The organism is Bradyrhizobium sp. SSBR45G (assembly GCF_030159255.1).
Taxonomy (GTDB): Bacteria; Pseudomonadota; Alphaproteobacteria; order Rhizobiales; family Xanthobacteraceae; genus Bradyrhizobium.
This window is the reverse complement of the sequence record NZ_BSCT01000009.1, coordinates 55,415-110,788: the sequence shown is the minus strand read 5'-3', so window position 1 is coordinate 110,788 and position 55,374 is coordinate 55,415. Positions and strand designations below refer to the sequence as shown.

Sequence of the window (55,374 nt, the reverse complement as noted above, 5' to 3'; positions counted from 1 at the left end):
CCGTGATCGACAGGCAGCCGAGTGAGCTTCGGGCGATCATCACGGAGCATCGCCGCCGCCTGCACGTCTTCAGACGCGTCTTCCTGTGGTATCTCGGCTTGGCCGGCATGTTTCTGGTGGCCGCCGCGGTCGGACGCAGACTATGATCCTCAATCAACGGACTTGATCGCAGATGGTTGAAAAAAGTTCTGACCTCATTGCGCAGGAGCGCGCGGGCCGGGCCTTTCCGGTGTCGTGGGACCAGTTTCATCGCGACTGCCGGGCGCTGACCTGGCGGCTCAACGAGGCCGGCCCGTTCGCGGCGATCATCGCCATCACCCGCGGCGGCCTGGTGCCAGCCGCCATCGTGGCGCGCGAGCTCGGCGTGCGCGTCATCGATACCGTCGGCATCGCCAGCTACGACCACACCCGTCAGGGCGAGCTGAATGTGCTGAAGGCGATCTCACAGGACACGCTGAAGCTCGGCAGTGGCACTGGCAAGGGGCTCTTGATCGTCGACGACCTCGTCGACACCGGCAAGACCGCGCAGCTGGTGCGCGAGATGCTGCCGGACGCCCATTTCGCCACCGTCTATGCCAAGCCGAAGGGCCGGCCGCTGGTCGACACCTTCATCACCGAGGTGTCGCAGGACACCTGGATCTTCTTCCCCTGGGACACCGCGCTGTCATTCGCGCCTCCGCTGCGCGACGGGGCGGCATAACCCTTGCGTCAGAGATGACATCGACTGGTGTCGGCATGGGCCGGTTTCGGGCGCTGGCCGACATCCTCGTTGCGGCGGTTGCGGCCATCTCCCTAACGGTCCGCGCCGTGTCCGGCGCGCCGTTGCCGGCAGGTCCGGAGGGCTTCGGCGCCGGCACCACGGGGGGAAGCGGTGGCGCCGTGGTGCGGGTCACGACGCCCGAGCAGTTGAAACACGAATTGTGCCGCAGCGTCGACGCGCACGGCCTGTGCTCCGACCTCGAGCCGCGGATCATCGAACTGGTCGGTGTCATCGACTTCACCGGCCGTGACGGAGCGAGCGCCAGGCCGGGCTGCGACTATGGCAAAGTCTGCGAGGCGCCGTTCCAGACCGAGAGGCTGGTGAGCCCGGGATCGAACGATACCCACTGCGACGGCCGGCCGATCCGTCAAATCTCGTTCGATGCGGCAGGCGTCCGGCCGCTTGCGGTCGGGTCCAACAAGACGCTGATCGGCCTGGGTGCGAACGCGACGATCAGGGGCAAGGGTCTGACGCTGCGCAGCGTCCGCGACGTGGTCATTCGAAATTTGACCATCAGCGACATCAATGCCGGGATCGTCTTCGCCGGCGACGCGCTCACGCTCGGCAATGCCGATCACATCTGGATCGACCATGATCGCTTCCACAACATCGGACGGCAGATGATCGTCGGCGGCTACGAGCCCACGACCAACGTCACGATTTCCTGGAACGAGTTTGACGGCACCAGTGTGTTTTCGCATGACTGCAATGGGGCCCATTACTGGAACCTGCTTCTGCTCGGCAGCCCCCAGAGCATCACGCTGTCGCACAACTATTTTCATGATTTTTCCGGCCGGGCACCGAAAGTCGAGGGGCCGTCTGCCATGGTGCATCTGGTCGACAATTACTTTCGCCACGGCACCTGGCATGCGCTGGACGCCGCCGAGTCGGCAAAGGTGCTGGTCGAGGGCAACTACTTTGACGATGTGAAGGTGCCGATCACCGCGAGCACACATCCTGGCCTGATCTTCGGCTCGCGGGGCGAGATGGATGCCGCGCAACAGCTGCGCTGCCGCGCCGCGCTCGGTCGTGCATGTGCGGGCAACATCACCGCGTCCGTGCCGTCGGTCGATGGCTTCGCCCTTCAGGACGTTGTCCTGGAGGCGTTCAAGGCCGTGCCGAAAGCCGCACTGGCCGCGCCCGGCGCCGCGAAAGCCGCGCCGGCTCGGGTGATGGAGAAGGCCGGACCAGGACACCTGTGACCGCCTCGTGATAGAGATTGCGCCGGCCATGCTGTGACGAGCCAGAGCGATCGCGCCGACCATGCCCTTGCAGAACCGGGTTACGCCAACCGGCGACATCGTCGCCACGCCGCAGCGTGGGCTGTTCACCGGCAACCGCGGCATCATCCATGATCCCGCGACGAAGACGCTGCATCGCAAGCGCTGGTCCAGCCCCGCGTGGCTGGTCTGCCTGTGCGATTTCCGCGGCCGCCGCCGCCAGGTGATGGCGACGCGGAGCTGGACCGAGCTGTTCTTCCTCGACGAGGCCACGGCCTTCGCCGCCGGCCACCGGCCCTGCTTCTATTGCCGGCGCGACGATGCCAACCGGTTTCGATCGGCGTGGGCGATGGGCAATGGTCTCGGCGGCATCCGCGCGGCTGACATCGACCGGGTGCTGCACCGCGAGCGGTTGGATCACGGACACAAGCGCCTGCATCCGTTACCTTCGCCGCTGCGTGAACTGCCCGACGGCACAATGGTGCAGGCGGGCAATGAGAGCTTTCTGATCCTGCAGGGCAGGGCGCTGCCCTGGTCGTTCGCCGGCTATGGTGCCGCGCGCGATGACGTTGGTGCAGCGCAGCTGCTGACGCCGCCATCCACGGTGCGGGCGCTGCGCGCCGGCTATCGTCCGGTCCTGGCGGCCGATCTGCAGCAGACGCGCGATCACGCCGGCTGAATTCGATCGCATCGATCCGCCGATCATGCGGCGCCACGCGAGCTGCCCCCTGTGAACCGCTTCACATGGACTCCCGCTACGGTTGCGCTAGCATCGCCGGGCGCGTGATCCATCGCCCAGAGAGCGATGAGACGGCACATGCCGATAAACGGGAGGGCGTCATATGGCTTTCGTTGCGCTGGACACCAATCAGAATTCAACCCGCATGATCCCCTGCATGACGGCGCAGGGCATCACCGCGATCGGACGCTACTACACCCGCAACCGGTCCAACCCGAAGATCCTGAAGCCGGACGAGGCGCAGGCGCTCTCGGCGGCGGGAATCCGGATCTGGCCCGTGTACCAGATCCGTCATCGGCTTCGCGCCGATTTCAGCGCTGCCAAAGGCAAGGCGGAGGCGGAGGATGCGCTCGACTATGCCCGCCACGTGATCGGCCAGCCGGCGGGCTCTGCCATCTATTTCTCCGCGGATTTCGATGCCACCGACGCTGATGTCAACCTCGCCATCCGGCCGCATTTCGAGGCCATCGCCGCTGCGTTCGCGGCGGCCGGGCGTCCCTATCGGATCGGAATCTACAGCTCGGGAGCGGTGTGCAAGACGCTGCTCGATGCCGGCGTGGTGCAGCTGACGTGGCTGTCGCAGTCGACCGGCTTTCGCGGCACGGCCGCGTTCAACGCCTCGGGCCGCTGGAATATCCTTCAGCTGCTGCCGGTCCGGCAGTTCTGCAATTTCGATGACGACGTCGATCCGGACCGGCTGAATCTCGATCTGCCCGATTTCGGCGGCTTCCTCCTCGGCCAGGCGGCGCAGCCGCAACCGATCGCGGAAGCTGCGGCTCCCGCGCTCGCTGCCGGTGCCGTTGCGGCTCAGCCCGACTTTCCCGCGGCTCCGACGTTTCCGGGCCAGCCGTTGCACCGCGGCCAGTTCGGATCGGACAGCGTCAAGGCCGTGCAGAACAGGCTCAACGAGCTGCGCTTCGGCCAGTTGGTGGTCGACGGCGATTTCGGGGAAGGCACCCAGAATGCCATCTTCCACTTCCAGGCGCGCAACTCCACACCGGACGGCAAGCCGCTGCAGATCAGCGGCGAGGTGGATGCGTCCACATGGGCGGCGCTGTTCGGTCCTGGTGCGGTGTTCAACGCGACCGACTTCGATCGCAACGCGCCGATCCGTCAGCTCGTGATCGACATCGCGGCGTCGCAGATCGGCGTGGTCGAGCAGCCGCGCGGCTCGAACCGCGGACCGGAGGTCGACGTCTACATCCGCAGCGTCGGGCTCGATCCGTCCACCGACAGCTTCCCGTGGTGCGTCTGCTTTCTCTACTGGGTGTTCGGGCAGGCCGCGAAGATCAAGGGAATCGAAAACCCGCTGCCGAAGACGGCCGGCGTGATCGCGCTCTGGACTCTGTCGCGCCGGACCGATGCGCAGATCGTGCACAAATCCGAGGTCAGCGCGCAGACGGTCAAGCCCGGCATGATCTTCGCGCTCGACCTCGGTGGCGGCAAAGGCCACGCCGGGCTGGTGATCGAGGTGAGCGGCGACCACGTCATCACGATCGAGGGCAACACCAATCCCGGCGGATCGTCCGACGGGTTCGGCGTCTTTCGACGTGACGCAAGGCCGCTCAGCAACAATGTCCTGCTGGGCTATGTCGATTTTTGCGAGATCTGATCTGCCGTCGCTCGCCGGCCGCGCAACCTGCGGCGGCGGGCGGTAAAGGGCAGCGGACGTGTCGCTGTTGACGCGTCGTCCGCTGCCGATCAGGCCGGGATCACCCGGCCTGTCCTCGCTCGCCTCGCCGGCATTCGAACGCCATTCGAACCGGACGACGTCGTGGTGGCGGGAAGCCCGTCACCACGAATAGCGGACGATGCCCTTGCCGGCGTAGCTGCGGGTGACATCCGAGAACTCACCCTCGAAGCTCGCCGCGGCCGACCAGCCGTTCTTCCACTTCATTTCGGCCGCGACCGTGGTCAGCGCCGAATTCTGCGCCTGCCGCGCGCCGTTGACGACGAAGGATGCGCCGGGGAGGGTCTGGAACGTGGCCCCGACCGAGCGGCTGGGGTTGAAGTCATAGGCCCAGGCGAAGCGGCTGCGCAGCGTGAACACGCCGTCGGTCACCGCATAGGCCTTGTCGGTGCGAACACCGAGCTCCGACCGCGTGTCGGTCGCGCTCTGCGACCCGAACCGGAGCGCGAAGGTGTTGGCACCGGAGACCGCGGTCTCGGCATAGCCCGGCAGGTTGAAGGTGGTGAACTGCGCGGCGGCGTAGGGCGTGATCCCAAAACCCATCCACGGCGAGAGGAAGCGATAGCCACCCTCGAGCCGGCCGGAATAGGTGTTGGCATCGAAATTGGCCCTGAGCTGGTCGACACCGGCCACCGTCACCGTGCGGTTGGTGGTGACGTTCTGCCAGCCATAGGCCAGTGCGGCCGAAATATAGGCCGCGCCGACATTGTGCCGGACGAAGGCACCGGCCTGGAACAGGTCGGACCGTCCGCTGCCGCCATTGGCCACGCTGAAGGTGGTGCCGCCGCCGGCCAGCGAGAAGCCGGCGACCGTGAACGGCGAGAACCGATAGTCGGCGCCGACGGCCGTGCCGTAGACGTTGCTGGTGGTGTTGTTCGAGCCGAGCACATTGTTGCCGTCGGTGCTCTGCGAGCCGCCGAAGCCGGCTGCCCACACGCTCCAGCCCGGCCTCGCCACCGGCGCGGCCGGCGCCTTGGTGTAGATCGCAGCCAGGGCGTCGTTAGGATTGCGCTTGGCGGCGTAAGCGAGCGTCTCCTCCGCGTAGCCGATCGCGCCGTTGGGTCCGGGACCCTGGTCGCCGCGGCCGCCGAGGAACGGATCGGTCATGACGCCCATGAACTGGGTCATCGCATTGAACGTCGTCTGCTGCGAGCCGGTTGCGGTTTCGCCAGAGAGCTGCGTCAGCCCCGTCGGCGTCAGCCCGGTGAAGACGACGGGAATGCTGCCGTTCGAGTTGAAGTAGTTGGTGAGCGCGTTGCTGACGTTCTGCTGGTTGATGTTGCCCGCTCCCCCGCCCATCGTGAGATTGAGGAAGGCGTTGTTGGCGTCGTAGCTCAGCGTCGAGGAGAAGCCCGCCGGCAGGTTGGTGTTGGTCACGCCGCTGAAGGTGCCGCTGACGCCGCCGGTCGCGGTCAGAATGGTGTACTTCTTGGAGATGTACGTGCCGTTGGCGTAGTTCGCAGTGACCGAGGCGCCGGTCAGGTTGGCGGTGCCGGTGACCTGGGCAAGCGAGGCGGTGGCCGGGTTGACCTGCACCAGGTAGAGCGCGCCGGACTGGAATGCGAGATTGCCGGTGATGGCCATCGCCGTGCCCGGCGTGCCGTTGCCAGGCGAGAACGTGCCAGAGACCGTCACATTGGCGCCGATGACGCTGCCATCGCCGCTCAGCGTGCCGAACGTCTTGTTGAAGCCGTTGAGATCCAGCGTGCCGCCGGACAGCACGCTGAAGACCGTGCTGGCACCGAACGCGTTCGCCGTGCCCGCGCGCAGCGTACCGCCGTTGACGTTGGTCGCGCCGGTATAGGTGTTGGTGCCCGAGAGCACCAGGATGCCGCCGCCAGCCTTCACCAGGGTGCCGGCCGACGCGCCGTTCGAGACGATGCCCTGCAACGTGGTCGTGGTGGCGTTGGCAATGTCGAGCGTCGAGAGCCCGGCGATCTTGAAGTCGCGGCCGCTGGCGAACGTCGTCGTGCCGGTCACCGCCAGGGTGGCGCCGTTGGAAATGACCACGTCGTTGGCGACATTGCCGAGATTGGCCGTACCGGCGACCGAGACGGTGCCGGCGGTGATGTTGACGTTGCCGGTGAAGGTGTTGGTGGCCGACAGCACCAAGGTGCCGGTGCCGGTCTTGTTGAGTGCCGTGTTGACGCCGCCGGTCGTCAGGCCGGTGCCGCCGATGGTGTCGCCATAGGTCACGCTGCCGCTGGACACGGCGATATTGGCCATCACGCCGCTCAGGAAGATGCCGGCTCCCTGCGATGCGCCGGCCGCCGCTGAAAATCCGTTGATTGCGCTTGGCCCGATGCCGATACCGGGGGTGCCGGCGGCGCCACCGGTGACGGTGTTGCCGGAAATCGGCGAGTCGAGAATCGTCAGCGTGCCGCCGGTGGCGACATAGATGGCGCCGCCATTGGCTGCGCCGCCATTGCCGCCGGCACCGCCGTCGGAGCCGGGTCCGGGACCGCCCGAACCGCTGGCGTTGGTGGCGCCGTCGCCGCCGGTGCCGCCGTTGCCGCCATTGGCGTTGCCGGTGCCGCCCGGATTGTTGTTGGTGTAGGTGTTGCTGTTGGTGGTGCCGGAGCCGCCGCCGCCACCGCCACCGTCGCCGAGCGCGGCGCCCGCGGTGCCGGCCGTGCCTTGCGTGCCGGTATGTCCGCCGGTGCCACCCGCGCCGCCGCCGCCGCTGGCGCCGCCGTTGTTCGCGGCACCGCCGGTGCCGCCATTGCCGCCGTTCACCGGGTCAGCTGCCGCGTTCTGTGCGCTGCCGCCATTGCCGCCACTGCCGCCGGTGGCGCTGTTGCTGGTGAAGGTCACTGCGGCAATCGTCACATTGGCGCCGCTGCCGACCAGCAAGCCACCGCCGGCCCCGAGGCCGCCGCCGCCACCACCGCCGGAGCCATAGGCCAGGCCGCCGCTGTAATAGCCGTTCTGGCCATTCGTGCCGTTGCCGCCGATCGCTGCCATGTTGGCGATCGAGAGGCTGGAGATGTTCACGGTCGGCGCATTGGTGCCGTTGACGACAATGCCTTGAAACGAGGAGGCGCCGTTGATGGTCTGGCCGTTACCGGTGATATTCACCGTGACGTTGCTGTTGGCGGCCTGCAACTGCGCCAGCGAGCTGGACAACGTGAATCCGCTGGTGATGTTGATGGTGACCGTCGAGTTCGCACCGGCCGCCGCCACCGCCGCCACGGCCGTGTTCCAGTCAGCCTGGTTGGCGACATCGATCGCCATGGCCTGCGTGCTCAACATGGTGCCCGCGAGAAGAACCGAGAGGGTCAGCCAGCGCCGCGACCTTGACTTCGGCGCAGCAAACATCGTTCTCGCAAAGCAAGCCATCGTATTCCCCAACAATGAAGGCGGAGGTCAGATCCGAACCGGTTTAGGCAGCAAAAAATTCACGCCACACTTGTGGTCAAGAAATGAAATGTTAGGACACATACTGTCAAGCGCAGCAAAGACACACACCGTCAGGAATGTTGTGTGTCCGGTATTTTGCTACCAAGGGGGGATTTTTTCCAGCTGGCGACCGTGATCGATGGTCGCTGCGATCTGCCGCAAAACAACGGCGCGGTGCATATGAAAGGCTGACGTCGCCATTGCAGCGGTTGTGCAGAGCGGCAAAGGCGCGGCCGTGCTGCTACAGCGAATCGCGCGTGGTGAGGCCGTGCTCACCTCGGATGCGCTCTTACCGTCATCCCTGGATCGTGTGCGTGTCGCCTCCCGGCGCGATCGCGATTGAGGACGGCGTCAAGGCGCGCGCGAGTGCGCGCTGGCCCATGTCGATCCTCGGGGGCGTCATTGCGGCAAGCCGTCGACGCCCTTGCCCTGGGTCTGACCGGGCATCTGGGTCAGGCAAACCTCTGCCGTGCGAGCTTCGCGCCGGTGCCGAGCGCCATCAGCTTGGCCTCGGCCACCTCGCGGCGCATCGGCGCCATGCCGCAATTGGTCGTGGCGATGATGTTCTCCTTCGGCACCACCTTCATGACGTCCTCGATGGTCTTGCAGACGTCCTCGGCGGTCTCGACCGTGTCGCTGGCGACGTCGATGACGCCGGCCTGAACGATCTTGTTCTTCAACAGCCCGAGCAGCTCGATCGGCACCTTCGAATTGCGGCATTCGACGGCGACCTGCTGGATCGTGCTGGCGTCGATGACCGGGAAGGTCTCCTCATACTGCCGCCACTCGCCGCCCAGCGTCTCCTTCCAGTCGGTGTTGGCCTTGATGCCGTAGCCGTAGCAGATGTGGACGGCGGTCGGGCAGGTGAGCCCCTCGGCAGCGCGCTCCAGCGCCTTGATGCCCCAGTCGCGCACCTCGTCCATGTAGACGTTGAAGGCAGGCTCGTCGAACTGGATCATGTCGATGCCGTCGTCGTGCAGCGCCTTGGCCTCCTGGTTCAGCAGCTCGGCGAAGGCGAACGCCATCTTGACGCGGTCGCCATAGTAGTTGTCGGCGATGGTGTCGATGATGGTCATCGGACCCGGCAAAGTGAACTTCACCGCGCGCGTCGTGTGCGTGCGCGCGATCCGCGCCTCGTCGCCATGGACGCGGCCCTTGAGCGACAGCGGCGCCACCACCTGCGGCACCATCGCCTTGTAGCGGTCCTTGCGGATGCCCATCTCGACCTTGTGGGCGAAGTCGATGCCTTCGACCCGCTCGAGGAAACCGTGCACGAAATGCTGCCGCGACTGCTCGCCCTCGGTGAGGATGTCGATGCCGGAATCCTCCTGCAGCTTCAGCGCCAGGATGGTCGCATCGCGCTTGGCGCGGGAAAGCTCCTCGCCCTTCGACTTCCACGGCGCCCACAGCACGTTCGGCTCGGCCAGCCATTCCGGCTTCGGCAGCGAGCCTGCGATGGTCGATGGAAACAGCATGGTCGGACTCTCCGTCGGCGTATGGGGCGGTCAGGCTTGAGCGCCTGTCTGCCATGGCTTACCCTTCAGGTACAGAAGAACGAAGCTGCCTGTCGTGTTCCGCAGCGCGGCATAATGGGGCGGAAAACGGGGAAGGCATGATCGATCTCTATTATGCGCCGACGCCGAACGGCTGGAAGATCTCGATCATGCTCGAGGAACTCGGGCTGCCCTATACCGTCATTCCCGTCGACATCCGCGCCGGCGACCAGTTCAGGCCGGAGTTCCTGGCCGTCAGCCCCAACAACCGCATCCCCGCGATCGTCGACCACGCGCCGGCTGACGACGGCGAACCGTTTTCGGTGTTCGAGACCGGCGCCATCCTGCTCTATCTCGCCGAGAAGACCGGGCGGTTCCTGCCGCAGGAGACGCGGGCGCGCTCGCGCGTGATCCAATGGGTGATGTGGCAGATGGCCGGGCTCGGGCCGATGATGGGACAGCATGGCCATTTCGCGCTCTATGCGGCGGAGAAGATCCCGTATGCGATCCAGCGCTATCGCGACGAGGTCGCGAGGCTGTTCCACGTGCTCGATGTCCAACTCGGCAAGACCGGCGCCCATGTCGCTGGCGACGACTACACCATCGCCGACATCGCCTGCTTTCCCTGGATGATGACGCACAAGGCGCAGGGTTTTGCGCTCGACGACTTCCCCCACATCAAGCGCTGGTACGCGACGTTGCGCGCCAGGCCGAAGCTGCAGGCGGGGCTTGCGATCGGCAAATTCGTCAAGGAGCCGTTCAATGAACAGACGCGCCACGTCATGTTCGGCGGGCAGGCGAAGGAGATGACGGGGAGAAGCTGAAGACGACCCTCATGGTGAGGAGCGCCGCAGGCGCGTCTCGAACCATGAGGCCACCGTACAGGCCTCATCCTTCGAGACGCGCGCAATGCGCGCTCCTCAGGATGAGGGGCGATAACAACAGGACCTACACATGATCGAATTCTTCTTCGACTGCTCCAGCCCCTGGACCTACCTCGCCTTCCACAACATCCAGCCGCTCGCACGCGAGCTCGGCGTCGACATCGTCTGGCGGCCCATTCTCGTCGGCGGCATCTTCAACACCGTCAATCCCAGCGTCTATGCGCAGCGCGAGGCGCCGGTGCCGGCCAAGGCGGCCTACATGCTGAAGGACCTCGGCGACTGGTCGCGCTCGGCCGGACTGAAGATCAAGATGCCGCCCTCGGTGTTCCCTGTGAACAGCGTCAAGGCGATGCGCGGCTGCATCTGGCTGGGGCAGGACATGGTGCCGTTCGCGCGCGCCGTGTTCGAGATCTACTGGGGCGAGGACCAGGACATCTCGCAGGATGCGGTTCTGACCGAGGTGTGCCGGCGCGCCGGCATCGACCCGAAGGCGCTGTTCGATGGGATCGCGCAGCAGGGCATCAAGGACCAGTTGCGCATCAACACCGAGGAGGTCGTGAAGCGCGGCGGCTTCGGCTCGCCGACCATCTTCGTCAATGCGACCGACATGTATTTCGGCAACGATCGCCTGCCGCTGATCCGCGAAGCGCTGGCCCGCGCAAAGGGAATGAAAGCCTGATGCCGCGCGCGATCGTCTGCCGCGAGCTTGGACCGCCGGAGAGGCTCCGGCTCGACAGCCTGCCGCCGCGCCCGCTCGGCCACGGCGACGTGCGGGTGAAGATCCGCGCCGCCGGCATCAACTTCCCGGACATTCTGATGGCGGCGGGCGAGTATCAGCTCAAGCCGGAGCTGCCGTTCACGCCGGGCGTGGAAGCGGCTGGCGATGTCATCGAGACCGGCGCGGCGGTGACCGGTCATGCCCCAGGCGACAAGGTCATCGTCCGCATGCGCTTCGGCGCCTATGCGGATGAGGCGGTGGTCGCGGCGAGCCAGCTCACGCCGCTGCCGTCGACCTTTGATTATGCGGAAGGCGCGACCTATCTGGCCGGCCACGGCACCGCCTATCATGCGCTGGTCGATCGCGGCCAGCTCGAGCCGGGCGAGACGCTGCTGGTGCACGGCGCCGGTGGCGGTGTCGGCTTGGCCGCCGTCGAGCTCGGCAAGCTGCTCGGCGCGACCGTGATCGCGGTCGCCTCGTCGGAGGAGAAGCTCGCCATCGCCAAAGCGCGCGGCGCCGATCATCTGGTGCTGTCGACGCGCGAGCCGTTCCGCGACGCTGTGAAACGCATCACCGATGGGCGCGGCGTCGATGTCGTGTTCGATCCGGTCGGCGGCGAGGTGTTCGAGAACAGCGTTCGCTGCATCGCCTGGGGCGCGCGGCTGCTGGTGGTCGGCTTCACCGGCGGCATTGGTCTCGCACGGACCAATCTGATCCTGATGAAGGGCGCCAGCGTGCTCGGTGTCCGCGCCGGCGAAGCCGTGCGGAAGGACCCGGAGTTGGGCGAGCGACGCATGGCGGCGCTGCTGGCCTTCGCCGAGCAGGGCACGCTGCGGCCGAACGTGTCGCACCGTGTGCCGTTCGAGGATTACGCGGTGGCGATGCGGCTCCTGATCGAGCGCAAGGCGATCGGCCGGGTGGCGCTGGTGATGGAGTGAGGCACAGCGTAGCCAGAAAAGCGGTGTCGTCCCGGCCTTGAGCCGGGACCCATACCGCGTGATTTATCTTGTGGCACTCTGAACGTCGTTCTTCGTCAAACGGCGTCCTGTGGTTATGGGTCCCGGATCGGCGCGCGCGTGCCGCGCGCTTGTCCGGGACGACAGCGGAATATGTCGCGCGAGCGCGCCTAATAACTCCTACTTGTACTCCCGCTCGTCCCACCACGGGTAATAGTCGGGCATGTCGGCTGACACCGTGTTCTTGAACTGCGCCGGGCGCTTCTCCAGGAACGACACCACGCCTTCCTTGACGTCATCCGAGCGGCCGCGGGCGTAGATGCCGCGGCTGTCGACCTTGTGCGCCTCCATCGGATCGTCGGCGCCCATCATGCGCCACATCATCTGGCGGATCAGCGCAATCGACACCGGCGCGGTCTTGTCGGCGATCTCGCGGGCCAGCGCGCGTGCGGTCGGCAGCAGGTCATCCGGCGGCACGACCTTGCTGACGAGGCGGCCGGCGAGCGCTTCCTGCGCGGGAAAGACGCGGCCGGTGTAGCACCATTCCAGCGCCTGCGAGATGCCGACGATGCGCGGCAGGAACCAGCTCGACGCGGCCTCGGGCACGATGCCGCGCTGAGAGAACACGAAGCCGAACCGCGCCGCCTCGGAGGCGATGCGGATGTCCATCGCGAGCTGCATGGTGACGCCGATGCCGACCGCCGGGCCGTTGACCGCGGCAATGACCGGCTTCAGCGACTTGAAGATGCGCAACGTCACCTGGCCGCCGCCATCGCGCACCTGCGGATCGGAATAGTCCGTGCTGCCATCGGCACGGCGCTTCACCGGACCGCGCTTGGCGTCGCGGTCGAACGTGTCGGCGCCGGACGACAGGTCGGCGCCGGCGCAGAACGCGCGGCCGGCGCCAGTGACGATGATCGCCCTGACGCCATCGTCCTTGTCGGCGCGATCGAACGCGTCGATCAGCTCCTGCTGCATCACCGGCGTGAACGCATTGAGCTTCTCCGGACGGTTCAGCGTGATGGTGAGGATCTTGTCGGCGACGTCGTACAGGATTGTCGTATAGGCCATGGGGTTTCCTGATGTTGTTGTTATTATGGTGCGGGCAATTGTTGTTGTCGGCACGCGCCACAATCTCCGTCGTCATTCCGGGATGCGCCCCCTTGGGCGCAGGCCCGGAATCCATACTCACGATCGTGGTTATGGATTCCGGGCTCGTGCTGCGCACGCCCCGGAATGACGACGAAAATTGAGATCGGCGATGGCGATACAATAGTTCAGCGCAAGGCCGCGTCAAATCGTGACGGCATTCCGTAGGGCGGGCAAAAGCGCCGTGTGCGGCATGGCTTTTTCGGCAGGCGAATGCAGCAGCAACGACCCACACTCTCTCCACGTCATTGCGAGCGCAAGCGAAGCAATCCAGAGTCGTGGGCGGGACTCTGGATTGCTTCGCTTCGCTCGCGATGACGGTGGAGAAAATGCGTTCGACAGGACTTACGATGCCGGCGCCTTCGGCCACGGCCGCTGCTCGCCGCGCAAGCCTTCAAAGGTCTTCGCCAGCCCGAGCACGCCCACATCGTCGAAGCGGCGGCCGATGATCTGCAGGCCGATCGGGAAGCCGTCGTCGTCGTAGCCGGCGTTGACCGAAATCGCCGGGTTCTCCGACATGTTCCACGGAACGGTATAGGTGATGTGCTCGAACGGCGCCAAGGGATCGTTGACCGGTGAGGCGAACTCGGCGGGAAACTTCACGCCGGGGGAGGTCGGCGAGATGATGTAGTCGTAGTCGGTGAACAGTTTGGCCGCCGCCGCGCGCAAACTCATCGTGACGTTGAAGCCCCTGATCACCTCGACGCCGGACAGCGTGGCGCCGCGCTCGGCCCATTGCAGGATATAGGGCAGGGTTTTCGCGCGCACCTCGGGCGCGAGCCGGGCGAGATCGTCCCACAGCCGCGCGCGCCAGAAATTGTCGAGACCATCGAGCATCTCGCGGGTGAGAATGCCCTTGACCTCGCTGATGACGGCACCGGCGTCCTCGAACGCTTTCGCTGCCGCCAAGGTCGTTGCTCGCACCGGCGCTTCGAGCGGCTGGCCGACGCCGCCGAGATCGAGCATCAGGCCGATGCGCAGCTTGCGCACCGGCTTCTCTGCGACCTTCCAGTGCAGGTCCGATGGCGGCAGGCTGGTGCCGTCGCGGCGGTCGGGCTTCGACAGCACGCTCATCATGACAGCGGCGTCGTCGACGATACGCGTCATCGGACCGGCGACGCGGCCGACATACGGCGGATCGATCGGCACTCGGCCGAAGCTCGGCTTGAGGCCGACAAGGCCGCACCAGGAGGCCGGCAGCCGGATCGAGCCGCCGATATCGGTGCCGACATGCAGCGGACCGTAGCCGGCCGCGGCCGCCGCACCCGCACCGGCGCTGGAGCCGCCGGGGTTCATGCGCAGATCCCACGGATTGCGCGTCAGCGGGTGGAAGCTCGACAGGCCCGATGACAGCATGCCGTAGTCCGGCATCGTGGTCTTGGCGAAGATGATCGCGCCGGCCTCGCGCAGCCGCGCCACCGGCGGTGCGTCGGCGGCGAGCGGCGCGCAGGTGACGCTGGCCGCGCCGAGCGGCATCGGCTGGCCCTTGGTGGCGAGGTTGTCCTTCACAGTCGCCGGCACGCCGTCCAGGATGCCTGCGGGCTCGTCTTTCGCCCAGCGCTCGGTCGAGGCCTTCGCCGCCGCCCGCGCGCCGTTGACGTCGAGCAGGTAGAGCGCCTTGATCTGAGGCTCCCAGACTGCGACATGCGCCAGCACATCATCCATGACCTCGGACGGCGAGAACTGGCGTGCACGATAGCCTGCGATCAGATCGGTCGCAGAGAGATCGTGCAACGAAGCGACGTCGTCCGAGGGCTTGTGCATGTCAGGCGGCCGCCAGCCGGGTTTCGATGATGCGGGCGAACATGCTGGCGCCGATCGGCAGGATCTTGTCGTCGAGCACGTAGCCGGGATTGTGCACCGGCACCGAGCCGTCATGGCCGACCCAGAAATAGGCGCCGGGGATGGTCTGCAGCATGTCGGCGAAATCCTCGCTGCCCATCTTCGGCGTCGAGCGCGTGATCACCTTGGACGGCTCGACCACGGTGCGGGCGACCTCCTCGACGATCCTGGACTGCTCCTCCTGGTTCACCAGCACGCTGAACGTATCGCGGATGTCGACGTCGATCTCGCAGTTGAACGCCGTTGCCATGCCGGCGCAGATCGTGCGCATGCGCTCGCGCACAAGCGCGCGCACGGAGTCCGAGAAGGCGCGGACGGTGCCGCACAGCCAGGCGTCGCCGGGGATCACGTTGTAGGCGGAGCCGGCATGGATCTGGGTGATCGAGACCACCGCCGCCTGCAGCGGCTCGACGTTGCGGCTGACGATGGTCTGGATCGCCTGCGCCACGCTGGTGGCGATGACCACCGCGTCCTTGGAGCGCTCGGGCATCGCGCCATGGGCGCCATAGCCGGAGATCTTGATGTCGAAGAAGTCGGCGCCGGCCATCGCCGGTCCCGGCAGGATCGCGATCTCGCCATGGGCGAGGTCGGGCGCGTTGTGCAGGCCGTACAGCTCGTCGCAGGGGAATTTCTGGAACAGGCCGTCCTTGATCATCGCGCGCGCGCCGCCGAGGCCTTCCTCGGCCGGCTGGAAGATGAAGTGCACGGTGCCGTCGAAATTGCGGGTCTCGGCGAGATAGCGCGCGGTGCCGAGCAGCATCGTGGTGTGGCCGTCATGGCCGCAGCCATGGAAGCGACCGGGGATGGTCGAGCGCCACGGCAAATTGGTGTTCTCCTCCATCGGCAGCGCGTCCATGTCGGCGCGGAGGCCAATCTTTTTGCCGCTGTCGCCCTTGCCCTTGAGCACGCCGATCACGCCGGTGCCGCCGAGCCCGCGATGCACCTCGATGCCCCATTGCGAAAGCTTCTCCGCGACGATGCCGGAGGTGCGCGTCTCCTCGAAGCCGATCTCCGGATGGGCGTGCAGGTCGCGGCGGATGGCGGTGAGCTCGTCGGCGTAGCCTTGGATGCGGTCGATGGTGGGCATGAATGTTGTCCAGTTGAGCGGGAGAGAAGTTGTCAGGCGAGCGGTGGTGTGCAGCGCCGGTGTCGAATCCTAACCCTCATGGTGAGGAGCCCGCCCCTTGGCGGGCGTCTCGAACCATGAGGCCGAGCTGGTCGGGGGCCTCGTCCTTCGAGACGCCCGCCCATGGGGCGGGCTCCTCAGGATGAGGGTGGAAAGCCGTGCACGAGGTGAGGGGCGTCGGTTCGATAGAGGTGTGGTGAGAACCATGAGGCCCTAACTGGATCCGACAACGCCTCATCCCGCGCCTCCAAACACAGGTCCATTCGGCTTGAGGCGAATGCCCGGCCGCAACCGCGTCCAGGGCAGGGTGGAGGGATCGGCGGGCATTGCGCCGGGCGCGGCGCAGATCAGCAGTGTCTCTGCGATCGGCTCGAAATCGGCGCGGAAATGCACCGAGCTCTTGTTGACGAGAATGGCCTGCGCGGTCGGCTCGATGCCGACATAGCGGTACATCTCCTGGTCGGCGAGCTGGGCCTTGTGCGAGCACACGACGACCCTGATGTCGCCGATCCGCAGTGCGGCCGACGGGCCCATCTCCATCTTGCGGCCGCCATAGAACGGCCCGGGCGCGACGAAACGGCCATCCGACAGCTTCTCGACGATGAAGCTCTCCTCGAACGGCGCATCGCCGGGAATGCCGCTCTTGCCGCCGAGCGACAGCGTCAGCGTCGCGCCTTCGCCGGCCGCATGCGCCGCCAACGCCGCTTGCGGATCGTAGATCATGCCGATCGCGGCGCGGCTGGCGCGGTTGCGCACCAGCGCGCGCAGCATGCCCGTGGTGTCGGAATCGCCGCCGGCGCCGGGATTGTCCTGGGTATCGGCAATGACGATCGGCCGCGTCGCGGACTTGGCCAGCGTCATCGCGTGGCGCACGCCGTCGTCGGGCGTGTAGATGCGGCCGTCGAAATCATCCTCATGGCCCGTGACGATCGCGGCGATCGCATCGGCCGCGGCGTCCGCATCGGCCTGCGTCACGCCGTAGGCAAACACGCTCGGCCCGCAATGCGCGAAATCGGCCGCGGGAAAGCCCGGCGCGAACGACAGTGTCGGCACGTCCTCGCTTTGCAGCTTGGCGAGCTTCTCGTAGATGCCCTTGGTGGGCTGGTCGTTGGTGCACTGCCAGCTGATCGGAATCAGGAACGGCAGCTGCCGGAACGCTTTCGCCAGCGGGGTCTTCGATCGCAGCAACAGTGCGAGATGCTTGGCACACGCGCGGCCGGTGTCGGCCATGTCGGTGTGCGGATATTTGCGATAGGCGATCAGCGCGTCGGCCTGCGCGATCATCTCGGGCGTGACGTTGGCATGCAGGTCGAGGCTCGCGACCAGCGGCACGTCGGGACCGATCACCTTGCGTACGCGGGCGAGGATCTCGCCTTCGCCATCGTCGAGATGCTCGGTGACCATCGCGCCGTGCAGGTCGAGATAGACGCCGTCGAGCGGGAGGGCTGCCTTGATGCGCTCGACCATCACCGTCGTGATACGTTCGAAGGCATCCGCCGTCACATGTGCCGAGGGGCTTGCCGCACAGGCGATGGTCGGAACGATGTCCCAGCCCTGAGCCTCTGCCACCGCGATGAAGCCGGCCTGGCCGGCATTGATGCCGCGCATGGTCGCGAGCACGCTGGCAGCATCGGCGATCGAGGCACGGCCGCCACCATGCATGAAGGCGTCGTAATCCGCTCTTGTCGGTGCGAAGGTGTTGGTCTCGTGCAGGAAGCCGCCGATCGCGACGCGCGTCATCACTTCGCCTCAGGCCGTTGACGTCACCGCGACGTTAGACCGCCGCTCGCGACCCGCGCAAGCGACGGAGCGATGCCGTTTTGCATGCCGCGTGATCCCGATGCGCGTGAGCGGGACCGGCTATCTCCGCGGCGTCATTCCGGGGCATCGCGCAGCGATGAGCCCGGAATCCATAGCCACAGGACGGTGTTGGGAGCTACGCTGGTTGACCCGCCGATGTCACCACATCCGCCTGTGGTTATGGATTCCGGGCTCGTGCTGCGCACGCCCCGGAATGACGCGGGGAGGGCGTGTGCCCACCTCGACGCCACGTTTGCCCGCCCGACAGCTTTACGCCACCGCCTCCGACACCGGCCTGAAGTTGGCAAAGTCCCAGTTCCGCCCCGGCGCGGCTTCGAGCAGCGCGCGGGTGTAGTCCTCCTTCGGATGGGTCAGGATCTCGCCGGCCGGGCCCTGTTCGACGATGCGGCCCTTCTGCATCACCACCACCTCGTCGCAGATCTGGGCGGCGACGCGCAAATCGTGGGTGATGAACAGGATGGCGATGCCGAGCCGGCGCTGGATCTCGTCGAGCAGCTCCAGCACCTGCGCCTGCACCGACACGTCGAGCGCGGAGACTGCTTCGTCGGCCACCAGCACGTCCGGATCGAGCGCCAGCGCACGCGCGATCGCGATGCGCTGGCGCTGGCCGCCGGAGAACTGATGCGGGTAGCGGGTGATGGCATCGGCGGGCAGGCCGACCAGCTCGAGCAGCTCGCGCGCCCGCGCCATCGCCTTGTCATGCGGCGTGCCGTAGTTGATCGGTCCCTCGGCGATGCTCTCGCCGATCGTGATGCGCGGGTTGAGCGAGCGGTAGGGGTCCTGGAACACGATCTGGATGCGCTTGCGGTGCGGCTGCAGCAGGCGGCGGGTCAGGATCGAGATCTCGTGGCCGGCAAGGCGGACGCCGCCGGAGGTCGGGTCGATCAGCCTGACGATGCAGCGCGCCACGGTGGACTTGCCGGAGCCGCTTTCCCCGACGATGCCGAGCGTGCGGCCCTTGCGCAAGGTGAGCGTCACGTTCTGCGCGGCGACGACCTCGCGCGCTGTGCCGAGGAAGGAGCGCTCGCGATAGGTCTTGCCGAGCTCATTGGTCTCCAGCACCACCGGGTCCTTGGTCTCGGGCCGCGGCGGGCGCGGGATGAGGCTCGGAACGGAGGCGAGCAGATTCCGTGTGTAGTCCATCTCGGGCGCGCGCAGGATCTTGTCGAGCGGACCTGTCTCGACCAGGCGACCCTGGCGCATCACCGACACGCGGTCGGCGATCTCGGCGACGACGCCCATGTCGTGGGTGATGAACAGCACCGCGGTGCCGTGATCGCGCTGCAGGTCGCGGATCAAGGTGAGGATCTGCTTCTGGGTGGTGACGTCGAGCGCGGTGGTGGGCTCATCGGCGATCAGGAGCTTTGGCTCGAGCACCAGCGCCATCGCGATCATGATGCGCTGGCGCTGGCCGCCGGACAGGCGGTGCGGGTAGGAGGCGAAGATGCGCTCGACGTCGGGCAGGCGGACCTGCTCCATCATGTCGAGGATGCGCTTGCGCCGCGCCCGTGCGTCAAGGGACGTATGTGCGCGCAAGACCTCGTCGATCTGGCGGCCGACATGGACGACCGGATTGAGCGCAGTCATCGGCTCCTGGAAGATCATCGCCATGCGCGTCGCGCGCAGCTCGCGCAGGCGGCGATCACTGGCCGTGAGCAGCTCCTCGCCGACCAGCTTGACGCTACCGCCGACGGCATGCAGCGCGTTCTTCGGCAACAGGCCCATGGTGGTCAGCGAGGTCACCGACTTGCCGGAGCCGCTTTCGCCGACGACGCAGAGCGTCTCGCCCTTTTCGACCTTGATCGAGACGCCGTCGATGATGCGCGGCCCGTTCGGGTTCTTCGTCTTGCCGACGGTGACGACGAGGTTGTCGATGTCGAGGATGGTATCGGTCATGTGTTCAGGCCTCGGTCGCCGTGGCGAGAAATGCGTAGCCCGGACGAGCGCAGCGACATCCGGGGCTTTCTGTCTCCTCCGTCATTGCGAGGAGCGAAGGGACGAAGCAATCCAGAGTCTCGGGCGCGGTCCTGGATTGCTTCGCTGCGCTCGCAATGACGGCAACAATGTTCATCACTTCACGCCCTCGCGCTGCTTCATGCGCGGATCGAGCGCGTCGCGGGCGGCGTCGCCGATCAGATTGATCGAGAGGATCGCGATCGACAGCAACAGGCCCGGCCAGAAGATGAGCTGCGGCTTGATCTGGAAGTAGGAGCGGCCCTCGGCCATGATGTTGCCCCAGGTCGGCGTCTCCGGGCTGATGCCGGCGCCGAGGAACGACAGGATCGCCTCGGTGAGAATGGCAGCCGCGCAGATGTAGGTGCCCTGGACGATCAGCGGCGCGATCGTGTTCGGCATCAGATGCCGCCACATGATCTTGGGCATCGATGTGCCCAATGAAATCGCGGCCTCGACATAGGGCTCCTCGCGCGCGGTCAGCACCACCGATCGAACGAGGCGCGCGACGCGCGGGATCTCGACGATGGTGATCGCGATCATGACCGTGCCGACGCTGGCGCCCGACAGCGAGACGACCGCGATCGCGAGCAGGATGCTTGGGATCGCCATCAGGCCGTCCATCACCCGCATCATGATGGCGTCGACCCAGCGGAAGAAGCCGGAAACGAGACCGATCACGAGGCCGATCGCGATCGAGATGATGGCTGCGCCGACGCCGACCAGCAGCGAGATGCGGCCGCCATAGATGGTGCGCGACAACAGGTCGCGGCCATAGGCGTCGGTGCCGAGCAGGAATTGCGCGCTCGACGGTTTCAGCCGTTGCGACGGCGCGAGCATTACCGGATCATGCGGCGCCAGCAGCGGCGCCAGGACCGAGACGATCACGATCAGCGCAAGGCAGACGGTGGCCACGGCAATGATCGGGGTCGAAGTGAGAAAGCCGAACCGGGGACCCAGTCGCGTGGTAACCGGAATCGACGGCTCTGGGGTGGTGACGATCGCCATCGGATGAGGGCCTCAGTAGCGGATGCGTGGATCGAGAAGGGTGTAGGCGAGGTCGATCAGGAGATTGACCGCGAGGTAGATGAAGGAGGTCAGCAGGATCATGCCCTGGATGACCGGATAGTCGCGGGCCAGCACCGCATCGACCGTGAGCCGGCCGATGCCGGGCAGGTTGAACACGCTTTCAGTCACGACGACGCCGGAGATCAGCAGCGCAAAGCCGGAGCCGATCACGGTTATGACAGGGACGGCGGCGTTGCGCAGCGCGTGGCGCAGCAGGACGGCGACTTCGCTGACGCCCTTGGCGCGCGCGGTGCGCACGAAGTCCTCGCCGAGCACGTCGAGCATGGCGGCGCGCGTCATGCGCGCGATCAGCGCGACGTAGATGAAGGACAGCGCGCAGGTCGGTAGGATGATGCGTTCGAAGAACGGCCCGAAGCCGACGCTCAGGCTCTTGAAGCCTTGAACGGGGACCCAGCGCAGATTGATCGCGAACACCTGGATCAGGATGTAGCCGATGACGAATACCGGCACCGAGAAGCCGAGCACCGAGAGCGCCATCACGAAACGGTCGATCCAGGTGCCGTGCTTCCACGCCGCGATGACGCCGAGCGGCACGGCAACGAGGATCGACAGGATGATGGTCGAGATCGCCACCGAGATCGAGGGCTCGATGCGCTGGCCGATCATCTGCAGCACCGGCACCTTCGAGATCAGCGACACGCCGAGGTCGCCGTGAACAAGCTGATTGATCCAGGTGAAGAACTGGACATAGAGCGGCTCGTTCAATCCGAGCGTGGTGCGGATGCGCTCGAGCTGCTCGGGAGTCGCATTGTCGCCGGCGAGAATCGCCGCGGGATCGCCCGGCGTCAGCCGCAGCAGCAGGAAGACGAACAGCGCCACCACGCCCATCACGGGGATGGACGCGAGGATGCGGCGAAGCAGATAACCGATCATCGTGAGAGAACCGCCTTCATGGTGCTGGGACGACGCTCATGGTGTGAGCGAGTTTGCATGTCACCGATATCCATCGCTTTCAAGGTCTCCGATCGCGTGCTCGGGCGCTGACGACAGCGCGTCCACGAGTACCGCGAACCATCGCATTTGCGAACAAAGTCGCGCCGACTTTGCCGGCCAACTTTGCAAGGCGCATGCCATCATGAGCGCGGTGCAGGGGGGATGTCCACACCGTCGATCGTGGTCCCGGAAAATGAAACCGTGCTGCTGCGCAGCAGGGTCTTATTGCGATCCAGGGTGGCAAAGGCGCTGCCGTGAAGTGTCCACAAATGAGATCGAGGTGGCGCCGTGCCCACCATCTCACCGCGGGACGTGCTGATCGACGGTGGGCACGCTGCCGCCTTGCGGCGGCTGCTTTGCCCGCCCTACGCCAGTTGCGCCAGCGAAACGGGCTGCGTGCTCACGCGAGCGTCGCGAGCAGGCCGGCCATCAGGCGGCCGCGCTCGGCGAGACTGTCGATCTCGATATATTCGTTCAAGGTGTGCATGTCGGCGCCGCGCACCCCGAGCCCATCGAGCGTGGGGATGCCCAGCGCGCCGGTGAAGTTGCCGTCCGAGCCGCCGCCCGCGGAGCCGTGCGGCAGTGACATCCCGAGCTGCTCGGCGATACCGCGCGCCTTGTCATACAGCGCCATGGTTCCGGAATCCGGCTCCCACACCGGCCGCGTCACGCCGCGTGTCACCTTGAAGGCGACGTCGTCGGTGGTGCCGGACAGCGCCAGCATCCGTTCCACGCCGCGATCGAGATCGGCCTGCCGCTTCGCCATGCTCAGCGCTTCGCCGGTGCAACTCGTCGCCACGCAATTGACCCATTGGCCGCCATGCACGATGCCGACCGAGAAGGTGCAGTCTTCCGTCGTCATGGCGTCGATGGCGAGGATCTGCCGCGCCATTTCCCGGATTGCGGAACGGCCGGCAGCGAGCCGTGCACCGGCATGGCTCGGCCGCCCCGTGGCCTCGAGGTTGAAGCGCGCGATGGCATAGCGGCCGGTCACCACGCCGTTGTCGGGACGCCCCGGTTCGGGCACCAGGACGTATTTGTTGTGTCGCGCCTCGGCCTCAATGATGTCGCGGGTCGAGGGCGTGCCGACCTCCTCATCCGGCGTGAACAGCACCGTGATCGGCAGCGGCGTCGCGATGCCGGCTTTCATCAACTGCCGGATCGCATCCAGCGTGAGGTAGTTGCCGCCCTTCATGTCGCAGATGCCGGGCCCGTAACATTTGTTGCCGTCGCGGCGCCATGGCAGCTTGGCCAGTGTTCCAACCGGGTGAACTGTATCCATGTGGCCGGCGATCAGGAGGCCCGGCTCGCCCTGCTTCGGATGCGGGAAGCGGGCGCGCACGCAGCCGGCGAAGCCCTGCCGTCCGGCGATGCGCTCGATCGTCGCACCCATGACCGCCATGTCGCGCGCGGCGAGGTCGAGCATGCGCTCGACCGCGGCGGCGTCCCAGGTCGGGCTCTCGCACTCCACCCAGCCGCGCAGGCCCTGGAGCATGGCGTCGGTATCGAAGGGAAGATGGGCTGGATTCATGTCGGCTCTCTTCAAGATTCTGTCGTGATCTTTTCACACGAGACGGAGTCGCGCGCGCTTTGTAAAGCGAAAGCTGCGCTGCGCGTTAACGGCATTGTCAGCCGAGAACGGCATGCAATGAATGCGGATTGACGCGACGGAGGACCTCTGCAAGTGTCGAAATCTCGCGACTTGCAGCGTGTTAGTTCGCACAAGGATTGACCTGCACGCACAACGAATGATCTGGATCTGACCAGTTTCAGGTCAGTCATCCCTGCTAGGAGACTTTTGTAATGTTCCACACCCCGCGCTGGAAACGTCTGACGCTCGCCACGAGCCTCGCCGTTTCCATGCTGTCGCTCTCGACGGCGCTGAGCACCCAGGCCATCGCTGCCGGCAAGAAGACGATCACGGCGGTGATGCATTCGGATCTGCGCGTCATCGACCCCGGCTTCACCACGGCCTACATCACCCGCGACCATGGCTACATGGTCTATGACACGCTGCTGGCCGTCGATTCGAGCTTCAAGATCCAGCCGCAGATGGCGGACTGGAAGGTCTCCGACGACAAGCTGACCTACACCTTCACCCTGCGCGACGGCCTGAAGTGGCATGACGGCACGCCGGTGACGGCCGAGGACTGTGTCGCATCGCTGAAGCGCTGGGGCCGCAATGACGGCATGGGCCAGAAGCTGATGGACTTCACCGCGAGCCTGGAGGCACCGGACGCGAAGACCATCGTGCTCAAGTTGAAGGAGCCCTACGGCCTCGTGCTGGAGTCGATCGGCAAGCCGTCGTCGCTGGTGCCGTTCATGATGCCGAAGCGCCTCGCCGAGACGCCGCAGGGCCAGCAGATCCCGGAGCAGATCGGCTCGGGTCCGTTCAAGTTCGTCAAGAGCGAATTCCAGCCGGGCGTGAAGGCGGTCTACGAGAAGAATACCGACTACGTGCCGCGCAAGGAGCCGGCGAGCTGGGTCTCGGGCGGCAAGGTGGTGAAGGTTGACCGCGTCGAGTGGATCACGATGCCGGACGCGCAGACCGCGGTGAACGCGCTGCAGTCGGGCGACATCGACTTCATGGAGAACCTTCCCTACGACATGATGCCGGTGCTGGAGGCGAACTCCGATCTCAAGATCGACGTGCTGAACAAGTTCGGCTACCAGACGCTCGGCCGGATGAACTTCCTGTATCCGCCGTTCGATAATGTGAAGGTGCGGCGTGCGGCGTTCCTGGCGCTGAACCAGAAGGACGTGCTCGACGCGCTCGTCGGCAACGAGAAGTATCAGAAGGTCTGCGGCGCGGTGTTCGTGTGCGGCACGCCGCTGGAGACCGATGTCGGCGCCGAGACCCTGATCAAGGGCAACGGCATGGCGGAGGCCAAGAAGGCGCTCGCCGAATCCGGCTATGACGGCACGCCGATCGCGATCATGGCACCGGGCGACGTCACGACGTTGAAGGCGCAGCCCGTCGTCGCGGCGCAGCTGCTCCGCGAGGCCGGCTTCAAGGTCGACCTGCAGGCGACCGACTGGCAGACCGTGGTCACGCGGCGCGCCAGCCAGAAGCCGATCAAGGAAGGGGGCTGGAACATGTTCTTCACCAACTGGGTCGGCGCGGACGTCGCCAACCCCGTGGCGAACGTGTCGATCGGTGGCCGCGGCACCAAGGGCGGCTGGTTCGGCTGGGCCGAGGACGCCGAGATCGAGAAGCTGCGCGACGCCTATGCGCGCTCGTCCTCGCCCGAGGAGCAGAAGAAGATTGCGACCGAGATCCAGAAGCAGAACTACGAGAAGGTGCTCTACGTCCCGCTCGGCCAGTATCTGCTGCCGAGCGGCTGGCGCAAGTCGCTGACCGGCGTGCTCGATGGTCCGGCGACGCCGCTGTTCTGGAACATCGACAAGAGCGAGTAGGTCGCGAGCGCGACGTCGCAAGCCGAGATGCGGCGGAGGCAACTCCGCCGCATTTTTGTTTGTTCAGCCGTTTCGGCGTTTCCGCAGCAGGAAAAGCAAAGCTGCCGCTGCGAGACGGCAGCGTGCCCACCGGCGTTGCCGCCCATCAGCCGACGGCGGGGCGCGCCGCCACCCGCTGAGATGGCATGGCTGCGTCTTTGCTCACGCGACGGGAGCGTAGCTGGTACCCGGATGCGCGGCTGTGGCTCCGGCGACGTCAAAGCCGATTGACGGGCGTGGGAACTGTTGCAAGTCTTTGCTCGCGGAACGAACGCTGGGCAGCATGCTCTTGAGAACGATGGTGCGACGCACAGCGGTCGCCGTGTCTCGGTCAGTCCCGAGGCCGTGGTTCACCCCGTCACGTCAAGAGAGATCGCATGTCACCTCATCCGCGCCGGGCCCGATCCGCGCTCGCGTCATGGCTTGTTGCGTCCGCCGTCTTGTTCGCGCCGGGGCTGGCGCCCGAGGTGTTCGCCGCCGGCAAGACGACGATCGCCGCAGTGATGCACTCCGATCTGCGCGTCATCGACCCCGGCTTCACCACGGCCTACATCACCCGCGACCATGGCTACATGGTCTACGACACGCTGGTCGCGACCGATGCGAACTTCAAGATCCAGCCGCAGATGGCGGACTGGAAGGTCTCTGACGACAAGCTGACCTACACTTTCACTCTGCGCGACGGCCTGAAGTGGCATGACGGCACGGATGTCACGGCGGAGGATTGCGTCGCGTCGCTGAAGCGCTGGGGCCGCAACGACGGCATGGGCCAGAAGCTGATGGACTTCACCGCGGGCCTGGAAGCGCCGGACGCCAGGACCATCGTGCTCAAGCTGAAGGAGCCCTACGGCCTCGTGCTGGAGTCGATCGGCAAGCCGTCGTCGCTGGTGCCGTTCATGATGCCGAAGCGCCTCGCCGAGACGCCGCAGGGCCAGCAGATCCCGGAGCAGATCGGCTCGGGTCCGTTCAAGTTCGTGAAAAGCGAATTCCAGCCGGGCGTGAAGGCGGTCTACGAGAAGAACACCGACTATGTCCCGCGCAAGGAGCCGGCGAGCTGGACGGCGGGCGGCAAGGTGGTGAAGGTCGACCGCGTCGAATGGATCACGATGGCCGACGCGCAGACCGCGGTCAACGCACTGCAATCGGGCGACGTCGACTTCATGGAGGCGCCGCCTTATGAGCTGCTGCCGATTCTGGAGTCGAACCCGGACCTCAAGATCGACGTGCTGAACAAGTTCGGCTTTCAGACGCTCGGCCGCATGAACTTCCTGAATCCGCCGTTCGACAATGTGAAGGTCCGGCGCGCGGCGTTCCTGGCGCTGAACCAGAAGGACGTGCTCGACGCGCTGGTCGGCAATCCGAAGTATCAGAAGATCTGCGGCGCGGTGTTCGTGTGCGGCACGCCGCTGGAGACCGACGTCGGCGCCGAGACCCTGATCAAGGGCAACGGCATGGCCGAGGCCAAGAAGGCGCTGGCCGAATCCGGCTATGACGGCACGCCGATTGCGATCATGGCGCCGGGCGATGTGGTCGCGCTCAAGGCGCAGCCGATCGTCTCCGCGCAGTTGCTGCGCGACGCCGGCTTCAAGGTCGACCTGCAGGCGACGGACTGGCAGACCGTGGTGACGCGGCGCACCAGCCAGAAGCCGGTCAAGGAGGGCGGCTGGAACATGTTCTTCACCAACTGGGTCGGCGCCGACGTCGCCAATCCCGTGGCGAACGTTTCCGTCGGCGGCCGTGGCACCAAGGGCGGCTGGTTCGGCTGGGCCGAGGACGCCGAGATCGAGAAGCTGCGCGACGCCTTTGCGCGGGCGTCCTCGCCCGACGAGCAGAAGAAGATTGCGACCGAGATCCAGAAACTGAACTATGAGCGCGTGATCTACGTGCCGCTCGGGCAGTATCTGGCGCCCAGCGCCTGGCGCAAGTCACTCACCGGCGTGCTCGACGGGCCGGCGACGCCGATCTTCTGGAATATCGAGAAGAAGAACTAAGTCATCGTAGGTTGTGATTGAAAAGAGCGCGGTGAGGAGGCCTCACCGCGCTCCCTGGTCTGCGGGGCGCTTCGTCGTCCGGGTTCTTCATCGTCAACCGACCGCCGTCAGCAATGCGCATCGCGCACCGCTTCCAACCCTTCCACCATCAGAGGTGGAATGATCTGGACCTGCGGTGGCTTGTTGCTGGTGCGTATCGGTGCGAGAGGGCGGCGATTCCCCTGCGGCTCGGCGTTTTCTGTCGGCATCGTCATGCTCCTGGGTCGTGCTCATAACGGAGCTGCCGCTGCTGAGTTCCAGATGGCGGGACAATGCTGGAGCGCCGGCAGCGCGCGCCAATGTCGACGCAGGCACCCATGCGGCTGGCAGCAATTGACGGACGATGGAACTGCTGCAACTCTCCGCGCGCACTTGCTCGGCGTCTGCGGACGATGCAAGCGCGCGCCGCGCCTTGATGGATGTCAGGGCCGCCTGATGGAAGCTCACGTCAAGAGAGATCGCATGTCACATCCTTCGCGCCGGCCGTCATTCGCGCTCGTGTCCTGTCTCGTCGCCGCCATCGCCGTTTCGGCCGGAGTCACGACAAAGGCGGTCGCCGCCAGCAAGAAGGTGATCACGGCCGTCATGCATTCCGACCTGCGCGTGATCGATCCCGTGTTCACGCCCGCCTATATCACGCGCGACCACGGCTACATGGTCTACGACACGCTGCTCGGCACCGATGCGAAATTTCAGGTGCGGCCGCAGATGGCGGAGTGGACGGTCTCGGACGACAGGCTGACCTACACGTTCACCTTGCGCGACGGCCTGAAGTGGCATGACGGCACGCCAGTGACGGCAGAGGACTGCGTCGCCTCGCTCAGGCGCTGGAGTCGCAATGACAGCATGGGCCAGAAGCTGATGGAGGCTGCGGCCTCGCTCGAGGCGACCGATGCCAGGACTATCACGTTGAAGCTGAAGGAGCCCTATGGCCTCGTGTTGGAGTCGATCGGCAAGCCGTCCTCCTACGTGCCGTTCATGATGCCCAAGCGCCTCGCCGAGACGCCGGCGAACGCGCAGATCTCGGAGCAGATCGGCTCCGGCCCGTTCAAGTTCGTCAAGGCGGAATTCCAGCCCGGCGTGAAGGCGGTGTATGAGAAGAACACCGACTATGTGCCGCGCCAGGAGCCGCCGAGCTGGACCGCAGGCGGCAAGGTGGTGAAGGTTGACCGCGTCGAGTGGATCTCGATGCCCGACGCGCAGACCGCGGTCAACGCGCTGCAGTCCGGCGACATCGACTTCATGGAATTCCCGCCGCTCGACCTGGAGCCGTTGCTGTCAGCCAATCCCGATCTGACGATGAACGTGCTGAACAAGTTCGGCTACCAGACGCTCGGCCGGATGAACTTCCTGTTTCCGCCGTTCGACAATGTGAAGATCCGCCGTGCGGCGTTCCTGGCCATGAACCAGAAGGACGTGCTCGACGCGCTGGTCGGCAATTCCAAATACTACACCATCTGCGGCGCCGTGTTCGGCTGCGGCACGCCGCTCGAGGCCGACATCGGCTCGGAGACGCTGGTGAAGGGCAACGGCATGGAGCAGGCGAAGAAGCTGCTCGCCGAGGCGGGCTATGACGGCACGCCGGTGGTCATCCTCGCGCCGGGCGATGCCATCACGCTCAAGGCACAGCCGGTCATCGCCGCGCAGCTGTTGCGCGCCGCCGGTTTCAAGGTCGATCTGCAGACCACCGACTGGCAGACGGTGGTGACGCGGCGCGCCAGCCAGAAGCCGCCGAAGGAGGGCGGCTGGAACATGTTCTTCACCAATTCGGTGATCGCCGATTCCGGCAATCCGATCGGCAGCACCTTCGTCGGCGCGCGCGGCCAGAAGAGCCCGTTCGGCTGGCCCGACGATCCCAAGATGGAGGAGCTGCGCGACGCCTTCGCCAAGGCCACCAAGCCCGAGGACCAGAAGCGGATCGCCGCCGAGATCCAGAAGGAGATCTACGACCAGGTGATCTACGTGCCGCTCGGGCAATGGTTCATGCCGAGCGCCTGGCGCAAGTCGATCAGCGGTGTGCTGGAAGGGCAGGCGGTGCCCGTGTTCTGGAACGTCGACAAGAGCGAGTAGGCGGCTCGTGGTCCCGTAACCCGCATGAGCGAAAACGATATGCGGATTCATGACCGCAGCGCGCGAGACTGAGGATGTCGCTTCCCCCGACGCTTCCAGGCTGCGGCGTCCGCTCTTGTGAGAAGGGCTCAGCTCTCTCCCAACGTCATTCCGGGGCATCGCGCAGCGATGAGCCCGGAATCCATAACCACGTGCTGTCGCTGAGATGACGACAGGCGCCACGGCCACCTCGCGCTACACGGCCTCCTGTGGCTATGGATTCCGGGCTCGTGCTTCGCACGCCCCGGAATGACGGATGATGGATATCGCCCACCGTCGCGCCGATGAGCTCGTCGTTGGATGGTGAGCAGGCTCCCGTCGCAGGGGTGACCGCCTCGAGCCGCTGCCCCGGCCTGCCGTTACGTCCTGATCTCGTCCAGCGCCGCCAGCACGTCGGTCGAGGCGACCTCGACCTTGCCGATCTCGTTGAGCGCCTCGTCGATGCGGCCGGAGCTGAACAGGCGGGCGGCCTCCTTGCCATGGCGATGCACCGCCTCGTGCGGGCGTTCGAGGCGGCGGAACGCAGGGTCGCCCGCGAGGCGCTGACCGGCTTCGCCGTAGTACCATTTGCCGAGCCGGCAATTGTGATGATCGGTGAGCTCCTCGACGCGCAGTTGCAGCCGGCCGACCGACATGTCGACCAGCCGCTTCTTCCAAATCACATGGTCGGCCTTGGCGAGGCGCACCACCTGATTGTCCAGCGTGAGCTTGGATATTTCGCCGAGCATCTTGACGACCTTGGTGTCGGTCCGGCCCATGGAGTCGGCGAGCGACATCACCTCGTTGGCGTTGGCGGTGGCGAGGTCCGCGATGATGGTGATGCCCTGCGCCACCTCGTCCGTCGCCGCCGTCTGCTCGGCGAGAATGCCGGAAATCTCGTCCATCTTGGCGCTGACCAGCGCGGTCCGCGTTCCCGCTTGATCGATCGTCTGCGCCAGATTGGTCATCTCGGTCATGCCGATTTCGACCGCCTTGGCGCCCCCGGCCATGGCCTCGACGATGCCGCTCATCTCGGCCTGTAGCCGCTCGATGCGGCCCTTGATGTCCTCCGTCGCCTTCGTCGTCTGCTGCGACAGGTTCTTCACCTCGGCGGCAACCACGGCAAACCCCTTGCCGAACTCGCCGGCGCGCGCGGCCTCGATGGTGGCGTTCAGCGCCAGCAGATTGGTCTGGTTGGCGATCGCGTCGATGGTGCCGACGATCGAGCCAATCTCCGCCGATGCTGCGCTGAGATCGGCGAGCTTGGCGGAGGCGTCGCGCACCGAACTCGCAATGCCGTTCATAGTCTGCAGCGTGCCGCGCACGGCGGTCACGCTGTCCTCCACGGCGCGTCGCGTCGCCACGGCTTCCTGCGCCGCCGAGGTCGAAGTCGCGCTGATGGTCTGTACGGAAGCCTGCATCTCCACCGAGGCCGAGGCGAGGCTCTGGCAGCGCTCCGACTGATTGTTCGAGGCGCCGATCAGGCGTGCCGCGCTGATCGAGGCCTCGTTGCTGTTGATGCAGATGTCGACGATGGCATCGAGGTCCTGAGATGCGCGGCCCGCGAGCGCCGTGCCGAGCCGATGGACGGCCTCGATCAGTTGCGGTTTCAGCTTGGCCCGCAGGGCGGCGGCGGCGACGTCGGCGACGTCGCGGTTGAGCTTGCCGGCAGCCCAGTCGTCGAGGCACTGCGCCAGAACGTCGTGGAAGGCCTCGTGGGCGGCGACGTCGAAGGCGGGCGAGGCATCCGGGTGATCAGTCTTGCGGCTGCGGAATCCCAGCATCGTGTCTCTCGGTTCAGATCGAGCGCGGTCGCTCTCGCGCCGGATGTCAGCGCGGGGCGTGGCGCAGCCTGCAGCAACTCTGCGCGCGGTATGGTTAACGATGGGTTTCCCGCTGCAACCGGCGGTAGGCCCGGTCGACAGGCTTGACGAGATGTAAGTCATAGCTTACGGTAAGTGATGGCTTACGAGACGGCATTGGCAGTCCTGGCAGATCCGACGCGGCGACAGGTGTTCGAGCGCCTGCGCAGCGGACCGTGTCCGGTCCATGCCATCGCCGAGGGCCTGCCGGTGTCGCGGCCGGCGGTGTCGCAGCATCTCAAAGTGCTGAAGGACGCCGGCCTCGTCGAGGAGCGCAGCGAGGGCGCACGGCGCATCTACTCGCTGCGCCGCGAGGGCCTGGCTGAGCTGCGCGATTGGCTCGACAGCTTCTGGGACGACGCGCTGCTCGCCTTCAAGATCGAGGCCGACCGGACGTATCGACACGCGAAAGGGCGAGGAGACGGGGACGATGAGTGAGCGTGTGGTGATTGCTCCGGTCGAGAAGCAGGTCCTTGTCCGCGCACCGATCGATCACGCCTTCGCGGTGTTCACCAGCGGGCTGACCCGCTGGTGGCCGCATACGCATGGCGTCGGCGGCAAGCCGATCGCGAGGGTCCTGCTGGAGCCGAAGCTCGGGGGCCGCTGGCTGGAGGTTGCCGAGGACGGCACGCAAACCGTGGTCGCGACCATCACCTTGTGGGAGCCGCCGCAACGCTTCGTCATGCTGTGGCAGGTTGATGCGCGCTGGAAGCCGGATGCGGCGATGCGCTCGGAGGTCGATGTCCGGTTCTTCGCCGAAGGCGAGGAGGCGACGCGCGTCGAACTCGTGCACCACAAGTTCGAGACCATGGGCGCGGAGGCCGGCGCCTCGATGCGCAGGGATGTCGATGGCGGCTGGCCCGGCCTGCTGCAGCGCTTCACCGCTGAAGCGGAGCGGGGGCCGTCCTCGTCGTAGCGATCAATCATCATCGATGGGGAGACAGGTCATGTCCGGGTTCGTCGTCCATTCGGTGCCGGGAAGCCCGTTCGGCCGCAGCGTGCTGGCCACGCTGGAGGAAAAGGGGGCAAGCTACCGGCTTGCGCCGCTGGCTCCCGGAGATTCGAAATCGGCTGCGCATCTCGAACGGCATCCGTTCGGCCGCGTGCCGGCGCTCGAGCATGATGGCTTCATGCTGTACGAAACCCAGGCGATCCTGCGCTATCTCGATCGTGTGCTGCCGGAGCCGGCGTTGACGCCGGATCACGCCAAGCAAGCGGCGCGCATGGACCAGGTCATGAACATCAGCGACTGGTACCTGTTCCAGGGCGTGTGCAACGTCATCATCTTCCAGCGCATCATCGGTCCGCAGTTTTTCGGCACGGCGACAGACGAAGCGGCCATCGTCAGCGCGATGCCCCAGGCGAGAACGGTCATCGCCGAGCTGTCGCGGCTGCTCGGCGAGCAACCGTTCATGGCCGGCGACCGGCTGTCGCTCGCCGATCTGCAGGCCGGTCCGCAGGCGAGCTTCCTGTCGCTGACGCCGGAATGGACCAAGTTGACGTCAGGCCATCCCAATCTCGTTGCCTGGATCGCGCGGCTGGAACAGCGTCCGAGCTTCCAGGCGACGACGATGGCGCGACTGATGGCAAGAGCGCAGGCGGCGTAGCGGCGCGCTACCAGCCGAGCGGACGGCCGTCGCGAAAGAACCCGCCGGTCGGGCCGTCATCGCCGAGCAGTGCGGCCCACACCACGCCGGCGGCGCCCTCCGCGACCGGGCGCGCGCCCATCGCGGCGCCGCCGTCGAAGGTCGCGGTGAAGCCGGGGCAGACGGCGTTCACGCGCAGCGACGGATTTTCTCTGGCGAGCTTCACCGTCAAAGCATTGAGCGCAGCCTTGGCCACACTGTAGGAGGCCGGCATCGGTGCGGCGGTGGCGAGACCGAATTCCGGGTCGCTGTGCGAGCCGGCGCCGCTGGAGACGTTGACGAGCCGGCCATGCGGACTGTTGCGCAACAGCGGCAGAAAGATCTGCGCCACCGACCAGGCCCCGAACAGCGTGCTCTCGAAATTGGCGCGGACCTCGGCGAGGTCGGCGGTCGAGGCGGTCTCGTCATAGCTGCCGAGCGTGGCGGCATTGTTGATCAGCACGTCGAGGCGGCCGAACCGCTCATCGAGCAGCGCGGCCACCTTGGCGATCGCATCGGGATCAGTGATGTCCATGCCATGACCTTCCGCAGCCAGACCCGCCGTGGTCAGCTCCTCCGCCCGGGCCTGCGCGTCCGCTGCCGTTCGGGCGGTCAGGATGACGTGGTGGCCGCGGCGCCCGAGCTGCCGCGCCACCTCGACGCCGATGCCGGTCGCGCGCCCGGCGCCGGTGATCAGGGCAAGGGGACGAACTCCATCCATGGATCGCCTCGCTGCTGTTCAGGTGACGCACACTGGCGTCGTAGCTCTAAGCCCAACAAACGGCGGAGGCTGGGCGTCGGATCAGGTTGAGCGGCGTAGCGATTGAGCTGGCCGCACCGGCCAGACACAGACATCGACAGCCGGTTTGATCTGGACTAACCGAAGATCATGGCAGGTCACACGCTCAGCATTGCCGCCGCCTCAAGCGTGATCGACGCTAACGTTCGCGCCAACGGCATGCACGTCCGCGCACTGATGACGAAGGCCGCGGCTCTCGGCGTGCGGCTTGTCCAGTTCCCGGAGGGGGCCTTGTCCGGGTACGTCAACGCTGAAATCCACGATTGGGATGCCGTCGATTGGCGGACGCTCCAGGCCGAACTGGAGCTCACGGCCGCTCATGCCGCCCGGCTCGGCATATGGGTGGTCGTCGGAGCCAACCATCAGCGCACGCCACCGCTCTGGCCGCACAATGCGTTGTACGTCATTTCAGACCGTGGCGCGGTCGTCGGCCGCTATGACAAGCGGGTGATTTCGCACAGTGAGGCGATGCACTGGTACACGTCCGGCACCGAGCCGCTCGTGTTCGAGGTCGACGGCTTTCGTTTCGGATGCGCGCTTTGCATCGAGATCCATTTCCCCGAGCTGTTCATGGAGTACGCCAGGCTGGGGGTCGATGCCGTCTTGTTCTCGGCCTATGCGGATGATCCGATTTTTGACGTCGCCGCCCGGGCGCATGCCGCCATGAACAATGTCTGGTTCAGCGTGTCCACGCCAGCGAGTTGCCGTTCCAGCCTTCCCTGCAGCCTCATCGGACCGGACGGCTTTCCGTTCGGTCGGCCGACGGCTGAGGCCGACCTGGTCCACGGCGTGCTCGACGCGGCAAAATACGAGATTGCCTTGACCAAGGCCCGCCCGTGGCGGGCAAAGGTTCGTGCGGCGCGGGGGAGTTGATCAGGATCGGCTGGCCCGGCGGAAGCTCCGGGAGCACGGGCTGCCCCTGGTTCGGAGGGGGCTCGAATCCACACGACGCTGCTATCGAGGGAAATAAAGTTACGCGTCAGGTGTGTTCTGGAACCGTTCGAACCTATATCATAAAATGATATAATATGATACGCGGAGGTTCCCATGGCCAGCAGCTACACCATCGGCAAGCACTACGAGGAGTTCATCAAGGAGCTGGTGGACAGTGGCCGCTATTCGACGGCCAGCGAGGTCATGCGCGTAGGTCTGCGACTGATCGAAGAGAAGGAAGAGCGGCGCAAGGCCAAGCTCGAAGCTCTGCGCAGCGCCATCCAGGAAGGTCTCGACAGCGGCCCCGCCGAGACCTGGGATGTAGAGGATCTGATCGCCGAGGCGAAACGCCGGAAGGCGTCGCATGCGAAGTAGCCGCCTGCTTCGCCCGCAGGCCGGGAAGACGCGCTGGAGATCTGGCAGTACATTGCAGCGGATAACGAGACAGCGGCCACCGCGATCCTCCACCGCTTCGACCGCGCAATCCGGACTCTTGCCGACAACCCGCACGCCGGTCGAGAGCGCCCCGAGCTCGGCCACGACATCCGCAGCTTTCCGGTCGGCAACTACATCGTCTTCTACATTCCCACCACCGACGCCATCGAAGTCGTCCGCATCATGCACGCGGCGCGCGACATCACGGCCGAAGAGTTCGAGTAGGGCCCATCCAGAGGCTGTGCCTCCTGAGCCAGTGCCGGGACGTGCAGGAGCGCCGGCATAGCGGCGGCATGGGCCGGGGCGCGAGCCCGAGTGCCGGCGATCCGAAAGGGCAACGCATAGTCAAAGCGCCAGTCGGATTCCGTCATGTGGCCGAGCGCAACAGCCAGGTCGCGAGGGCGAACCGGGCGGCGATGCCGGCGACGACGTCGAGAGAGTTGCGCGCCAGATGCGATCCTGCGATCGCCGCGATGATCAGAAGAATGACGAGTTTCGCCTCGGCTGTCATTGCCCCTGGTGCGGACGGTGGGACTCGAACCCACACGACGTTGCCATCGAGGGATTTTAAGTCCCTTGCGTCTACCGATTCCGCCACGTCCGCGTTTGGGATCAGAGACCTAGCGCATCATCCCTCGATCCGGAATGAGGTTGGCTGCGGCCTCTCAGCTCATCCTTTGCTTAAGCCAGGGGAGCTGCCTTGGTAAAGCCTCAATCCGGCCGTCACCACCTGCTTTGAGATGGTGTCCGCGCTGAAACGTTTGGCTAGGTTCATGTTGACGCGATTCAAGACATGGACGAGGCGGCCATTGTAAGGCACGGAGGCACCACGAAGAATCATCGATTGGGCGAGTTCGGCCGCCATCGATGGAGAAACTGCACGGGACGAATCGGGCAAGGACGAGTGGTGGACACGGCCGTGGGGTCCATGTGCACCATCGAGACGATGCTTTAAGACCGCTTCTTTAGGACCGCGGTTTGGGACCGCTGCGAGATCGAGGCTGCATGACGACCGACTGCAATCGCCAAGGTTATTTCCGCGTCGCGCTCGCCGCGGGACTGTTCGGGCTGGGAGCACTGCTGTCCGGCTGCGCGGGCATGAGCGACAGCGTGTCGACGGCGTTCGCCGATCCGGCTAAATATGATCTCTACGACTGCAAGCAGCTCGAAGCGGAACGCAAGGCCCTGGCGATGCGCACCGCCGAGCTGCAGGGCTTGATGGCCAAGGCGGAGACCGGGGCCGGCGGCGCCGTCGTCGCCGAGGTCGCCTATCGCAACGACTATGTCGCCATCCGCGGCCAGTCGCAGTTTGCCGAAGAGGCCTGGCGCCGCAACAAATGCATCGAGACGCCGCCGGCGCCCGTTGCCGCCAAGGGAGCCGCCAAGGGCAAGCCCGTCAAGCCGGGGCGCAGCGTGCGGCCGATGGCCTCCAGCAGCTCCGGCGGGCCGTCGACCTTGCCGCGGGACGGCTCGGTCTATTGAGACCCGTGCCTCAGAGCCGCCAGTCGTAGATCCAGCGCTGCCGCGCCGACAGGCGCTGCGGCCCGAGCGCATTGATGCTGATGTCGCGCGCCAGCGCCAGCGGCCCACCCATGTGGTAGATCCGCCCCTGGTTGCGCGCCGTGCGCTGCACCTGGCCGACCCGGGCGCGGCGCAGTTTGGCATAGTGCTTCAGCGCGCCTTCGATCGCGGCCGGTCCGTCGGGGCGCGCCTCGCTCAGCGTCTTGGCCAGCACCGCCGCATCCTCGATCGCCATGCCCGCACCCTGCGCCGCAAACGGCAGCATCGCGTGGGCGGCGTCGCCAAGCAGCGCGATGTTGCCTTGCGTCCACTCGATGCCCTCAGGCACGGCAAACAGCGCCCATTTGCGCCAGCCGTCGACCGCGTTCAGCAGCAGCCGTGCCGTCGCCGGCCAGCGCGGCGGGGCGAAGGCGGATTTCAGTTCGCCCGGATCGCCCTCGCTGCTCCAGCCCGGTCGGTTCCAGGTGCCCGGCACCACCGCGACCACATTGACCTGGCGGCCGGCGGAGATCGGATAGGCCACGAGATGCGCGTCCGGCCCCATCCAGAGCTGCACCCGGGCGCTGCTGTAGTCGCGCGGCAGCTGGCGCGCATCGAGCGTGCCGCGCCAGGCGATCAGCCCGGAGAATTCGGCGCGCGCCTGCGGAAACAGATGATGCCGCACCGCCGACCAGACGCCGTCGGCCCCGATCAGCGCCAGCGCCACGTCCTGCCGCCGCTCATTGCCGCGGCGATGCACCACGGTGAGGCCCTTGGCGTGGGCGGCAACGTCCTCGAACTGGCAGCCGAGCTTGAGCTCGACATCCGGATGCGCGATTGCCTCGGCAGCCAGCGCCGCCTGCAGATCGGCGCGGTGGATCACCCAATAAGGGGCACCGGCGGCCTGGCCCGCGGCTTCGCCGAGCGGCAGCCGGGCGATCTCGCCGCCGGCCCGCGCGCTCATGATGCTGACGGCCTCGGGCACGACGGCGCGGGCCGTGAGCCGCGGCCCCAGCCCGAGATCGACGAGGATGCGGCTGGCATTGGGGGACAGCTGCAGGCCGGCGCCGACTTCCTCGAGCTGCTCGGCCTTCTCCAGCACGACCACGCGAAAGCCCTTGGTCGCCAGGGCAAGAGCAGCCGTCAGGCCGCCGATGCCGGCCCCGGCGACATAGACCGTACGCAGCGCCACGACGCGCCGGTCAGGCGACGTCCTTCAGCACGCATTCCGGCGGCCGGGCCTCGCCCGCAGCGAGGTCGGGCGCATAGCGGTACAGCGTCGAGCAATACGGGCAGATGATCTCCTTGTCGTTGCCGAGATCGAGGAACACGTGCGGATGATCGAACGGCGGATTGGCGCCCACGCACATGAACTCATGCGAGCCGATCTCGATGATCGGAACACCGGCGTCGTTGTGGAAATGCGGGACGATGTTATCGGCCATCGGTTTCACCTCGAGTGGCAAGAAGAGCAGAGCGGATCAGCGCGGGGACGCGGCCGACGGGATCGGAACGAGGCGCCGGGCCGTCGTGAGAGACGGCGGCGCACCATGCTGAGCCATAAGGCCAATTCCTTGTGTTGGGAACCTGCGTTGGGTGTGACGCACGCCGTTATTTTTGCGCGTGTGGATTCGACACAAACCCGCCGCCGCAGAGAAGCCCTTCTTTCGTCGGGGCCGTTGTGTCCCGGGACGGAGACCCTATGTTTTCAGCCGAAGACCCCGCGAAAACGTGAAGGCGGCGTGATCTCGATGCGAATCAATTGGAGGCTCAGCCTGGCCGTGACCGGTCTTGCCCTCAGCACCGCGATCGGTGCCGGGTTGTGGCCGCATGCCTATCGCGCCGGGACCGTCATCGCAGCCGCTGACGACCCGGCGCGTCTGTCGGAGCTCCAGATTGCCTCCGCCCTGCAGGCCGATTCGGGGCGCATCATCAGCGGGATCGACGAGGCGCTCGCCGCCGGCGACCCTGATCTCGCCGAGAGTTTCGTGGCGCTGGCGCAGGAGCACCAGGTCGCGCTCGACCCGGCGCTGGTCCAGCGGGTGAGCGATGCCGTTGCCGCGGAGAAGGCCCCGGCGAGCGTGGCGAAGCGCTTCGCGACCGGGCTCGTCACCGGTCAGGCCGACGATGTCGCCAGCCTGTCCGGCACCGTGGCCGGAGATCTATTCGTGTTCGGCGACATCCGCGACGCCGTGCGCGAGGGCAAGCATCTGGTGATGGGCGAGGACACCGACCGGCTGGTCCTCGGCCTTGCTGCGGCGGGGCTTGCCGTCACCGCGGCGACCTATGTCTCGGCCGGCGGGGCCGCGCCGGTGCGAGCGGGGCTGACCCTGGTCAAGGATGCCCGCAAGGTCGGCCGGCTCGGCGAGGGGCTGGCGGCCTGGGCTGGACGCTCGGCGCGCGAGGTGGTCGACGCGCCGGTGCTGCAGCAGGCGGTTGCCTCAGGCTCGGTGCTGCGTCCTGGCGAGACCGCCACCGCGATCCGCGCTGCGTTCCGGGCCGAGAAGGCCGGCGCGCTGATGCGCCTGGCGAAGGACGTCGGCCGCATTACTGAGAAGGCCGGCACCCGCGGCGCGCTGGATTCGCTCAAACTCGCGGAGGGACCGAAGGATGTCGCCCGCGCCGCCCGCCTCGCGGAGGCGAAGGGCGGCCAGACCCGTGCGATCCTGAAGCTGCTCGGCCGCGGCGCGCTGCTGCTCACCGCCGGCGCGTTCAATCTCGCGCTCTGGCTGTTCGGCGCGCTGATGACGCTGCTCGGATTCGTCAGTTCGCTGAAGGCGATGACCGAGCGCGCGACGCAAGGCGTGATCGATCGCGGCAAGCGACGACGGTTGCGCCGGATGCAGGCCGCCGCTGTCCGCGCTGATCTGGCCGCGGCCGCGCCCTGCGGCTAGACTTCGCCGCATCATTCTCACTCCAGATTCTCGGGACCAGGTCCGATGCCGAGCTTCCACAACGGCGCCGTTGAAATCGTCTTCATCGATGAGGGGGAGGGCGATCCGATCGTGCTCGTCCACGGCTTCGCCTCGACCAAGAACGTCAACTGGGTCTACCCGGCCTGGGTCTCCGAACTGCGCAAGAATGGCCGCCGCGTCGTCGCGCTCGACAATCGCGGCCATGGCGAGTCGGCCAAGCTGTACGATCCCGCGCTGTATTCGATCGCCGAGATGGCGAGCGACGTCACCGCGCTGATGGATCATCTCGGCATCGCCAGCGCCGATGTCATGGGCTATTCGCTCGGCGGCCGCATCGCGGCCCACATCGCGCTGACCACACCGGAGCGCCTGTGCTCCGTGATCTTTGGCGGCATCGGCATGGCGATGATCGAGGGCGGCGGCCCCGGTGAGAACGTCGCCGCAGCGCTGGAGGCGCCGTCGATCGACGAGGTCACCGATCCCGTCGGGCGCACCTTCCGCGCCTTCGCCGACCAGACCCGCTCGGACCGGCTGGCGCTCGCCGCCTGCATGCGTGGCTCGCGCGGCCTGATCTCGCGTGAGGATGCGGGCCGCATCGCGGTGCCGGTGCTGGTCGCCGTCGGCACCACCGACGAAGTGTCCGGCTCGGGCCCCGCGCTCGGCGCGCTCATTCCCGACGCGGAGGTGCTCGACATTCCCGGTCGCGATCACATGCGCGCGGTCGGCGACAAGGTCTACAAGGCCGGGGTGGTGGATTTTCTCTCACGGCGGTGAAGCTGCGTAGCCCGGGCGAGCGCAGCGACCCCGGGTTCTCCGACGCAGCTCGTGTGACCCCGCATGTCGCTTTCGCCTTCGCCCTGCGGGCTCCGGCTGGCGCTCATGCGGGCTACGGGAGCGTGTTTGTCGCCGCGTCGGTGCGATCGCCGCTGAACCATCTCGCTGCCGCGATCAGCACCGTGAAGGTCGCGATCCACACCAGCCTGGCGCCGTAGCGGTCGTGCGGGCCGGAGATGACGCCGCAGATCACGGCATTGCCGAGCAGCGCCAGCGTCACGGTGGTGGCGAGCAAAGCGATGTCATCGCGGCGCCGGCGCCAGAGCGCATGCGCGGCGATCGTCGCCGCAGCCAGCATCGAGCCGAGCGCGACCGGCACGTGCAGCCAGTTCACGACGGCGAAATTGATCTCCCAATGCTGCTGATGCGCCGCGCGCATCTGGCGGACCTGCGAGGGAATGTAGCGCTCGATGATGCCATAGGTGTGCGGCACCCAGCCGCTGGTGCCTTCGCCGGTCGCCACATGCATCAGCTGCTCGGCGGTCGCGACCGCCGCCGCCTCGGCCTGCCACAGCGGATAGGCGGCGAGCGACCGCTTGACGATCGTGCCCATCTCCTCGTTCATGCCCTCGAAGCGCCCGAGCGTGTTGAACATGCTGTTGCCCCACAGGAAGTCGTCGGCGGTGGGCGGCAGCTGATTGCGATAGGGGCAGAGCTTCAGCGTCTCGCGACTGCAATGGTCCTTGAGATATTGCGCGACGATGCCGTCCTGGAGCATGCGGCCGAAGGCGACCCCGGTGCCGCCCGGCGTCCATGCCAGCTGGCCGGAGAGGGCGAAGTTCGCGGCGAGCAGCATCGCGGCGCCCGCGACGATGGTCAGGCTGGCCTGGATCAGGCCGGACAGCGCGATCTGCCGGCGCAGGAAGGGCCAGGCGATCCAGCCGGCGCAGCACAGGCCGAGCAGCACCCCGAGCGTGGCGCTGTGGGTGGCGGATGCGAACGCCACGAAGCCGAACAGCGCGGTCTTCTCCAGGCCGGAGATGCGCCGCGCCTGCGTCACCAGCAGGAACAGCGCCAGCACCGACAGGCCGGCGAAGATATCCGTCAGCAGCATGCTGGCGAGCCAGGGCAGGGCGGTGGTCAGGATCAGCAGCAGGCCGATCCACAACAGCCGCAGCGGCTGGGCGAGCCCGAGCACGCGCAGGGTGAGCTGCAGGATCCACAGCGTGGCCAACGCCTGCAGGCCGAGATTGAGCCAGAAGCTGGAGTCCTCGCCCCAGTGCAGATAGAGCCCGAACACGGTCGACCGGCTCGGCACCAGATAGCCTTCGTACCAGCGCGCGAGATAGCCGCCGGTGTCCCACTGCAACAGCGGGTAACCGTTCCACAGCGCCGGCGCGACCAGGAAGAGCGGGAGGACGAGGACGGGCAGCCAGGCCGATCCGGCCTCTTCCGTGCGGTCGTCCAGGATCTGAATGTTGCTGATGCCTGCATCCCCCGGTTCGGAGCACCATGGCCAAAACATGGACAAGGCGGTATTCACCAATAGACTCAAGCGTCGTGGCTGGACAAGCCGGCCCCGTGATCAGGCGGGGGACGGCCTCCCGTTCCGGCGCAAGGTGGTTCCTTTTTGCCTCAGAGGTGGTATCCCGAAGCCGCGCGCGCCCCGTGGGAACCGTGTCGACGTGTCTCCGGCAGCTTGATTTCCGGTTCCGGCTGACCATTTTCAGCCGAGCGTCGGTGGGCAAGGGACGGTGGCGTAACCCCGCCGTAACGGAAATGTCTCAATCCCGTGTTCTCTGCGCGCGAGGCTGGCTGGAATGGATCGCCGACCTTGCGCCGCGCGCAGAGGACAGCATTCCACGTGCCGTGCTATATTGCCTGCCCACTGAACTCCGCGAGACGCAGCCATGGCTATGCATCAGACCAATCCCCAGGGCGGAAAGCTGGCGACGCTCGATCCGATCTGGGATCGGGTTCGTCATGAGGCTGAAGAGATCGTGCGCCGCGAGCCCGAGCTCGCGACATTCATCTATTCGACCGTCCTGCATCACAGCCGGCTGGAAGATTCGGTCGTGCATCGCGTCGCCGACCGGCTCGACCATTCGGCGTTGTCGGGCGATCTGATCCGCCAGACCTTCGACGATGCGCTGCGCGACGAGCCGGATCTCGGCCACGCCTTCCGCGCCGATCTCGTCGCGGTCTACGACCGTGATCCCGCGACCTCGCGCTTCATCGATCCGTTGCTCTACTTCAAGGGTTTTCACGCGCTGCAGACGCACCGTCTCGCGCATTGGCTGTATCGCAAGAGCCGCAAGGACTTTGCGTTCTATCTGCAGAGCCGCTCGTCGGCGGTGTTCCAGACCGACATCAATCCGGCGGCGCGCATCGGCCGCGGCATCTTCCTCGATCATGCCACCGGCTTCGTCTGCGGCGAGACCGCCATCATCGAGGACAACGTCTCGATCCTGCATGGCGTCACGCTCGGCGGCACCGGCAAGGAGAATGAGGACCGTCACCCGAAGATTCGGCATGGCGTGCTGATCGGCGCCGGCGCCAAGGTGCTCGGCAACATCGAGGTCGGTCATTGCGCGCGCATCGCGGCAGGATCGGTCGTCGTGAAGCCGGTGCCGAACAACGTCACGGTCGCCGGCGTGCCGGCCAAGATCGTCGGCGAGGCCGGCTGCGCCGAGCCGTCGCGCACGATGGACCAGATGATCAACGCCATCGGCATCTGAGCCGTGGCGAGCGGGTTCTCGATCGCGAAGTCAAGAGCTTTTCAATCACGGGATTTCGTGCGAACACAGCGCTGATCTGTGGATCTGACGATCCGCCATTGCTGCGGCGGAATGAATGTGAGATCCACAGCGTCCCTTTCAGGTTCGTTCGATGACGCTGGTGCGCGCACCGGGATCGACGGGCTGAACTATCAAGTTTCTGAGGGCACGGACGTGCCGCTGTGTCACGTCCTTGAACGGCAAGCAAACCCCGCTGCGATTGGAGATGACCCGTGGACGTTCAGGAAGTCAGGAAGCTCGACGCGTATCTGAAGCGCGTGTTCGCCAATCCCAAGATCCGCGTCGTGCCGCGGCCCAAGAAGGAGGACTCCGCCGAGGTCTATATCGGCGAGGAGTTCATCGGCGTGCTGTTCGTCGACGATGAGGACGACGATCGCTCGTTCCAGTTCCAGATGGCGATTCTGGAAGACGATCTGGTCGAGTAGTTGCCAGACGCAGTTGCCCGCATGAGCGCGAAGCGCATGCGGGACGCTTGCGAAGATGGCGGCGCTGCCAGAACGATCGTGGTGCAGGCGTGGCCCCAGGGGCGCGCTCGCCCGGGCTAAGAGGGTAGCTACCGCAGACCGGCTCCAGCGTGCTTTCGCACACGCCGTCAGCACGCACGCCGTTCGTGGATGAGCCCGGCCTTCATCCACGCCGTCATTCCGGGGCGCGCGAAGCGCGAGCCCGGAATCCATAACCCCAAGGCGGCGTGAGGCGCGCGATGGCCGTGGCGCCTGTGGTCGCCCCAACATCCGCTCGTGAGTATGGATTCCGGGCTCACGCTTCGCGTGCCCCGGAATGACCAGCGGAAAGAGTGTGGCAAATCTCACATTCGACGTCCGTTGCGCGGGCTGCGCTCATTTGGCTACGACGTCAACGAGTGCGGCCAACTACTTCACTGCGTGCATCTGCGCGGTCAGCCGGTCCATCGCGGTCGCCACATCCTGCCATTGCGACAGCCAGCTGCGTGGGAAGCGAAACACGAGGTCGGCGCCGTCGATGCGGCGTTCGCTGAGGCACATGCCGGGCGTGGCGGCATCGCGGGTGCAGCGCGCCACCAGCGCCGGCTGCTCGGCCGTGAACAGATCCTCGACGTCGTAGGGCGTGCCGGTGCGGAAGCTGCGCATGGTCAGGCCGTCTTGCACCGCCACGGCGGCGGGACTCAGATAGCGCGGATAGATCGTCTTCAGCCGCGTCTCCGGCGACATGGCATCGTGATGCGCCGAGATCGACACGAAGATGCGGTCGATCGGATGCGGCGCCTGGTCGATCTGGTCGGCGGAGACGTGATGCGGCGCCTCGGGCGGGGTGAGCGCGGGATAGTCGAAGCCGAGATCGACCCGCTCCTGCGGCCCGGTGTGGCGCTGGATCTTCACCCGGATGGCGGCCGCCGGCACGTTGAAGATGGTGCTGCCGATGCTCACCGGCAGGCGCTCGGGGCCCTTGAAGGCGCCGGCCCGCCATGTCGGCCACAGCAGATAGGCGACGACGGCCACCGCCGATGCCGCCAGCACACAGCCGAGCACGAGCGGCACGGCATGGCCATGTCCGTTCGAAGGGCGGGCACTGCGGACCGAAAACATCGTCATGCCGGGCAGGGGATCTCTGGAGCGAATCAGTCCCGACTATGCCACGCCGACGCGGCGGTCTGCAGGATCTTACCAGCAGGGACCTGCGCGCCCGGCGCGGCCGAGGTTAACCCTTTCTTAAGGATAATGTGGCGCCGGCCGCGCGATTTTGCCAAACCGACATCGGGCAGTTCTGCAAAGTGTGTGAGTGCGTACGATGTCGGCAGAGGCGTTCAATTCCCTGTTCTCGCTCCTGATCGGATTCGCCCTGGCCGGTGCCTTGGCCAGCGGCTATCAGGCCTATGCCGAGCGTCCGCCTGGTTTCGAGCTGCTGCAGGAGGGCGTCACGCCCCGCCGCTTCGCCGCGGTGCCGTTCCTGGTGTTCGCCGCGCCCTTCATCATCATGCGCAACACGCTGCGCGGCGCGCGTATCGAGCGCCGCCGCTTCGAGTTCGTGATGCTGGCGACCGTGATCGCCGGCTTCTGGAGCATGATGTCCGGCACCTTCGTCGTGATGACGCTGCGCGCAGCCGGCGTGCTGGCCTGAGTTCCTCACCGCCATCGGCGCTTGCGGCGCCTTGCTTGTATTCGCCGCGTTGGCTGTGCCAAGGTCACCTGGAAACGCAGGGCGATAGGAAGTGATGTGGGGCTGTCGCGACGAGCAGCCCTCTCAGTCAGTTTCTCCGTCATGCCCGGGCTTGTCCCGGGCATCCACGCCGTTCTTCGGATGCCGAACGACGTGGATGGCCGGGACAAGCCCGGCCATGACGATGTGGAGACAGACGAGCGAAAAACGTCGACCTTCCTATGCGATCGTACTGCCTGCGAATAGGAGACCTCGATGGCCATCTACGAACTCGACGGGCAGGCGCCCGAGCTGCCGGCGGACGGCAACTACTACATCGCCGACAATGCCACCGTGATCGGCCGCGTGAAGCTCGCCCGCGAGGTCACCATCTGGTTCGGCGCGGTGATCCGCGGCGACAATGACTGGATCGAGATCGGCGAAGCTTCCAACATCCAGGACAACGCCACTTGTCACGTCGATCCCGGCTTCCCGCTGCGCGTCGGCAGGAACGTGACGGTCGGCCATAACGTGATCCTGCACGGCTGCACGGTCGAGGACGACGCGCTGATCGGCATGGGCTCGATCGTCATGAATGGCGCCCACATCCGCCGCGGCAGCGTCGTCGGCGCCGGTGCCATCATCACCGAGGGCAAGGACTTTCCGGAATATTCGCTGATCATCGGCGCGCCCGCCCGCGTGGTGCGCACGCTCGAGCCTGATCAGGTCGAGCGCATGGGCATCGCAGCCAAGGCCTATGTCGCCAAGGGCCCACGCTACACCAAGGGCCTGAAGAAGATCGGCTGAGGCGGCGCGTTCCGCTGGGCTGATCGCGCGTCTCAGATCCCTTCGGATTCGCCGGCCTCGCGTGCACTGGCGATCCGCTCGTGACCGCTCGCCCACAGCGCATGCTGCTCGCTGCCATCCTGATAGGGATTGGCCTCGGCCGGGATGTTGTCGCGTGCGGCGCGCTCGCCCTGCTCGAACGGATCGGGGTCGGTGCTCATGCTGATGTCCTGCTCCTCTGTTTCCGCTTGGTGTCGATGTTCGTCTTGGCGTTTGTCTTGGCCTTTGTCTTCTCCTTGCGCGCAGTCCTGTCGGCCTCCTCGCCATCCGCCGCCGCACTCTTGTGCAACGCGTCCTTCAGGTCGGCGGGCACGCCATGCTTCTCGAGCAGGTCCATGAAGGCTTCATCCGCAAGATCCTGCAGGCTGATCATGTGATCGCGGGCCAGCTGCTTGAGCTTGTCGAAGGTGTCCTCGTCGAAGGCGATCAGCTTGCGCACCGGCCCTGGCTCTCCTCGCGCCATCAATCCTCTCCCATTCACAATGGTTCCGGAACGCGAATTGTCCCGTCGGGTTGGACCGTAAAGGGAGAGCATCCGATGGCCAGATTTTCATTGCGGACATTGATTGTGTTTGCCGGTGTCACCGCAGCGACGGCAGGGTTCGCGCAAAGCGGCGGCGGTGGCGCCGGCGGCGGGGGAGCTGCCGGCTCAGGCACGGCAGGCGGTGGCGCAGCGAGCGGCGCGACGACTGGGACAGGGGCGACCGGCGGGAGCGCGGCCTCCTCCGGAAATGCTGCCGGCCTCGGCAACACGCCGGGCGATGCGAACGGCACCAACAGCGGTGCGCGGCTGTCGCAACCGGGGACTCCCGGCACCAATAGCCTCGGTACGGCGCAATCGTCGGGCTCCGGCGGGAGCGGAGCCGGGACAGGCAATCCAGGCGTCACCACCGGCACGGGCCGCGGCGCGGCGGGAGGACCGAACCGCTCTGGCGAGACGTCCGACGAGGCCGAGATTCGGCGCGAGAACCAGAAGGTCGATCAGAAGGTCAAGAGCATCTGCCGCGGTTGCTGATTGTTGCCGCAGCAGGGACTGTGACGTCCGGATACCAAATCGCGCAGATGTGAGCGCGCTTGCCCGCGAGCTGTTCCAAATCAGGCTTTAAAGGAAGCGTTGCAGTGACGCTTGTCATTGTCGTGATTTGGATGTGGAGACGGATCGATGCGCAAGAGAGTGATGGGCTTGCTGGCGGGCGGCGTCATCGCCCTGATGATGGTCCCGGCATCGGCCCGCGGGCCGGGCGGTTTTCATGGCTTTCATCATGGCGGATTTCATCATGGGTTCGGCCCCGGTTTCGGCTTCGGCTATCCGTATTATTATGGCGGCTATCCCTATTACTATCCCTACACCTACGAAGATCTCGGCGGCTGCTATGTCGTGAAAAAGCGCGTGCGGACAGCGCGCGGCTGGCGTCTTCGTCCGGTCGAAATCTGCGAGTGAACTGGTGAACCCGCAGGCGGGGTGACGCGTTGGCCGGACACTTCGCTTTAACGATATCTCGTCACGCTTCGTTGCCGCCGCGATGAACGCAGGCGGCAATGGAGCGGAAGCTGGCGCAACGCTTGCATGGATCCAGGCATGATGAACTCACTCACATCCCCCGAACTCACGTTCCTCTTCATGGGCGTCGTCGTCAGCCTCGGCGCTGCGCTGGTCTGGATGGCCTGGGAGCTCGAGCAGGGCGCCCGGCAGCCGGCAAAGGTGCGTCGCAGGCGCTGATCCCCCGCGCATCGTCGTCGGTCCGGGTGGGCAAGCTGTCGGCCAAGCCCAGCGGGCCGAGGCGACAGCGGCCAGTTGGCTTCTAGCGGCGGGGCCCGTCGCCGCATGAGCGACAGCCGCTGCGCGCGTCGGCTGTAGCGACGTGCGGGGTCGCATGCGCGTCGGAGAACCCGGATGTCGCTGCGCACATCCGGGCTGCGCTACGTGGCTTGCTCAACGACGGTGGGCACGCTGTCGCCTGACGGCGTTCGCTTTTGCGGACCCGAGGCCGCAGCGCTTTCAGCTCAGCACGCCGTATGTCTTGAACCACGCCTGCATCTGCGCCCAGGCATCCTCGGCGGCCTCCTTGCGATAGCTCGGGCGATAGTCGGCGTGGAAGCCGTGCGGCGCTCCGGGATAGATCTTGAACTCGGCGGTCTTCTTGTTCTCGGCGAGCGCCGCCTTCATCGCCTCGACGCTGGCCACGGGGATGCCGGTGTCGGCCTCGCCATAGAGCCCGAGCACGGGCGCTTTCATCTCGGGTGCCAGCTGCGTCGGGCTCTTCGGCCAGACCGGATTGGGCGTATCGATCAGCGGGCCGTAGAAGGCGACGCCCGCCTTCAATCCGGCATTGTGGGCGGCATATTCCCACACCGTGCGGCCACCACGGCAGAAGCCGATGATGCCGAGGCGCGAGGTGTCGCCGCCCTGTGACTTGGCCCAGGCCACTGTGGCATCGAGATCCGACAGCAATTCCGCATCAGGCTTCGCATTCACGATCGGCAGCAGGTCCTTGATTTCGGTGATCTTGGTGAGGTCGGTGCCCTTGCGGAAATAGTAGTCCGGCGCGACCGCGAGCACGCCGAGCTTGGCGAGACGGCGGGTCACATCCTTGATGTACTGGTGCAGACCAAAGATCTCCATCGCGACCAGCACGACCGGCGGATTGCTGGCGCTGGCGGGCCTTGCGAAATAGACCGGCATCTCGCCGTCGGCGACCTTGACCTTGGCGTCGCCGGCATTGAGCCCGCTGGTGTCTGTCGTGATGACCTCGGCGCGGACCGGGCCCGCGGCCAAGGTGTAGCCGGCCGTCACTGCGGCGGACGCGGTCATGAAGCCGCGGCGGGAGAACGGAGCGACCTTGGTCAGTCCGATGACATCGGACGTCAGTTCAGATTCGGCAGACATGAGCGGCTCCTCTGGAGAGGTGGGGGCGCGCATTGAGCCGAGAAGTCCGGGTGAAAAGCAAGTCACCAGCCGGAGAGGACTGGTCCGGCCCCGCATCTCCGTCCGGGGCTTGTCCACAAAGTCCTTGTCCACGACGGCTTGCGATCAGGGGGCAACTACAAAGAACAAGGTCGTCGGCGCAGTATGGCGCCAACGACCTTGCCAGCCCCGGATATTGAAATTGGCCCTGCGCCATCCTGAAATTGGCTCGCCATCCGGTCATCGCAAGATGGCCCGATTCCGCCGCTTGCTCTGTGAAGCACTTCACAAGGCTCCGGGAAAATTCGGCAGCAGTTCTACAGGTTGGAGCCGTTCGTCCGAGCTAGCCGCGGCTTCGGCGATGGCGGTGTCCGCTTCGGCTTGCATGGGCACGAGCCCGGATGCTGCGATTGCGCGCCGGCGCTGAAGCCTGCTCCGAGGCTTGCGTGCTGGCAAACGACTGCCGCAGGCCGTCGATGGAGTCCTTCAGGGTCGAGACCTGGTCGGACAGGCGCTTGGTGTCGGCCTGCTGAGCGGCGAGCAGGCGGCGCATGCTCTGCAGCTGCTCCTGCATCATCTGCAGCTGGTCGATGGATTCCTGTTGGGTCGCCTCCAGGCCCTTGGTCTTTTCCACCAGCTGCTCTGAGGCCTGCACCGTCCTGGCCTGCAACTGCCGGGTCACCGCGCCGCGCTCGGCCTCGACGGGCGATCCGCCATAGGCGCGCCACAGCATGATGCCGCCGATGCCGGCGACCAGCACCAGCAGCGTCGCGGCGGCGAGCGCGATCGGCTGCGAGGTCTTGACCGCGCCGGACTGGGGGCCGGACTTATCGAGATAACGTCTGGTGTCGCGCGTCACCGGGTCCATCACGAAACCACCCACAATCGAAAAAAGCTTCGGAAGCCGTTCCTCAAAAGGGAGCGGCGAAAAAGGCATGCAGTCGGAGCAGTCGCCAGACAGCAAAACGCGTGTCCGGCGGGGCCGATCCCGGCGGCAAGACTTTATTAGCAAATCGGACAAAAGCGAGGCCTGCAAGCCCGAAAAACTGCGGCCAGCGGGCCGCAGCGGTATCGCCATCATCCGCCGGCGGAGACCGGCGCCAATCCGAGCCCGATCAAGGACTTACTGGGTCGTATTGCAGTTCCGGCAGATCGTGAGCTTCTGCTTGAGACGGGCCTCGTCGGCAAGGTCGGCCGCCTGCTCCTCCTCGTAGGTCATGCGGCCGCTGCGATAACCGGAACTCGACTGCGACGACATGACGTCGACGCGCGAGTCGCCCTTGCGCTTGGTGCCCTTGCGCGGGGAGGTGCCGATATCCGGCTCCATCGCCATGTCGGTGTCGGTCTCGGAGGTGGCGACCCGGCCATCCCAGTCGGCGGCGGCAGGGGGCACCGCCTGCGGCGTCGCCATGACCACCTTCGGCGCAGCCGCCGTCGCCGGCGCAGCCGCCGTCGCGGCCGCCATGGCGGGGGTCGCCGCCGGATCAGCCGAGGCCATCGGGCCGGAACAGCCCGTTCCGGACATGCAGCAGTTCGCCAGGGTCAGGGCCGCGGCCACGAGCGCCACACTTCGCAGGATCATCATCATGCCGACAACCTAAACCCGACCGTCGAGGGAAAACAAGGTTGGCCGACGACCCGCCAAGCCCTGGCTGCGACATATCGTCGAAGCAAGGCCAAAAAAAGTTGCGCCCAGCCGCCGTCCGGCAGCCCAGGGCTCGGACTCAGACGATCCTGGCTTGCGGACGGCCCTCGAGGAAGATTCCGCCTGAACCGTCATTGGATGAGGCGGCGGAAATCGGGATCGGCGTTCAGTTCATCCATGACCCGCCGCATGCCGGCCTCCGACAGGTGAACCGAATCGATGAAATGGGAGGCGTCGTTGCCGATGTCGGAGCGCGCCAGGTCGAAAAAGTGGATCCCGGTCTCCGCGAGCCATGCGCGCGTCGCGTCAGTTTCGAAATCGCGCCACAGGCCGGCATAGGGTTCGTACCGCGCGTCGTGGTCCAGAAAATCGACAGCGTCGTGCAAGATCGGGAGCTGGATTGCGATCAGGGTCAGATCACTGCTGCGAGCCAGCGCGGCAAGCTGCTCCAGGGCGTCTTTCTGGTGCGGCGAGATGGCCTCTCCGCCGAAGAAGGCGCGTTCCAGATGTTGAGCGTTCAGCTGCGTCTTGGCTTTCGCGATGTGGTCGTCTGAAAACCGGTAGGCGCCGTCGGTGCCGAAGCCTTCTTTCGAGATCAGTGCCTGCGTCCCGAGCAGAGGGGACCGAAGGGCGTTGCTGAGGATCCAGGGCTCCCGCCATGCGGAGTGCACCCAATGCGTGATGCTGGCCTTGAAGTAGCGCAGCGGCTCGCCGTGGATCTGGGCGCGATCGGCGTTCGAGGTCTCCCACCGATCGGAGAAAAGAAAATAGTCGAGTGTAACGATGGCGATCCTGGGTTTCGCGGCGCTCGTCACCCGTTTCAGCTCGTCGGCGATCTGCTGCACGCTCCACGCCGTAAAGCAGAGATTGTAAAATCGGCGCGGAGCGAAGGCCGCGGCCGAGAAGCCACTGGCGCGCGATGATCCGATCGCGACGATGTCGGGTTGGATTGCCGCCACGCGGCGCAGCATGAAGGCGGAATTGTACCGGAGATCGAACGGCAGTGCGATGCTATCCGGGCGGATGCTCTGCAGATCGGCAAGGATCGCCGGGCTGAACCAGACCCCAAATCGGATTCCGAACAGCCCGATCGAGAATGTGGTGAGCGCACAGGTGAGAACCATAGCGACGAGATAGCGGCGCATCGGCGAACGCGACGTGCAATGGGGGTCCATGGCGTCTCCAAATTCCGGACGTCGCGTGGTGTAGCAGGGGGCCTGCAAGAGCGAATCCAAAAATGGAGTTGCTGATCAGGGAATCTACAGGTCTCCCTCGGGCTGCGTCGTGAACGCGCCACGTCGCTTGTCCCCGTCGAGGGAAAACAAGGTTGGCCGACGATCCGCCAAGCCCTGCCTGCGACATATCGTCGAAGCAAGGCCAAAAAAGTTGCGGCCAGGCCTTGGGAGGCCTGGTCGCAAATTGCGCACCGATGCAGTCGTCGCAAATCGCACATCCATCAAGGACGCAGCGGCTGCATGGTGCTCGCGGTTTTGGCCGCGCGCACCAACTGAAGGAACTCGGCGCGATAGGCGTAGGGATCGTCTCCGCGGGCTGCCGAGGCGATCCGCAGCACGTCGTCGTAGCCGAACTGGCCGGTATGCTTTCCACCCCGCAGAATCTCGCCGAACGCGGCGACACCGGTCGCAAAGCGGGCATCGCGTGGCGCCTCCTCGAAGCGCGCGCTTTCGGAGCCGCGATCGACGGGCGTGCTGATCACCACGCTTCGATCGGATCGCGGCAGCTTGTAGCGGATCTTGACGAAGGCATATTCGGCCGGGGAGGGCGCGCCGCTCGCCGCGTCCCGCGCCCCGTATCTGAGATCGTCGACCGTTCGCGGACCGCCAGCAGGCACGATGTCGTAGAGCGCCGTCACGGTTTGCCCCGAGCCGACGTCGCCGGCGTCGACCTTGTCGTTGGTGAAATCGGAACGATTGAGAAGTCGCGTCTCGTAGCCGATGAGCCGATATTCGGCGACGGCTGCGGGATTGAACTCGATCTGAATCTTCACATCCTTGCCGATAGGAAACAGCGTCGAACTTGCCTCTTCGACGAGTACCTTGCGCGCCTCGTTGATCGTATCAATGTAGGCGGCGACGCCGTTGCCGTTCTGCGCGAGCGTCTGGGCCAACGCGTCATTGTAATTGCCGACGCCAACGCCGAGCACGGACAGGAAGATGCCCTTTTCGCGCTGACGCTCGACGAAACCTTTCAATTCATCCTTGTTCGTGATCCCGACATTGAAATCGCCGTCGGTCGCGAGGATGACGCGGTTGACGCCGTTGGCGTCGAAGTTCTGCTCGGCAAGCGCATACGCTCGCCTGATGCCTTCGGCGCCTGCCGTGCTGCCGCCCGCCTCGAGCCGGTCGATCGTCGCCAGGATCTTCGCTTTCTCGGACACCGAAGTGGATTCAAGCGCCGTGCCGGCATTCCCTGCATAGGTGACGATCGCGATGCGGTCCTCGGGTTGCAACTGGGTCACGAGCATGGCGAGCGACTGCTTCACCAGCGGCAACCGGTTCAGCGGCTGCATCGAACCCGACGTATCGATCAGGAACACCAGATTCGCGTGCGGCCGGTTTGTCTGCTGCAGCGCATAGCCCTTGATGCCGATGCGAATGAGTTTGCGGCCTTCCGCCCAAGGGTTCGGAAACACGGCAACATTGGCCCGGAACGGCTCGTCCGCCGATGCGGGCGCTTCGTAGTCGTAGGGAAAGTAGTTGATCAGCTCCTCGGTCCGAACCGACGCGGGCGGCGGTAGGACATTGCGGTTGAGCTGGGCGCGGACGAAGGCGTAGGACGCCGTATCGACATCGATGGAGAATGTCGAGACCGGTGCATCGCGCGCGATCTGGAAGGGGTTTTCCGGCGCATTCGCAAACTTGTCGCGGCCGCCGGGCTCGGACGCAACAGGAACGCGCTCGCGCTGGGCGGGGGCGAGCAGGCTTTCGGCCGGCGCCATCCGCTGCGCAACCGCCGGCGGCGACCCGCGCACGGATCCGTGATCGATCAGGTCGTCCGCGCGGCGCCGGGCATAAGACGGCGGTGTCGGTACCCGCTGCAGCAGATTCTGCACCCGGCCAGGCGCCGTCGCGGAAGGCGCCTGCGGAGCCACACGGCTGGCGATCCTGTCTTCCACATGCGGCGGGGCGGGCGGCGGCGCCGCCGCAACCGAATGCGCGGCGGCGTCCGGGGCAGGCTTTGCGGATGGCGTGACGGTCTGGATTTGCGTTTGTGCCCGGTCCTGGTGTTCGCTTTCCTTATTGGCTTGCACCGTCGGCTCGGCCTGAGCGGCCTCGTTGTTCGCCAGCTTCTGTTCGACGGGCGGAGCGAACTGCGTCGATTGCGGTGGCCGCATGAGATGGAGATAGGCGCCCGATCCGGCAACAATGCAGGCCAGGCTGGCAGCCAGGAGATATCGCGTTCGAATCATGACAGGCCTCTCGCGTGACGGCCGCAGGGACGCGGCGGTTCGCTCGATGAGACGGATGTCGGTCGAGATTCCTTGGTCGTTCCCGGTGCTTTTTCGATCGAAGTGCAGCAGCGCCTGTTGCACGGCCGCGTCACGCGCGTCCGGCGCAGGCGGCGGGGGGGTGGGCAAACCCATGATGTCGTGATCAGAACTCATCGCTGATGTCCTTCGCGAGACTCGCCAGTCGCCTCACCTCGTGCATGCGGCCGGAGATCGTCGACTCGGAGACACCGAGGGCCGTGGCCGCCTCCGCGTGTGTCATGCCTTCGCCGACCACGAGCACGACGGTCTCGCGCAGCAGCGGCGACAGCTGCGCCAGCTCGCTCGCGAGCCAGCTGCGACGAAAAAGATCCCGGCCATCGGGCAGCGCCGCCATTCCCGCAAGCACGGCGAGGTGGCCTTTCAGGCGTGCCAATGTCGAATGGCGCCGATGGTGATCATGACAGGCGTTGCGCACGATTCCGATCAGCCAGGTCGTGAACCTGGCCTCGCCCCTGAAGGACGCGATCCGTTCCACCAGCGCGCAGCAGACATCCTGGCAGATGTCCTGCGCGTCAGTTCGGGAGCCGGTCATGCGCCAGGCAACGCGGTGCATGAGGTCGTAGTGACGCCGCAACAAGGCTTCGAACGCGGCGCGGTTGCCCTGCTTGGCCAGACGGACGAGGTCGTCATCCGTGGCGTCGCCACCCGACGGCTCAGTCACCTCTGCTGTCACACGCTGAATGACGCCCCCCATGTCCTTTCCTCAACGCCGACAGGATCGAGCAGGACAATCGGGACCGTCACCCGGCCCCTCGGCCAGTCCCGTCCAGGACCGCGCTCGCATGTGCCCTATCCCTGCCATGGTCGTTCCACCCACACACCGGACACTGGGAAAGGGATTTTCCCGGCATTCACCCATTGAGACGCACGGAACGGCGGAATCCTTGGGCCAGGTCAGGAAGAATTTTGGACCTCGCGACGCCAGAGCCTTAGGGCGCTCCGCCGAGGTGGCAAACCCAAGCAGCGTGACATTGCGGGCGCTGACAAGCACAATGATCGCGTGTCGCACAGTTTCTCGGTTTTCACCGGGCGGGCGGCCGATTTCGCTCGGCATTGTGGGATGCGCGAAACAGCCGACCGGAAAACAAGCATCGGCGCATCCCGAGCAGCCCATTGGTCCGAATGAATACGACTCCCGCGTCAACGCAATGGAGCGGCTTTGGAACGGGTGAAGGGAATCAACCCTCGTATTCAGCCTGGAAGGGTTTCGACAGTTGAACACATTTGAGGCGCGTTCGGACAAACGGCAGCTCTCGGCGCCGCCGATGCCCGTGGGACGCAGGCGACAGAGGCTGAAAGGGGCATTTGCTCATGCGGAGCACCATCGGGGACGCCGTTGGCCGCGGCAATGGCATGACAGATTCC

54 protein-coding genes and 1 tRNA gene (1 of these 55 running past the window's edge) are annotated in these 55,374 nt (G+C 66.0%); 27 read left to right on the top strand and 28 right to left on the bottom strand.

Annotated elements, in window-relative coordinates; genetic code table 11:
- From QQL87_RS14085 to QQL87_RS14065, 5 genes are all read left to right on the top strand, one after another.
- Positions 1–146 carry the 3' end of a hypothetical protein gene (locus QQL87_RS14085; RefSeq protein ID WP_284419133.1) on the top strand. The gene continues 178 nt to the left of window position 1, outside the view, so only the last 146 of its 324 coding nucleotides appear in the window; its start codon lies beyond the left edge, outside the window; its stop codon occupies positions 144–146.
- Positions 147–172: 26 nt separating this feature from the next.
- Positions 173–700, top strand: a complete 528-nt coding sequence (gene gpt, locus QQL87_RS14080) for a xanthine phosphoribosyltransferase (RefSeq protein ID WP_284419134.1) — start codon at positions 173–175, stop codon at positions 698–700.
- Between the two features lie 14 nt (positions 701–714).
- Positions 715–1,962, top strand: coding sequence for a pectate lyase family protein (locus QQL87_RS14075; protein ID WP_284419135.1), 1,248 nt, complete (start codon positions 715–717; stop codon positions 1,960–1,962).
- Positions 1,963–2,023: 61 nt separating this feature from the next.
- Positions 2,024–2,659 (top strand): hypothetical protein, encoded by a 636-nt coding sequence (locus QQL87_RS14070; RefSeq protein WP_284419136.1) that lies wholly within the window; start codon positions 2,024–2,026, stop codon positions 2,657–2,659.
- A 163-nt stretch (positions 2,660–2,822) separates the two neighbouring features.
- Positions 2,823–4,331, top strand: a complete 1,509-nt coding sequence (locus QQL87_RS14065) for a glycoside hydrolase domain-containing protein (protein ID WP_284419137.1) — start codon at positions 2,823–2,825, stop codon at positions 4,329–4,331.
- A gap of 180 nt (positions 4,332–4,511) precedes the next feature.
- Here the strand turns inward: QQL87_RS14065 and QQL87_RS14060 are convergent, their stop codons facing one another.
- Positions 4,512–7,748 (bottom strand): autotransporter domain-containing protein, encoded by a 3,237-nt coding sequence (locus tag QQL87_RS14060; protein ID WP_502871170.1) that lies wholly within the window; start codon positions 7,746–7,748, stop codon positions 4,512–4,514.
- A gap of 512 nt (positions 7,749–8,260) precedes the next feature.
- Positions 8,261–9,283 (bottom strand): methionine synthase, encoded by a 1,023-nt coding sequence (locus QQL87_RS14055; RefSeq protein ID WP_284419139.1) that lies wholly within the window; start codon positions 9,281–9,283, stop codon positions 8,261–8,263.
- Positions 9,284–9,420: 137 nt separating this feature from the next.
- Between QQL87_RS14055 and QQL87_RS14050 the strand changes: the two genes are divergently transcribed.
- The 3 genes from QQL87_RS14050 to QQL87_RS14040 all read left to right on the top strand — a co-directional run bounded on the left by QQL87_RS14050 (position 9,421) and on the right by QQL87_RS14040 (position 11,841).
- Positions 9,421–10,125, top strand: a complete 705-nt coding sequence (locus QQL87_RS14050) for a glutathione binding-like protein (protein WP_284419140.1) — start codon at positions 9,421–9,423, stop codon at positions 10,123–10,125.
- Between the two features lie 130 nt (positions 10,126–10,255).
- Entirely contained in the window at positions 10,256–10,864 is a 609-nt protein-coding gene (locus QQL87_RS14045; protein ID WP_284419141.1) for a 2-hydroxychromene-2-carboxylate isomerase, read from the top strand.
- The gene (locus QQL87_RS14040) at positions 10,864–11,841 is read left to right on the top strand and encodes an NADPH:quinone oxidoreductase family protein (RefSeq protein ID WP_284419142.1); all 978 of its coding nucleotides are present in this window, start codon (positions 10,864–10,866) and stop codon (positions 11,839–11,841) included. The genes QQL87_RS14045 and QQL87_RS14040 overlap by 1 nt, the downstream gene beginning before the upstream one ends.
- Positions 11,842–12,039: 198 nt before the next feature.
- Here QQL87_RS14040 and QQL87_RS14035 read toward each other — a convergent pair whose 3' ends face one another.
- The 8 genes from QQL87_RS14035 to QQL87_RS14000 form a co-directional block, all read right to left on the bottom strand.
- The gene (locus QQL87_RS14035) at positions 12,040–12,930 is read right to left on the bottom strand and encodes a crotonase/enoyl-CoA hydratase family protein (protein ID WP_284419143.1); all 891 of its coding nucleotides are present in this window, start codon (positions 12,928–12,930) and stop codon (positions 12,040–12,042) included.
- A 423-nt stretch (positions 12,931–13,353) separates the two neighbouring features.
- Complete coding sequence (locus QQL87_RS14030) at positions 13,354–14,772, bottom strand: amidase (protein WP_284419144.1); 1,419 nt, start codon at positions 14,770–14,772, stop codon at positions 13,354–13,356.
- A gap of 1 nt (position 14,773) precedes the next feature.
- Complete coding sequence (locus QQL87_RS14025) at positions 14,774–15,937, bottom strand: M20 aminoacylase family protein (RefSeq protein ID WP_284419146.1); 1,164 nt, start codon at positions 15,935–15,937, stop codon at positions 14,774–14,776.
- Between the two features lie 273 nt (positions 15,938–16,210).
- On the bottom strand, positions 16,211–17,716 hold the full coding sequence (locus QQL87_RS14020) for a M81 family metallopeptidase (protein ID WP_284419147.1): 1,506 nt from the start codon (positions 17,714–17,716) through the stop codon (positions 16,211–16,213).
- A gap of 330 nt (positions 17,717–18,046) precedes the next feature.
- The gene (locus tag QQL87_RS14015) at positions 18,047–19,693 is read right to left on the bottom strand and encodes an ABC transporter ATP-binding protein (protein ID WP_284419148.1); all 1,647 of its coding nucleotides are present in this window, start codon (positions 19,691–19,693) and stop codon (positions 18,047–18,049) included.
- A gap of 174 nt (positions 19,694–19,867) precedes the next feature.
- Positions 19,868–20,758 (bottom strand): ABC transporter permease, encoded by an 891-nt coding sequence (locus QQL87_RS14010; protein ID WP_284419149.1) that lies wholly within the window; start codon positions 20,756–20,758, stop codon positions 19,868–19,870.
- A 12-nt stretch (positions 20,759–20,770) separates the two neighbouring features.
- A complete protein-coding gene (locus QQL87_RS14005; RefSeq protein ID WP_284419150.1) occupies positions 20,771–21,712 on the bottom strand; it encodes an ABC transporter permease in 942 nt (313 codons plus the stop codon).
- A 460-nt stretch (positions 21,713–22,172) separates the two neighbouring features.
- The gene (locus QQL87_RS14000; protein WP_284419151.1) at positions 22,173–23,303 is read right to left on the bottom strand and encodes a M20/M25/M40 family metallo-hydrolase; all 1,131 of its coding nucleotides are present in this window, start codon (positions 23,301–23,303) and stop codon (positions 22,173–22,175) included.
- Positions 23,304–23,575: 272 nt separating this feature from the next.
- Here QQL87_RS14000 and QQL87_RS13995 point away from each other — a divergent pair, with 272 nt between their 5' ends.
- Both QQL87_RS13995 and QQL87_RS13990 read left to right on the top strand, forming a co-directional pair.
- Positions 23,576–25,189: an ABC transporter substrate-binding protein gene (locus QQL87_RS13995; protein ID WP_284419152.1), complete on the top strand. Its 1,614-nt coding sequence runs from the start codon at positions 23,576–23,578 to the stop codon at positions 25,187–25,189.
- Between the two features lie 416 nt (positions 25,190–25,605).
- On the top strand, positions 25,606–27,219 hold the full coding sequence (locus QQL87_RS13990) for an ABC transporter substrate-binding protein (protein ID WP_284419154.1): 1,614 nt from the start codon (positions 25,606–25,608) through the stop codon (positions 27,217–27,219).
- Between the two features lie 107 nt (positions 27,220–27,326).
- On the opposite strand, the gene QQL87_RS13985 is transcribed toward QQL87_RS13990, so the two are convergent.
- The gene (locus tag QQL87_RS13985) at positions 27,327–27,467 is read right to left on the bottom strand and encodes a hypothetical protein (RefSeq protein WP_284419155.1); all 141 of its coding nucleotides are present in this window, start codon (positions 27,465–27,467) and stop codon (positions 27,327–27,329) included.
- 253 nt (positions 27,468–27,720) lie between these two features.
- Between QQL87_RS13985 and QQL87_RS13980 the strand changes: the two genes are divergently transcribed.
- A complete protein-coding gene (locus QQL87_RS13980) occupies positions 27,721–29,328 on the top strand; it encodes an ABC transporter substrate-binding protein (protein WP_284419156.1) in 1,608 nt (535 codons plus the stop codon).
- A 398-nt stretch (positions 29,329–29,726) separates the two neighbouring features.
- Here QQL87_RS13980 and QQL87_RS13975 read toward each other — a convergent pair whose 3' ends face one another.
- The gene (locus QQL87_RS13975; RefSeq protein ID WP_284419157.1) at positions 29,727–31,130 is read right to left on the bottom strand and encodes a methyl-accepting chemotaxis protein; all 1,404 of its coding nucleotides are present in this window, start codon (positions 31,128–31,130) and stop codon (positions 29,727–29,729) included.
- 177 nt (positions 31,131–31,307) lie between these two features.
- Here QQL87_RS13975 and QQL87_RS13970 point away from each other — a divergent pair, with 177 nt between their 5' ends.
- Genes QQL87_RS13970 through QQL87_RS13960 form a run of 3 tightly spaced genes read left to right on the top strand, consistent with a single transcriptional unit; the run spans position 31,308 to position 32,815 of the window.
- Positions 31,308–31,646, top strand: coding sequence for an ArsR/SmtB family transcription factor (locus QQL87_RS13970; protein ID WP_284419158.1), 339 nt, complete (start codon positions 31,308–31,310; stop codon positions 31,644–31,646).
- Positions 31,639–32,124, top strand: a complete 486-nt coding sequence (locus QQL87_RS13965) for an SRPBCC family protein (RefSeq protein WP_284419159.1) — start codon at positions 31,639–31,641, stop codon at positions 32,122–32,124. Before QQL87_RS13970 ends, QQL87_RS13965 begins: the two co-directional genes overlap by 8 nt.
- Before the next feature lie 31 nt (positions 32,125–32,155).
- Positions 32,156–32,815, top strand: coding sequence for a glutathione S-transferase family protein (locus QQL87_RS13960; RefSeq protein WP_284419160.1), 660 nt, complete (start codon positions 32,156–32,158; stop codon positions 32,813–32,815).
- Between the two features lie 7 nt (positions 32,816–32,822).
- On the opposite strand, the gene QQL87_RS13955 is transcribed toward QQL87_RS13960, so the two are convergent.
- Positions 32,823–33,554 (bottom strand): SDR family NAD(P)-dependent oxidoreductase, encoded by a 732-nt coding sequence (locus QQL87_RS13955; protein ID WP_284419162.1) that lies wholly within the window; start codon positions 33,552–33,554, stop codon positions 32,823–32,825.
- A gap of 168 nt (positions 33,555–33,722) precedes the next feature.
- On the opposite strand from QQL87_RS13955, the gene QQL87_RS13950 reads away from it, so the two are divergent.
- The 3 genes from QQL87_RS13950 to QQL87_RS37260 all read left to right on the top strand — a co-directional run bounded on the left by QQL87_RS13950 (position 33,723) and on the right by QQL87_RS37260 (position 35,225).
- Positions 33,723–34,505 (top strand): carbon-nitrogen hydrolase family protein, encoded by a 783-nt coding sequence (locus QQL87_RS13950; RefSeq protein ID WP_284419163.1) that lies wholly within the window; start codon positions 33,723–33,725, stop codon positions 34,503–34,505.
- Between the two features lie 174 nt (positions 34,506–34,679).
- Positions 34,680–34,940 (top strand): type II toxin-antitoxin system ParD family antitoxin, encoded by a 261-nt coding sequence (locus QQL87_RS13945; RefSeq protein ID WP_284419164.1) that lies wholly within the window; start codon positions 34,680–34,682, stop codon positions 34,938–34,940.
- Between the two features lie 33 nt (positions 34,941–34,973).
- Positions 34,974–35,225 (top strand): type II toxin-antitoxin system RelE/ParE family toxin, encoded by a 252-nt coding sequence (locus QQL87_RS37260; RefSeq protein WP_349817337.1) that lies wholly within the window; start codon positions 34,974–34,976, stop codon positions 35,223–35,225.
- Positions 35,226–35,367: 142 nt separating this feature from the next.
- Here the strand turns inward: QQL87_RS37260 and QQL87_RS13940 are convergent, their stop codons facing one another.
- The 3 genes from QQL87_RS13940 to QQL87_RS13930 all read right to left on the bottom strand — a co-directional run bounded on the left by QQL87_RS13940 (position 35,368) and on the right by QQL87_RS13930 (position 35,865).
- Positions 35,368–35,511, bottom strand: coding sequence for a hypothetical protein (locus QQL87_RS13940; RefSeq protein ID WP_284419166.1), 144 nt, complete (start codon positions 35,509–35,511; stop codon positions 35,368–35,370).
- A gap of 6 nt (positions 35,512–35,517) precedes the next feature.
- A tRNA-Leu gene (locus QQL87_RS13935) sits at positions 35,518–35,604 on the bottom strand.
- A gap of 66 nt (positions 35,605–35,670) precedes the next feature.
- Complete coding sequence (locus QQL87_RS13930) at positions 35,671–35,865, bottom strand: hypothetical protein (RefSeq protein ID WP_284419167.1); 195 nt, start codon at positions 35,863–35,865, stop codon at positions 35,671–35,673.
- Positions 35,866–36,005: 140 nt separating this feature from the next.
- Between QQL87_RS13930 and QQL87_RS13925 the strand changes: the two genes are divergently transcribed.
- Positions 36,006–36,482, top strand: a complete 477-nt coding sequence (locus QQL87_RS13925; protein ID WP_284419169.1) for a hypothetical protein — start codon at positions 36,006–36,008, stop codon at positions 36,480–36,482.
- Positions 36,483–36,492: 10 nt separating this feature from the next.
- Here the strand turns inward: QQL87_RS13925 and QQL87_RS13920 are convergent, their stop codons facing one another.
- Positions 36,493–37,692 (bottom strand): FAD-dependent monooxygenase, encoded by a 1,200-nt coding sequence (locus QQL87_RS13920; protein ID WP_284419170.1) that lies wholly within the window; start codon positions 37,690–37,692, stop codon positions 36,493–36,495.
- 10 nt (positions 37,693–37,702) lie between these two features.
- Positions 37,703–37,945, bottom strand: coding sequence for a zinc-finger domain-containing protein (locus QQL87_RS13915; RefSeq protein WP_284419171.1), 243 nt, complete (start codon positions 37,943–37,945; stop codon positions 37,703–37,705).
- 306 nt (positions 37,946–38,251) lie between these two features.
- Here QQL87_RS13915 and QQL87_RS13910 point away from each other — a divergent pair, with 306 nt between their 5' ends.
- Together QQL87_RS13910 and QQL87_RS13905 are read left to right on the top strand one after the other, a co-directional pair.
- Positions 38,252–39,394 (top strand): hypothetical protein, encoded by a 1,143-nt coding sequence (locus QQL87_RS13910; RefSeq protein WP_284419172.1) that lies wholly within the window; start codon positions 38,252–38,254, stop codon positions 39,392–39,394.
- A 45-nt stretch (positions 39,395–39,439) separates the two neighbouring features.
- Positions 39,440–40,189 (top strand): alpha/beta fold hydrolase, encoded by a 750-nt coding sequence (locus QQL87_RS13905; protein WP_284419173.1) that lies wholly within the window; start codon positions 39,440–39,442, stop codon positions 40,187–40,189.
- 112 nt (positions 40,190–40,301) lie between these two features.
- On the opposite strand, the gene QQL87_RS13900 is transcribed toward QQL87_RS13905, so the two are convergent.
- A complete protein-coding gene (locus tag QQL87_RS13900) occupies positions 40,302–41,714 on the bottom strand; it encodes a hypothetical protein (protein ID WP_284419257.1) in 1,413 nt (470 codons plus the stop codon).
- 385 nt (positions 41,715–42,099) lie between these two features.
- On the opposite strand from QQL87_RS13900, the gene cysE reads away from it, so the two are divergent.
- Positions 42,100–42,927: a serine O-acetyltransferase gene (cysE, locus tag QQL87_RS13895; protein WP_284419174.1), complete on the top strand. Its 828-nt coding sequence runs from the start codon at positions 42,100–42,102 to the stop codon at positions 42,925–42,927.
- A 272-nt stretch (positions 42,928–43,199) separates the two neighbouring features.
- Positions 43,200–43,412, top strand: coding sequence for a DUF3126 family protein (locus QQL87_RS13890; protein ID WP_231325960.1), 213 nt, complete (start codon positions 43,200–43,202; stop codon positions 43,410–43,412).
- A gap of 447 nt (positions 43,413–43,859) precedes the next feature.
- Here the strand turns inward: QQL87_RS13890 and QQL87_RS13885 are convergent, their stop codons facing one another.
- A complete protein-coding gene (locus QQL87_RS13885) occupies positions 43,860–44,558 on the bottom strand; it encodes a hypothetical protein (RefSeq protein ID WP_284419176.1) in 699 nt (232 codons plus the stop codon).
- Positions 44,559–44,754: 196 nt separating this feature from the next.
- Here QQL87_RS13885 and QQL87_RS13880 point away from each other — a divergent pair, with 196 nt between their 5' ends.
- Positions 44,755–45,084 (top strand): DUF6949 family protein, encoded by a 330-nt coding sequence (locus QQL87_RS13880; protein WP_011925946.1) that lies wholly within the window; start codon positions 44,755–44,757, stop codon positions 45,082–45,084.
- Positions 45,085–45,378: 294 nt separating this feature from the next.
- Positions 45,379–45,909, top strand: a complete 531-nt coding sequence (locus QQL87_RS13875; protein ID WP_284419178.1) for a gamma carbonic anhydrase family protein — start codon at positions 45,379–45,381, stop codon at positions 45,907–45,909.
- Between the two features lie 32 nt (positions 45,910–45,941).
- Here QQL87_RS13875 and QQL87_RS13870 read toward each other — a convergent pair whose 3' ends face one another.
- Both QQL87_RS13870 and QQL87_RS13865 read right to left on the bottom strand, forming a co-directional pair.
- Positions 45,942–46,109 carry a hypothetical protein gene (locus QQL87_RS13870; RefSeq protein ID WP_284419179.1) on the bottom strand — a complete coding sequence of 56 codons (168 nt, stop codon included), beginning with the start codon at positions 46,107–46,109 and terminating at the stop codon, positions 45,942–45,944.
- On the bottom strand, positions 46,106–46,411 hold the full coding sequence (locus QQL87_RS13865) for a hypothetical protein (RefSeq protein ID WP_284419181.1): 306 nt from the start codon (positions 46,409–46,411) through the stop codon (positions 46,106–46,108). Before QQL87_RS13865 ends, QQL87_RS13870 begins: the two co-directional genes overlap by 4 nt.
- A 75-nt stretch (positions 46,412–46,486) precedes the next feature.
- Between QQL87_RS13865 and QQL87_RS13860 the strand changes: the two genes are divergently transcribed.
- The 3 genes from QQL87_RS13860 (at position 46,487) to QQL87_RS13850 (ending at position 47,668) form a co-directional block, all read left to right on the top strand.
- Positions 46,487–46,963, top strand: coding sequence for a hypothetical protein (locus QQL87_RS13860; protein ID WP_284419182.1), 477 nt, complete (start codon positions 46,487–46,489; stop codon positions 46,961–46,963).
- Between the two features lie 147 nt (positions 46,964–47,110).
- Positions 47,111–47,389 (top strand): hypothetical protein, encoded by a 279-nt coding sequence (locus tag QQL87_RS13855; protein ID WP_284419183.1) that lies wholly within the window; start codon positions 47,111–47,113, stop codon positions 47,387–47,389.
- A gap of 138 nt (positions 47,390–47,527) precedes the next feature.
- A complete protein-coding gene (locus tag QQL87_RS13850; RefSeq protein WP_284419184.1) occupies positions 47,528–47,668 on the top strand; it encodes a hypothetical protein in 141 nt (46 codons plus the stop codon).
- 279 nt (positions 47,669–47,947) lie between these two features.
- Here QQL87_RS13850 and QQL87_RS13845 read toward each other — a convergent pair whose 3' ends face one another.
- The 6 genes from QQL87_RS13845 to QQL87_RS13820 all read right to left on the bottom strand — a co-directional run bounded on the left by QQL87_RS13845 (position 47,948) and on the right by QQL87_RS13820 (position 54,703).
- Positions 47,948–48,835 carry a dienelactone hydrolase family protein gene (locus tag QQL87_RS13845; RefSeq protein ID WP_284419185.1) on the bottom strand — a complete coding sequence of 296 codons (888 nt, stop codon included), beginning with the start codon at positions 48,833–48,835 and terminating at the stop codon, positions 47,948–47,950.
- Between the two features lie 361 nt (positions 48,836–49,196).
- Complete coding sequence (locus tag QQL87_RS13840; protein ID WP_284419186.1) at positions 49,197–49,721, bottom strand: hypothetical protein; 525 nt, start codon at positions 49,719–49,721, stop codon at positions 49,197–49,199.
- 255 nt (positions 49,722–49,976) lie between these two features.
- A complete protein-coding gene (locus QQL87_RS13835) occupies positions 49,977–50,441 on the bottom strand; it encodes a hypothetical protein (protein WP_284419187.1) in 465 nt (154 codons plus the stop codon).
- Positions 50,442–50,629: 188 nt separating this feature from the next.
- The gene (locus QQL87_RS13830; protein ID WP_284419189.1) at positions 50,630–51,673 is read right to left on the bottom strand and encodes a hydrolase; all 1,044 of its coding nucleotides are present in this window, start codon (positions 51,671–51,673) and stop codon (positions 50,630–50,632) included.
- A 281-nt stretch (positions 51,674–51,954) separates the two neighbouring features.
- Entirely contained in the window at positions 51,955–54,123 is a 2,169-nt protein-coding gene (locus tag QQL87_RS13825) for a VWA domain-containing protein (RefSeq protein WP_284419190.1), read from the bottom strand.
- Entirely contained in the window at positions 54,113–54,703 is a 591-nt protein-coding gene (locus tag QQL87_RS13820) for an RNA polymerase sigma factor (protein ID WP_284419191.1), read from the bottom strand. The genes QQL87_RS13825 and QQL87_RS13820 overlap by 11 nt, the downstream gene beginning before the upstream one ends.
- Positions 54,704–55,374 lie beyond the last annotated feature (671 nt).

Excerpts from the sequence above, each read along its gene's own strand:
- QQL87_RS13855 (WP_284419183.1), top strand. The coding sequence starts at position 47,111 with ATGCGCAAGAGAGTGATGGGCTTGCTGGCGGGCGGCGTCATCGCCCTG.
- QQL87_RS14060 (WP_502871170.1), bottom strand. The coding sequence starts at position 7,748 with ATGGCTTGCTTTGCGAGAACGATGTTTGCTGCGCCGAAGTCAAGGTCG.
- cysE (WP_284419174.1), top strand. The coding sequence starts at position 42,100 with ATGGCTATGCATCAGACCAATCCCCAGGGCGGAAAGCTGGCGACGCTC.
- QQL87_RS13945 (WP_284419164.1), top strand. The coding sequence starts at position 34,680 with ATGGCCAGCAGCTACACCATCGGCAAGCACTACGAGGAGTTCATCAAG.
- QQL87_RS14065 (WP_284419137.1), top strand. The coding sequence starts at position 2,823 with ATGGCTTTCGTTGCGCTGGACACCAATCAGAATTCAACCCGCATGATC.
- QQL87_RS13950 (WP_284419163.1), top strand. The coding sequence starts at position 33,723 with ATGGCAGGTCACACGCTCAGCATTGCCGCCGCCTCAAGCGTGATCGAC.
- QQL87_RS14015 (WP_284419148.1), bottom strand. The coding sequence starts at position 19,693 with ATGACCGATACCATCCTCGACATCGACAACCTCGTCGTCACCGTCGGC.
- QQL87_RS13940 (WP_284419166.1), bottom strand. The coding sequence starts at position 35,511 with ATGACAGCCGAGGCGAAACTCGTCATTCTTCTGATCATCGCGGCGATC.
- QQL87_RS13975 (WP_284419157.1), bottom strand. The coding sequence starts at position 31,130 with ATGCTGGGATTCCGCAGCCGCAAGACTGATCACCCGGATGCCTCGCCC.
- QQL87_RS14010 (WP_284419149.1), bottom strand. The coding sequence starts at position 20,758 with ATGGCGATCGTCACCACCCCAGAGCCGTCGATTCCGGTTACCACGCGA.
- QQL87_RS14070 (WP_284419136.1), top strand. The coding sequence starts at position 2,024 with ATGCCCTTGCAGAACCGGGTTACGCCAACCGGCGACATCGTCGCCACG.
- QQL87_RS14030 (WP_284419144.1), bottom strand. The coding sequence starts at position 14,772 with ATGCACAAGCCCTCGGACGACGTCGCTTCGTTGCACGATCTCTCTGCG.
- QQL87_RS13985 (WP_284419155.1), bottom strand. The coding sequence starts at position 27,467 with ATGCCGACAGAAAACGCCGAGCCGCAGGGGAATCGCCGCCCTCTCGCA.
- QQL87_RS13990 (WP_284419154.1), top strand. The coding sequence starts at position 25,606 with ATGTCACCTCATCCGCGCCGGGCCCGATCCGCGCTCGCGTCATGGCTT.
- QQL87_RS14035 (WP_284419143.1), bottom strand. The coding sequence starts at position 12,930 with ATGGCCTATACGACAATCCTGTACGACGTCGCCGACAAGATCCTCACC.
- QQL87_RS13840 (WP_284419186.1), bottom strand. The coding sequence starts at position 49,721 with ATGGACCCGGTGACGCGCGACACCAGACGTTATCTCGATAAGTCCGGC.
- QQL87_RS14045 (WP_284419141.1), top strand. The coding sequence starts at position 10,256 with ATGATCGAATTCTTCTTCGACTGCTCCAGCCCCTGGACCTACCTCGCC.
- QQL87_RS13825 (WP_284419190.1), bottom strand. The coding sequence starts at position 54,123 with ATGAGTTCTGATCACGACATCATGGGTTTGCCCACCCCCCCGCCGCCT.
- QQL87_RS14050 (WP_284419140.1), top strand. The coding sequence starts at position 9,421 with ATGATCGATCTCTATTATGCGCCGACGCCGAACGGCTGGAAGATCTCG.
- QQL87_RS13865 (WP_284419181.1), bottom strand. The coding sequence starts at position 46,411 with ATGGCGCGAGGAGAGCCAGGGCCGGTGCGCAAGCTGATCGCCTTCGAC.
- QQL87_RS13980 (WP_284419156.1), top strand. The coding sequence starts at position 27,721 with ATGTCACATCCTTCGCGCCGGCCGTCATTCGCGCTCGTGTCCTGTCTC.
- QQL87_RS14005 (WP_284419150.1), bottom strand. The coding sequence starts at position 21,712 with ATGATCGGTTATCTGCTTCGCCGCATCCTCGCGTCCATCCCCGTGATG.
- QQL87_RS13875 (WP_284419178.1), top strand. The coding sequence starts at position 45,379 with ATGGCCATCTACGAACTCGACGGGCAGGCGCCCGAGCTGCCGGCGGAC.
- QQL87_RS13860 (WP_284419182.1), top strand. The coding sequence starts at position 46,487 with ATGGCCAGATTTTCATTGCGGACATTGATTGTGTTTGCCGGTGTCACC.
- QQL87_RS13965 (WP_284419159.1), top strand. The coding sequence starts at position 31,639 with ATGAGTGAGCGTGTGGTGATTGCTCCGGTCGAGAAGCAGGTCCTTGTC.
- QQL87_RS13995 (WP_284419152.1), top strand. The coding sequence starts at position 23,576 with ATGTTCCACACCCCGCGCTGGAAACGTCTGACGCTCGCCACGAGCCTC.
- QQL87_RS13900 (WP_284419257.1), bottom strand. The coding sequence starts at position 41,714 with ATGTTTTGGCCATGGTGCTCCGAACCGGGGGATGCAGGCATCAGCAAC.
- QQL87_RS13915 (WP_284419171.1), bottom strand. The coding sequence starts at position 37,945 with ATGGCCGATAACATCGTCCCGCATTTCCACAACGACGCCGGTGTTCCG.
- QQL87_RS13870 (WP_284419179.1), bottom strand. The coding sequence starts at position 46,109 with ATGAGCACCGACCCCGATCCGTTCGAGCAGGGCGAGCGCGCCGCACGC.
- QQL87_RS13820 (WP_284419191.1), bottom strand. The coding sequence starts at position 54,703 with ATGGGGGGCGTCATTCAGCGTGTGACAGCAGAGGTGACTGAGCCGTCG.
- QQL87_RS14075 (WP_284419135.1), top strand. The coding sequence starts at position 715 with ATGACATCGACTGGTGTCGGCATGGGCCGGTTTCGGGCGCTGGCCGAC.
- QQL87_RS13960 (WP_284419160.1), top strand. The coding sequence starts at position 32,156 with ATGTCCGGGTTCGTCGTCCATTCGGTGCCGGGAAGCCCGTTCGGCCGC.
- QQL87_RS13850 (WP_284419184.1), top strand. The coding sequence starts at position 47,528 with ATGATGAACTCACTCACATCCCCCGAACTCACGTTCCTCTTCATGGGC.
- gpt (WP_284419134.1), top strand. The coding sequence starts at position 173 with ATGGTTGAAAAAAGTTCTGACCTCATTGCGCAGGAGCGCGCGGGCCGG.
- QQL87_RS13970 (WP_284419158.1), top strand. The coding sequence starts at position 31,308 with ATGGCTTACGAGACGGCATTGGCAGTCCTGGCAGATCCGACGCGGCGA.
- QQL87_RS13930 (WP_284419167.1), bottom strand. The coding sequence starts at position 35,865 with ATGGCGGCCGAACTCGCCCAATCGATGATTCTTCGTGGTGCCTCCGTG.
- QQL87_RS13905 (WP_284419173.1), top strand. The coding sequence starts at position 39,440 with ATGCCGAGCTTCCACAACGGCGCCGTTGAAATCGTCTTCATCGATGAG.
- QQL87_RS14040 (WP_284419142.1), top strand. The coding sequence starts at position 10,864 with ATGCCGCGCGCGATCGTCTGCCGCGAGCTTGGACCGCCGGAGAGGCTC.
- QQL87_RS13885 (WP_284419176.1), bottom strand. The coding sequence starts at position 44,558 with ATGACGATGTTTTCGGTCCGCAGTGCCCGCCCTTCGAACGGACATGGC.
- QQL87_RS13835 (WP_284419187.1), bottom strand. The coding sequence starts at position 50,441 with ATGATGATGATCCTGCGAAGTGTGGCGCTCGTGGCCGCGGCCCTGACC.
- QQL87_RS14000 (WP_284419151.1), bottom strand. The coding sequence starts at position 23,303 with ATGAATCCAGCCCATCTTCCCTTCGATACCGACGCCATGCTCCAGGGC.
- QQL87_RS14055 (WP_284419139.1), bottom strand. The coding sequence starts at position 9,283 with ATGCTGTTTCCATCGACCATCGCAGGCTCGCTGCCGAAGCCGGAATGG.
- QQL87_RS13845 (WP_284419185.1), bottom strand. The coding sequence starts at position 48,835 with ATGTCTGCCGAATCTGAACTGACGTCCGATGTCATCGGACTGACCAAG.
- QQL87_RS14025 (WP_284419146.1), bottom strand. The coding sequence starts at position 15,937 with ATGCCCACCATCGACCGCATCCAAGGCTACGCCGACGAGCTCACCGCC.
- QQL87_RS14020 (WP_284419147.1), bottom strand. The coding sequence starts at position 17,716 with ATGACGCGCGTCGCGATCGGCGGCTTCCTGCACGAGACCAACACCTTC.
- QQL87_RS13925 (WP_284419169.1), top strand. The coding sequence starts at position 36,006 with ATGACGACCGACTGCAATCGCCAAGGTTATTTCCGCGTCGCGCTCGCC.
- QQL87_RS13830 (WP_284419189.1), bottom strand. The coding sequence starts at position 51,673 with ATGGACCCCCATTGCACGTCGCGTTCGCCGATGCGCCGCTATCTCGTC.
- QQL87_RS13955 (WP_284419162.1), bottom strand. The coding sequence starts at position 33,554 with ATGGATGGAGTTCGTCCCCTTGCCCTGATCACCGGCGCCGGGCGCGCG.
- QQL87_RS13880 (WP_011925946.1), top strand. The coding sequence starts at position 44,755 with ATGTCGGCAGAGGCGTTCAATTCCCTGTTCTCGCTCCTGATCGGATTC.
- QQL87_RS13910 (WP_284419172.1), top strand. The coding sequence starts at position 38,252 with ATGCGAATCAATTGGAGGCTCAGCCTGGCCGTGACCGGTCTTGCCCTC.